The sequence below is a fragment of the Luteimonas endophytica genome (assembly GCF_029887875.1).
Taxonomy (GTDB): Bacteria; Pseudomonadota; Gammaproteobacteria; order Xanthomonadales; family Xanthomonadaceae; genus Luteimonas; species Luteimonas endophytica.
In genome coordinates, this window is record NZ_JARXRM010000016.1 from 54,262 (window position 1) to 107,429 (window position 53,168).

At 70.6% G+C, this 53,168-nt stretch carries 50 protein-coding genes and 2 pseudogenes (1 of these 52 running past the window's edge); 29 read left to right on the forward strand and 23 right to left on the reverse strand.

Annotated elements, in window-relative coordinates; genetic code table 11:
* Positions 1-1,079, reverse strand: the 5' portion of a protein-coding gene (gene sctV / locus QFW77_RS03350; protein ID WP_280572864.1) for a type III secretion system export apparatus subunit SctV. Its footprint begins 973 nt before the window's first position; 1,079 of the gene's 2,052 nt are visible here — the first part of the coding sequence; the start codon lies at positions 1,077-1,079; its stop codon lies off the left edge, out of view.
* Positions 1,080-1,352: 273 nt separating this feature from the next.
* Positions 1,353-1,724 carry a FliO/MopB family protein gene (locus QFW77_RS03355; RefSeq protein WP_280572865.1) on the reverse strand — a complete coding sequence of 124 codons (372 nt, stop codon included), beginning with the start codon at positions 1,722-1,724 and terminating at the stop codon, positions 1,353-1,355.
* 212 nt (positions 1,725-1,936) lie between these two features.
* Between QFW77_RS03355 and QFW77_RS03360 the strand changes: the two genes are divergently transcribed.
* From QFW77_RS03360 to sctT, 6 genes are read left to right on the forward strand one after another with little or no spacing between them, the layout of a single operon-like run.
* A complete protein-coding gene (locus tag QFW77_RS03360; RefSeq protein ID WP_280572866.1) occupies positions 1,937-3,046 on the forward strand; it encodes a sensor histidine kinase in 1,110 nt (369 codons plus the stop codon).
* Between the two features lies 1 nt (position 3,047).
* Positions 3,048-3,650 (forward strand): response regulator transcription factor, encoded by a 603-nt coding sequence (locus tag QFW77_RS03365; RefSeq protein ID WP_280572867.1) that lies wholly within the window; start codon positions 3,048-3,050, stop codon positions 3,648-3,650.
* The gene (gene sctQ / locus QFW77_RS03370) at positions 3,643-4,764 is read left to right on the forward strand and encodes a type III secretion system cytoplasmic ring protein SctQ (protein ID WP_280572868.1); all 1,122 of its coding nucleotides are present in this window, start codon (positions 3,643-3,645) and stop codon (positions 4,762-4,764) included. The genes QFW77_RS03365 and sctQ overlap by 8 nt, the downstream gene beginning before the upstream one ends.
* Before the next feature lie 13 nt (positions 4,765-4,777).
* Complete coding sequence (locus tag QFW77_RS19070; protein ID WP_425603255.1) at positions 4,778-5,797, forward strand: hypothetical protein; 1,020 nt, start codon at positions 4,778-4,780, stop codon at positions 5,795-5,797.
* Between the two features lie 31 nt (positions 5,798-5,828).
* Positions 5,829-6,110 (forward strand): type III secretion system export apparatus subunit SctS, encoded by a 282-nt coding sequence (sctS, locus tag QFW77_RS03385; RefSeq protein ID WP_280572869.1) that lies wholly within the window; start codon positions 5,829-5,831, stop codon positions 6,108-6,110.
* Positions 6,110-6,904: a type III secretion system export apparatus subunit SctT gene (sctT, locus tag QFW77_RS03390; protein WP_280572870.1), complete on the forward strand. Its 795-nt coding sequence runs from the start codon at positions 6,110-6,112 to the stop codon at positions 6,902-6,904. Before sctS ends, sctT begins: the two co-directional genes overlap by 1 nt.
* A gap of 45 nt (positions 6,905-6,949) precedes the next feature.
* Here the strand turns inward: sctT and sctU are convergent, their stop codons facing one another.
* Positions 6,950-8,020: a type III secretion system export apparatus subunit SctU gene (gene sctU, locus QFW77_RS03395; protein WP_280572872.1), complete on the reverse strand. Its 1,071-nt coding sequence runs from the start codon at positions 8,018-8,020 to the stop codon at positions 6,950-6,952.
* Between the two features lie 221 nt (positions 8,021-8,241).
* Between sctU and QFW77_RS03400 the strand changes: the two genes are divergently transcribed.
* The 4 genes from QFW77_RS03400 to plsB all read left to right on the forward strand — a co-directional run bounded on the left by QFW77_RS03400 (position 8,242) and on the right by plsB (position 12,993).
* A complete protein-coding gene (locus tag QFW77_RS03400) occupies positions 8,242-8,553 on the forward strand; it encodes a hypothetical protein (RefSeq protein ID WP_280572874.1) in 312 nt (103 codons plus the stop codon).
* A 72-nt stretch (positions 8,554-8,625) separates the two neighbouring features.
* On the forward strand, positions 8,626-9,303 hold the full coding sequence (locus QFW77_RS03405) for a hypothetical protein (protein WP_280572875.1): 678 nt from the start codon (positions 8,626-8,628) through the stop codon (positions 9,301-9,303).
* A gap of 98 nt (positions 9,304-9,401) precedes the next feature.
* Positions 9,402-10,307, forward strand: coding sequence for a hypothetical protein (locus tag QFW77_RS03410; RefSeq protein ID WP_280572876.1), 906 nt, complete (start codon positions 9,402-9,404; stop codon positions 10,305-10,307).
* 46 nt (positions 10,308-10,353) lie between these two features.
* A complete protein-coding gene (gene plsB, locus QFW77_RS03415; RefSeq protein WP_425603256.1) occupies positions 10,354-12,993 on the forward strand; it encodes a glycerol-3-phosphate 1-O-acyltransferase PlsB in 2,640 nt (879 codons plus the stop codon).
* 10 nt (positions 12,994-13,003) lie between these two features.
* On the opposite strand, the gene QFW77_RS03420 is transcribed toward plsB, so the two are convergent.
* A complete protein-coding gene (locus QFW77_RS03420) occupies positions 13,004-13,210 on the reverse strand; it encodes a YdcH family protein (protein WP_280572878.1) in 207 nt (68 codons plus the stop codon).
* A 69-nt stretch (positions 13,211-13,279) separates the two neighbouring features.
* On the opposite strand from QFW77_RS03420, the gene ttcA reads away from it, so the two are divergent.
* The 4 genes from ttcA (at position 13,280) to QFW77_RS03440 (ending at position 16,532) form a co-directional block, all read left to right on the forward strand.
* On the forward strand, positions 13,280-14,191 hold the full coding sequence (gene ttcA, locus QFW77_RS03425) for a tRNA 2-thiocytidine(32) synthetase TtcA (RefSeq protein ID WP_280572880.1): 912 nt from the start codon (positions 13,280-13,282) through the stop codon (positions 14,189-14,191).
* A 79-nt stretch (positions 14,192-14,270) separates the two neighbouring features.
* Positions 14,271-15,176 (forward strand): recombination-associated protein RdgC, encoded by a 906-nt coding sequence (locus tag QFW77_RS03430; protein WP_280572881.1) that lies wholly within the window; start codon positions 14,271-14,273, stop codon positions 15,174-15,176.
* A gap of 39 nt (positions 15,177-15,215) precedes the next feature.
* A complete protein-coding gene (locus tag QFW77_RS03435; protein ID WP_280572883.1) occupies positions 15,216-15,992 on the forward strand; it encodes a M48 family metallopeptidase in 777 nt (258 codons plus the stop codon).
* Positions 15,993-16,040: 48 nt separating this feature from the next.
* On the forward strand, positions 16,041-16,532 hold the full coding sequence (locus QFW77_RS03440) for a hypothetical protein (protein ID WP_280572884.1): 492 nt from the start codon (positions 16,041-16,043) through the stop codon (positions 16,530-16,532).
* A gap of 15 nt (positions 16,533-16,547) precedes the next feature.
* Here QFW77_RS03440 and QFW77_RS03445 read toward each other — a convergent pair whose 3' ends face one another.
* Complete coding sequence (locus tag QFW77_RS03445; protein ID WP_280572885.1) at positions 16,548-17,393, reverse strand: alpha/beta fold hydrolase; 846 nt, start codon at positions 17,391-17,393, stop codon at positions 16,548-16,550.
* Positions 17,393-18,373 (reverse strand): ferrochelatase, encoded by a 981-nt coding sequence (gene hemH / locus QFW77_RS03450; RefSeq protein WP_280572886.1) that lies wholly within the window; start codon positions 18,371-18,373, stop codon positions 17,393-17,395. Before hemH ends, QFW77_RS03445 begins: the two co-directional genes overlap by 1 nt.
* A 144-nt stretch (positions 18,374-18,517) precedes the next feature.
* Between hemH and QFW77_RS03455 the strand changes: the two genes are divergently transcribed.
* The 5 genes from QFW77_RS03455 to QFW77_RS03475 all read left to right on the forward strand — a co-directional run bounded on the left by QFW77_RS03455 (position 18,518) and on the right by QFW77_RS03475 (position 21,669).
* Positions 18,518-19,417, forward strand: a complete 900-nt coding sequence (locus tag QFW77_RS03455; protein ID WP_280572887.1) for a lipid-binding SYLF domain-containing protein — start codon at positions 18,518-18,520, stop codon at positions 19,415-19,417.
* Between the two features lie 92 nt (positions 19,418-19,509).
* Positions 19,510-19,746, forward strand: a complete 237-nt coding sequence (gene tatA / locus QFW77_RS03460) for a Sec-independent protein translocase subunit TatA (protein ID WP_280572888.1) — start codon at positions 19,510-19,512, stop codon at positions 19,744-19,746.
* Between the two features lie 24 nt (positions 19,747-19,770).
* On the forward strand, positions 19,771-20,232 hold the full coding sequence (gene tatB, locus QFW77_RS03465) for a Sec-independent protein translocase protein TatB (protein ID WP_280572889.1): 462 nt from the start codon (positions 19,771-19,773) through the stop codon (positions 20,230-20,232).
* Positions 20,216-20,986: a twin-arginine translocase subunit TatC gene (gene tatC, locus QFW77_RS03470; RefSeq protein ID WP_280572890.1), complete on the forward strand. Its 771-nt coding sequence runs from the start codon at positions 20,216-20,218 to the stop codon at positions 20,984-20,986. Before tatB ends, tatC begins: the two co-directional genes overlap by 17 nt.
* Positions 20,983-21,669: an RDD family protein gene (locus QFW77_RS03475; RefSeq protein WP_280572891.1), complete on the forward strand. Its 687-nt coding sequence runs from the start codon at positions 20,983-20,985 to the stop codon at positions 21,667-21,669. The genes tatC and QFW77_RS03475 overlap by 4 nt, the downstream gene beginning before the upstream one ends.
* A 6-nt stretch (positions 21,670-21,675) precedes the next feature.
* Here the strand turns inward: QFW77_RS03475 and QFW77_RS03480 are convergent, their stop codons facing one another.
* The 3 genes and pseudogenes from QFW77_RS03480 to QFW77_RS03490 all read right to left on the reverse strand — a co-directional run bounded on the left by QFW77_RS03480 (position 21,676) and on the right by QFW77_RS03490 (position 25,114).
* Entirely contained in the window at positions 21,676-22,548 is an 873-nt protein-coding gene (locus tag QFW77_RS03480) for a BPSS1780 family membrane protein (RefSeq protein WP_280572893.1), read from the reverse strand.
* Between the two features lie 2 nt (positions 22,549-22,550).
* Positions 22,551-23,301, reverse strand: a pseudogene (locus QFW77_RS03485) (glutamine amidotransferase).
* 13 nt (positions 23,302-23,314) lie between these two features.
* Positions 23,315-25,114 carry a GspE/PulE family protein gene (locus tag QFW77_RS03490; RefSeq protein WP_425603257.1) on the reverse strand — a complete coding sequence of 600 codons (1,800 nt, stop codon included), beginning with the start codon at positions 25,112-25,114 and terminating at the stop codon, positions 23,315-23,317.
* 101 nt (positions 25,115-25,215) lie between these two features.
* Between QFW77_RS03490 and glyQ the strand changes: the two genes are divergently transcribed.
* The 5 genes from glyQ to QFW77_RS03515 all read left to right on the forward strand — a co-directional run bounded on the left by glyQ (position 25,216) and on the right by QFW77_RS03515 (position 34,501).
* On the forward strand, positions 25,216-26,124 hold the full coding sequence (gene glyQ / locus QFW77_RS03495; protein WP_280572895.1) for a glycine--tRNA ligase subunit alpha: 909 nt from the start codon (positions 25,216-25,218) through the stop codon (positions 26,122-26,124).
* On the forward strand, positions 26,121-26,333 hold the full coding sequence (locus tag QFW77_RS03500; protein WP_280572897.1) for a hypothetical protein: 213 nt from the start codon (positions 26,121-26,123) through the stop codon (positions 26,331-26,333). The genes glyQ and QFW77_RS03500 overlap by 4 nt, the downstream gene beginning before the upstream one ends.
* Positions 26,330-28,522, forward strand: coding sequence for a glycine--tRNA ligase subunit beta (gene glyS / locus QFW77_RS03505; protein WP_280572899.1), 2,193 nt, complete (start codon positions 26,330-26,332; stop codon positions 28,520-28,522). Before QFW77_RS03500 ends, glyS begins: the two co-directional genes overlap by 4 nt.
* Positions 28,523-28,771: 249 nt before the next feature.
* Entirely contained in the window at positions 28,772-30,547 is a 1,776-nt protein-coding gene (locus QFW77_RS03510; RefSeq protein WP_280572901.1) for an autotransporter assembly complex protein TamA, read from the forward strand.
* 3 nt (positions 30,548-30,550) lie between these two features.
* Positions 30,551-34,501 carry a translocation/assembly module TamB domain-containing protein gene (locus QFW77_RS03515; RefSeq protein ID WP_280572902.1) on the forward strand — a complete coding sequence of 1,317 codons (3,951 nt, stop codon included), beginning with the start codon at positions 30,551-30,553 and terminating at the stop codon, positions 34,499-34,501.
* Positions 34,502-34,908: 407 nt separating this feature from the next.
* On the opposite strand, the gene polA is transcribed toward QFW77_RS03515, so the two are convergent.
* A complete protein-coding gene (gene polA, locus QFW77_RS03520) occupies positions 34,909-37,680 on the reverse strand; it encodes a DNA polymerase I (protein ID WP_280572905.1) in 2,772 nt (923 codons plus the stop codon).
* Between the two features lie 187 nt (positions 37,681-37,867).
* Here polA and QFW77_RS03525 point away from each other — a divergent pair, with 187 nt between their 5' ends.
* Both QFW77_RS03525 and QFW77_RS03530 read left to right on the forward strand, forming a co-directional pair.
* Positions 37,868-38,149: a DUF2782 domain-containing protein gene (locus tag QFW77_RS03525; RefSeq protein WP_280572907.1), complete on the forward strand. Its 282-nt coding sequence runs from the start codon at positions 37,868-37,870 to the stop codon at positions 38,147-38,149.
* A 244-nt stretch (positions 38,150-38,393) separates the two neighbouring features.
* Complete coding sequence (locus QFW77_RS03530; RefSeq protein ID WP_280572909.1) at positions 38,394-39,014, forward strand: helix-turn-helix domain-containing protein; 621 nt, start codon at positions 38,394-38,396, stop codon at positions 39,012-39,014.
* Between the two features lie 17 nt (positions 39,015-39,031).
* Here the strand turns inward: QFW77_RS03530 and QFW77_RS03535 are convergent, their stop codons facing one another.
* Entirely contained in the window at positions 39,032-39,484 is a 453-nt protein-coding gene (locus QFW77_RS03535; RefSeq protein ID WP_280572911.1) for a hypothetical protein, read from the reverse strand.
* A gap of 205 nt (positions 39,485-39,689) precedes the next feature.
* On the opposite strand from QFW77_RS03535, the gene QFW77_RS03540 reads away from it, so the two are divergent.
* Complete coding sequence (locus tag QFW77_RS03540) at positions 39,690-40,736, forward strand: oxidoreductase (protein ID WP_280572912.1); 1,047 nt, start codon at positions 39,690-39,692, stop codon at positions 40,734-40,736.
* 18 nt (positions 40,737-40,754) lie between these two features.
* Here the strand turns inward: QFW77_RS03540 and QFW77_RS03545 are convergent, their stop codons facing one another.
* The 3 genes from QFW77_RS03545 to QFW77_RS03555 all read right to left on the reverse strand — a co-directional run bounded on the left by QFW77_RS03545 (position 40,755) and on the right by QFW77_RS03555 (position 44,041).
* Positions 40,755-41,387, reverse strand: a complete 633-nt coding sequence (locus tag QFW77_RS03545; protein ID WP_280572913.1) for a LysE family translocator — start codon at positions 41,385-41,387, stop codon at positions 40,755-40,757.
* A gap of 254 nt (positions 41,388-41,641) precedes the next feature.
* The gene (gene gnd / locus QFW77_RS03550; RefSeq protein WP_280572914.1) at positions 41,642-42,547 is read right to left on the reverse strand and encodes a phosphogluconate dehydrogenase (NAD(+)-dependent, decarboxylating); all 906 of its coding nucleotides are present in this window, start codon (positions 42,545-42,547) and stop codon (positions 41,642-41,644) included.
* 189 nt (positions 42,548-42,736) lie between these two features.
* Positions 42,737-44,041 (reverse strand): sialidase family protein, encoded by a 1,305-nt coding sequence (locus tag QFW77_RS03555; protein WP_280572915.1) that lies wholly within the window; start codon positions 44,039-44,041, stop codon positions 42,737-42,739.
* A 57-nt stretch (positions 44,042-44,098) separates the two neighbouring features.
* On the opposite strand from QFW77_RS03555, the gene QFW77_RS03560 reads away from it, so the two are divergent.
* Both QFW77_RS03560 and QFW77_RS03565 read left to right on the forward strand, forming a co-directional pair.
* The gene (locus tag QFW77_RS03560; protein WP_280572916.1) at positions 44,099-44,485 is read left to right on the forward strand and encodes a putative signal transducing protein; all 387 of its coding nucleotides are present in this window, start codon (positions 44,099-44,101) and stop codon (positions 44,483-44,485) included.
* Positions 44,486-44,742: 257 nt separating this feature from the next.
* Positions 44,743-47,199 carry a Tex family protein gene (locus QFW77_RS03565; RefSeq protein WP_280572917.1) on the forward strand — a complete coding sequence of 819 codons (2,457 nt, stop codon included), beginning with the start codon at positions 44,743-44,745 and terminating at the stop codon, positions 47,197-47,199.
* Positions 47,200-47,314: 115 nt separating this feature from the next.
* On the opposite strand, the gene QFW77_RS03570 is transcribed toward QFW77_RS03565, so the two are convergent.
* From QFW77_RS03570 to QFW77_RS03605, 9 genes and pseudogenes are all read right to left on the reverse strand, one after another.
* A complete protein-coding gene (locus QFW77_RS03570) occupies positions 47,315-47,716 on the reverse strand; it encodes a YybH family protein (RefSeq protein WP_280572918.1) in 402 nt (133 codons plus the stop codon).
* Positions 47,717-47,809: 93 nt separating this feature from the next.
* Positions 47,810-48,241, reverse strand: coding sequence for a hypothetical protein (locus tag QFW77_RS03575; protein ID WP_280572919.1), 432 nt, complete (start codon positions 48,239-48,241; stop codon positions 47,810-47,812).
* 94 nt (positions 48,242-48,335) lie between these two features.
* A pseudogene (locus QFW77_RS19095) lies at positions 48,336-48,614 on the reverse strand (DMP19 family protein); the annotation flags it as partial.
* A gap of 537 nt (positions 48,615-49,151) precedes the next feature.
* Entirely contained in the window at positions 49,152-49,958 is an 807-nt protein-coding gene (locus QFW77_RS03580; protein ID WP_280572920.1) for a putative phage abortive infection protein, read from the reverse strand.
* A gap of 70 nt (positions 49,959-50,028) precedes the next feature.
* Positions 50,029-50,313 carry a hypothetical protein gene (locus QFW77_RS03585; protein WP_280572921.1) on the reverse strand — a complete coding sequence of 95 codons (285 nt, stop codon included), beginning with the start codon at positions 50,311-50,313 and terminating at the stop codon, positions 50,029-50,031.
* Between the two features lie 433 nt (positions 50,314-50,746).
* Complete coding sequence (locus tag QFW77_RS03590) at positions 50,747-51,055, reverse strand: hypothetical protein (RefSeq protein WP_280572922.1); 309 nt, start codon at positions 51,053-51,055, stop codon at positions 50,747-50,749.
* A gap of 108 nt (positions 51,056-51,163) precedes the next feature.
* Positions 51,164-51,427: a hypothetical protein gene (locus QFW77_RS03595; RefSeq protein ID WP_280572923.1), complete on the reverse strand. Its 264-nt coding sequence runs from the start codon at positions 51,425-51,427 to the stop codon at positions 51,164-51,166.
* A gap of 59 nt (positions 51,428-51,486) precedes the next feature.
* Positions 51,487-51,801: a hypothetical protein gene (locus tag QFW77_RS03600; RefSeq protein ID WP_280572924.1), complete on the reverse strand. Its 315-nt coding sequence runs from the start codon at positions 51,799-51,801 to the stop codon at positions 51,487-51,489.
* A 1,050-nt stretch (positions 51,802-52,851) separates the two neighbouring features.
* Positions 52,852-53,168: hypothetical protein (locus QFW77_RS03605; protein ID WP_280572925.1), on the reverse strand; the 317-nt coding region annotated here is incomplete at its 5' end.

Below are 53,168 nucleotides of genomic sequence, written 5' to 3' on the forward strand. Positions count from 1 at the left end.
AGGTCGTCGCTCTCCACCTGGGTCTGGCTGGCGGCCATCTCCTCGTCGGAGATCCGGAACAGGCGGCGCAGGGTCTCGAAGCTGTGGCGGTAGCGCCAGGCGCTGATGCCGAGCAGGGCGATGCCGAGCACCCCGAACACGGGTTTCGGGAAGCCCGGCACCAGCATCATCAGCAGCGCCAGCAGCCCGGTGATCAGCAGCACCCGCGGCTGCCCGGAAACCTGGCGGGTGATGGCGTCGCCGAGGTGGCGGTCCTCGATCTCGCCGGTGGTGCGGGTCACCACCAGGCCGGCGGCGATGGTGCCGAGGATCGCGGGGATCTGCGAGACCAGCCCGTCGCCGATGGTCAGGATGCTGTAGACGCGGGTCGCTTCGCCCAGCTCCATGCCCTTCTGCAGCACGCCGATGGCCAGGCCGCCGAGCAGGTTGATGATGATGATCACGATGCCGGCGATGGCGTCGCCCTTGACGAACTTCATCGCGCCGTCGAGCGAGCCATGCAGCTGGCTCTCGGTCTCGAGCAGGCGGCGCTTGCGGCGCGCCTCGTCCTTGTCGATCAGGCCGGCGCGCAGGTCGGAGTCGATCGACAGCTGCTTGCCGGGCATCGCGTCCAGGGTGAAGCGCGCGGCGACCTCGGCGACGCGCTCGGCGCCCTTGGCGATGACGATGAACTGCACCACGGTGATGATCAGGAACACCACCAGGCCCACCACCAGGTTGCCGCCGGCCACCAGCGAGCCGAAGGTCTCGACGATGTGGCCGCCCTCGGCATTGAGCAGGATCGAGCGGGTGATCGCGATCGAGATCGCCAGCCGGAACAGCGTGGTCAGCAGCAGCACGCTGGGAAAGCTGGAGAAGGCGACCGGGTTGGGAATGTAGATGCCGAGCAGCAGCAGGCCGAAACCGATCGAGATGTTCACCGCCACCAGGGAGTCGATCAGCACCAGCGGCAGCGGCAGGATCATCACGCTGATGATCGTGACCGCGCCGAACGCCAGCAGGACATCGCTGTACCCCAGTCCCCGCCGCGGCGCCATGCCGGCGGGCGCGGCGAGCAGGTTGCCGATCAGGGCGCGCACGCTGGAACTCCCGCGCCTTCGTTCGGGCCGCACTCAGCCCCCGGCACCGTAGCGTCGACCGCCGTTCCCTGGTGCCCTGCTCGAGCCGTCTGCCGCATCGCCCCTGCCCTCATGCGTCACTTTGTGCCAAGTTACGATAGCGATGTAAAGTGATTCGCAGGTAAAAATAATGTTTCAACGGCGCGAACGCCGTCATCGTTCCACAGAAAGATGTGAATCAGTTCACATTTCTGCTGGGGAGGGCTCACAGCCGGTTAACGCAGCCGGACGGTATCAATGGCGCCGGGACTGCGTCGGCTCGGCCGGAGGGTCGCCGCTCCCCTCGAGGTCGGCCTGATCGAGCGTTGCGACAAGGTTCACAGATTGGGCACTGACACCGATGGCGAAGAGCTTGCCGGCGCGGGTCCGCAACAGCACCACGCGTTCGCGCGGGCCCACCGGGAGGATCTGCAGCACCGAAAGCGGCGCGTCCTTGCCGGTGAGTCCGTAGCGGCGCCGGGCCAGCCGCCACACCAGGAACAGGGCGAAGATGACGAAGGCCAGCGGCACCACGATCCCCAGCAGTTCGCGCCAGGCCGAGGGCGCAGCCGGCACCGGATCGGCGACGGCGGCAGCCGCCGCGGCGCAGCACAGCAGCAGCGGCACGCCGGCGGCCAGCCGCACGGAGGAAAGGGCAACGAGGGGGAGGCGGAATCGCATATGGAATGGCTTCGGATGAGGGCGGCATGCCGGTCCGGCGGCACTCGCGCAGGGTACCGCAGGGCCGTGGCCTCGGATGCGCCGCCGCCGCGCGGCTGTCATGGCGCCGCCCCAAGCTCTGGCTGGCCGCCCGCCCGCGCCGGGCGGGGAGCAAGCCGATGAGCGCCACCCGTCGCCGCACGCCTGCGCCCGTGGCCGCCGTGGCCGCGTCCCACCCGCCGGACCCGATGCCGGCACTGCAGGCGTTGCTGCAGGCGCTGCCGTTCGCCTGTGCCGCGTTCGGCCGCGCCGACGGCCGGCTGCTCGCGGCCAACTGCCTCTACCACGAGGAGTTCGCCGCGCTGGCGGGCCACGACCGCCGCGAGGGCCTGCTGCAGGCGCTGCACGGCAGCGGGGTCGACATCGACCCGGGCAGCGAGGTGCGCGCCCCCCACAACCAGCGCTGGTATTCGCTGTACTGGCGCGACACCGAGCACGACGGCAGGGCGCTGTCGCTGCTCACCGCGGTGGATATCAGCGAGCGCATCGAAGCGCTCGACTCGCACAAGAGCCGACAGGAGAAACTGCTGTTCACCTCGCGGTTGATGTCGGTGGGCGAGATGGCGGCGACCCTCGCCCACGAGCTGAACCAGCCCCTGGCGGCGATCGTCAACTACCTCAATGGAAGTCTGCGGCTGGTCGACCAGGCCGGCGGGCCGGTGCAGGTGGAGCGCGCGTTGCTCGCCGCGCGCACCCAGGCCGAGCACGCCGCGGCGGTGATCACCCGCGTGCGCGAGTTCGTACGCGCCCGGGAACCGCGCCGCGACGCCCAGGACCTGGCGACGATCTCGGCCACCGTGCTGGAGCTGCTGCGGCTCGAGGCCGAGCGCCAGCAGCTGCGCATCGACGTGGCGTTGGCGGCGATGCTGCCGGAGGTCTACGCCGACCGGGTGATGGTGGAGCAGGTGCTCCTGAACCTGGTCAAGAACGCGATCGAGGCGATGCGCGAGGTGCCCCCGGCGCAGCGCGGGCTGCGGATCGAGGCGCGGGTGAACCTGGACGACGAGATCGAGGTGCGGGTGTGCGACCGCGGCAAGGGCCTGAGCCAGGCCGAGAGCGAACAGCTGTTCTCGCCGTTCTACACCACCAAGGCCGACGGCCTGGGCATCGGCCTGGCGATCTGCCGCTCGATCATCGAATACCACGAGGGGCGCCTGTTCTTCGAGCCGCGCGAGGGCGGCGGCAGCGTGTTCGGCTTCACCCTGCCGCGCGCCGAGGGAAGGGTCTGACATGGAACGGACCCGGATCTGGCTGGTCGACGACAACGACGGCTTCCGCGACTCCACCGCGTGGCTGCTGGAAACCGCGGGGTTCGAGGTGCTCGCGCACGCATCGGGCCGCGCGTTCCTCGACGCCTACGCGGCGCAGCGCCACGGCGCGGCCGAGGAATGCCTGGTGTCCGACATCCGCATGCCGCAGATGAGCGGCCTGCAGCTGCAGGAGGAGATGCTGCGACGCGGCAGCACCCTGCCGATCGTGTTCGTGACCGCGCACGGCGACGTGCCGCTGGCGGTGGAGGCGATGCGCAAGGGCGCGTCGAACTTCCTGGAAAAGCCCTTCGGCGACGAGACCCTGGTCGAGGCGATCCGCGCCGCGCTCGCCAGCGCGCGCAACCGCGGCGACGGTGCCATCAACAGCGAAGCGCTGGCCCGGCTCAGCCCGCGCGAGCGCCAGGTCCTGGACCTGGTGGTGGCGAGCAAGCCCAACAAGATCATCGCCGACATCCTCGGCATCAGCATCAAGACCGTCGAACTGCATCGCGCGAACATGATGAACAAACTCGGTGTACGCTCCCTGCCCGAACTGATGAAGGTGGCGCTCGGGCATGGCTGAAACCGCGAAGCGGACCAAGCGTTCCGCCAGGCGCCGCGCCGCCGGCGCCGACACTCCTCCACTGGAGGCCGCGCCGCTGCGCGGGCGGCTGCGCGCGCTGCGGCCGGCCCAGGCCGATGCGCTGCGCACGTTCTTCTCGGCGCCGCAACGCTGGTACCTGGCCGAGGGCGGCCTGCTGCATTTCATGCCGGGCGACGCCCGGCTCGACGCGGCCGTCTTCGAGCTCGACGCCGAGGGCACCCGCCTGGGCCTGCGCCTGCAGGCGGGCGAGGTGCTGGCCGGCGACGGCCTGCACTGGAGCGACTACACCGGACGCTCGCGCCTGCTGGCCTGGAGCCTCGCGCACGAGCCCCACCTGATGCGGCTGGGCGAGGCCCTCGGCGTGGCGCTGGCGCCCCTGGCCGAGAGCGCCCCCGGGGATCCGCCCGACGAGGACGCGCTGTGGCTGGATTTCGTGATCGACGACAGCGCCGGCGGCGACGAGGACGCCGCGCGGCGGCCGCCGGCGACGCAGGGCTCGCTGCGGCTGCCCGCCGCCTGGCTGGAACGCCTGCTGGCGCGCGCCGAACCGCCGGTGGAGGGCGAGCCGCCGCCGCCGCTGGGCCGCTGGCGCGAGCTGCCGGCCACGGTTTCGCTGCAGCTGGCGCTGCCGCCGCTGCCCGGCGCCGACTGGGCCCTGCTGCGCCAGGGCGATGTGATCGTCGCCGGCAGGCGCGGCCGGCCGCCGCAGTTCGAAGCGCACGCCTGCGGACGGCTCTGGCCGCTGGCGGCCACCGCGCAGGGCTGGCGCATCGACGGCCCAGCGCAACATCAACCCCGTCCGCAGGAGACAGCCACGATGACCGAGACCCCAGCCGAAGCCGTCGCCGACGGAGAGGACCAGGACGCCGACGCCGGCGCGCGCCAGCTGCCGGTGCAGGTGGCGTTCGAGATCGGCCGGCTGGAGATGCGCGTGGGCGAGGTCTCGGCGCTGCAGCCGGGCTACGTGTTCGCGCTTCCGGCGCACCTGGAGGGCAGCAATGTCGTCATCCGCGCCAACGGCGAGGCCGTGGGGCAGGGCGAGGTGGTTGCCGTCGGCGACACCCTGGGCGTGCGGCTGCTGAACTGGACATAGGGGTCCCGGCGCAATGGATTTCAGCAACTATTCCCCGGCGCTCGTCCTCGTCGTCGTCGTCAGCCTGGCGCTGGCGCCGTTCGTGGCGGTGATGGTGACCTCGTTCACCAAGATCGTGGTGGTGCTGAGCCTGCTGCGCAACGCGCTGGGCCTGCAGCAGGTGCCGCCGAACGTGGTCATCAACGGCCTGGCGATCGTGCTGTCGATCTACGTGATGTACCCGGTGATCCTGGACACCCACGAATCGATCAACGCGCGCCTGGAAGGCCGCCCGCCGCCGGCATCGGTGCAGGCGCAGATCGACGCCCGTGCGCGCGCCCAGGCCGAACGCACCGGCGGCCGCGCCGCACCCGCGGCGCCGGCGCGACCGGCCGCGGACGATCCCGCGCCCGCCAGCCCTGCGGCCGCCGACGCGCTGCGGGCCGAGGCCGAGGCGGTCGGCGCGACCGGGACGGAGGCCGCAGCCGCACCGGCGCAGCCCGAGCGCGGTCCGCTGTTCCGCAACGTCACCGGCAGCGTCGGCGCGCTGGCGGAGGCCGCGGAAGCGGAAGCCGCCCCCGTCGATCCGGACGAGCCGGTGGTGATCACCGCGCCGCCCGCGCCGCCGCCGCTGCCGGAGAGCGGCGGCATGGACGCGGCGCGGCTGCTGTCGCTGGTCGAGGCCGGCAAGGAACCGCTGCGGACCTTCCTGATCCGGCATTCGCACGACGCCGAGCGCGCGTTCTTCCTGCGCAGCGCCCAGCGCCTGCTGCCGCCGGAGCGGCGCGCCTCGCTGACCGTCGACGATTTCATCGTGGTGGTGCCGGCCTTCACGGTGAGCGAACTGACGGCCGCGTTCCAGATCGGCTTCCTGATCTTCCTGCCGTTCCTGATCATCGACCTGGTGGTGGCCAACATCCTGCTGGCGCTGGGCATGATGATGATGTCGCCGACGATCGTCTCGCTGCCGTTCAAGCTGCTGCTGTTCGTGCTGATCGACGGCTGGGCCAAGCTGGTGCACGGCCTGGTGCTGACCTACGCCGGCGCCGCCTGATGCCGACGCGCCGCTCCACGGAGGCAGGGCGATGAACGAGGTGATCGAACTCACCCGGCAGGCGCTGTGGCTGGTGCTGCTGCTGTCGGGGCCGCCGATCGCCGCGGCCGCGCTGGTCGGGCTGGTGGTGGCGTTCCTGCAGGCCGCCACCCAGCTGCAGGAGCAGACCTTCGCCTACGCGCTGAAATTCCTCGCGATCGTGCTCATGCTGTTCGTGACCGGGTCGCTGATCGGCGGATCCCTGTACACCTACGCCCACCAGATCTTCATCGACTTCCCGGGCCTGGTCCGCGACAGCGACCGCGGCGGCTGATGCCCTACGATTCGATCGGCGACGCCATGCTGGCGCTGGGGCTCACCCTGCCCCGGATCATCGGCGCGTTCCTGATGCTGCCGCTGATCACCCAGTCCAACATGCCGGCGATGGTGCGCAACAGCTTCCTGGTGAGCCTGGCGATCGTGGCGCTGCCGGTGGCGGTGGCCGCGGCGCCGACCGAGAGCATGAGCACCCTGCAATGGCCGATGATGGTGCTCAAGGAGCTGTTCATCGGCGTGGCCATCGGCTTCTGCTTCGGCATCGTGTTCTGGGCGTTCTCGGCGGCGGGCAGCGTCATCGACACCCAGGTGGGCATGGGCATGTCGCAGGTGTTCGACCCGATCCAGGGCCACCAGGTCACCCTGCACGGCGAATTCCTTTCGCATTTCGCCGCCTGGCTGTTCATGGCCAGCGGCGCGTTCCTGATCTTCCTCGACCTGCTGATGTCGAGTTACGCGCTGTGGCCCCCGACCTCGTTCTTTCCCAACCTGCCGGCGACCGGGATCAACCTGTTCGTCGGCCATTTCAGCTTCATGATGACGCTGCTGCTGGTACTGGCGGCCCCGGCGATGGTGATCCTGCTGATCATCGACCTGTCGTTCGGGCTGGTGAACCGCTATGCGCCCTCGCTCAACGTGTTCGCGCTGACCCTGCCGATCAAGGCGTGGCTGGCCACCGCGATCATCCTGCTGATGCTGGGCGTCTACGTGGAGATTCTGGTCGAGCGGCTGACCGACAGCCGCGGCCTGATCGAGCTGCTGCGGATCATCTTCGAGGATCCGTCTGCGTAGCGCGGAACCCGCTGCGCTGCTCTGCCTCCGGAGCCCGGAACGCGATCAGCCGCCGTGGTGGCCGCGGCGCACGCCCTCGGCCCAGTGCAGCACCTCCGCCACCGCCTCGAAGAATTCGCTGCCGATGTAGTCGTCGAGCTCCACCTTCTCGTTCAGGCCGCGGGCCAGCGGAACGTTCTGCAGGATCGGCACCCCGGCCTCCTCGGCGGCGCGCTTGATCTCCTCGGCCAGCGCGCCTTCGCCCTTGGCCACCACCACGGGCAGCTCGGTCTCGCCGTGCTCGTACTGCAGGGCGACCGCGATATGGGTCGGATTGGTCACCACCACGCTCGACTTTCGGACCGAGCCGAGCATGTTCTGCTGGGACCACTCCTGGTGCAACTGCTTGCGCCGCTGCTTGACGTAGGGGTCGCCCTCGTTCTCCTTGACCTCCTGCTTGATGTCGCGGCGGCTCATCTTGAGCTTCTTGGTGTAGGAGTACTTCTGGTACCAGACGTCCAGCGCCGAGACGAAGAAGAACACCGCCACGGTCCAGATCACGATCCACTTCAGGGCGTGCCAGATCGCCGAGCCCATCGCCGCCGGCGACGCGTAGGGGAGCTTCAGCAGCCCCTCGAGCATGCCGCGCAGCACGATGTAGCCGATCCCGATCAGCGCCGCGCTCTTGAGCACCGACTTGATCAGCTCGACCAGGTTGTCCATCGAGAACATCTTCTTGACGCCCTCGACCGGATTGAGCTTGTCGAGCTTGGGGCTGATCTTCTTGAGCGTGGCGATCGGACCGGTCTGCAGGAACTCGGTGACCGCGGCGAGCAGCATCGCCAGCACCATCAGCGGTACCGTCAACCACAGCAGGGTCTGCAGGGCCAGCGAACCGAGTTCCGGCAGGGTCTCGAAGAACGGCTGGCCGACCGCCTCCAGACTCCTGTCGAACAGCTCGCTGATGCGCGCGTGCATCATTCCCATCAGCATCCACGCGCCGGCGATCCAGCCCATCACCAGCACGGTGCTGGTCAGCTCCTTGCTCTTGGCGACGTTGCCTTCCTTGCGGGCGTCGCGGATCTTCTTCGGGGTGGGCTTTTCGGTCTTGTCGGCGCCCTGGTCCTTGTCTGCCATCCGCGCACCGCGTTGCCGTGACGTCGCCGCGAGGCTAGCATGCCCGCAGCGCCCCGCCGCGCCAGCGAGCACGATCCTGAACAGCGCCCCATGCCGCCCCCGCCGACCTAGGGTTGCCCCCGGGTGACACTGGCGCTGCGGCGCCGTTACATTGCTCCCAACGCCGCAAGGCGGACCAATCCGCAACGCCGTCCGGCAGCCCATCAGGTGTCCCCAAGCGCATGAGCAGCATCGGTTCCGATCCGCACCTCAACGTCACCGGCCTCGGCCGGCTCGACGGGCAGGTCGCGCTCGACGATCTGCGCCAGCAGGGCCCGCAGCAGGCGCCCGAGGTCGCCCAAGAGGCGCCGGCCGCGGCTTCCCCCGCGGTCGACGCCGGCGAACGCGTGCTCGGGGCGTCCGCCTGGGAAGGATTCGGCGCCGGCACCCGGATGCTGGCGGGGGATCTGGGCTTCGAGAGCGCCCTGGGCGGCCTCGATCTGGCCCAGGCGGCCGACCGCGCCGCCGACGCGATCCTCGACGCCCTGGCCTGAGCCGCGCGCGGCGGCCCGCCGCCGCGGTAGAGTCGTGATCCGTCTTCCTGCCCGCCGCACGGCGGCGCCGCCATGACCGACACCCCGCCCTCTGCCGCCGCCCTGCGCGCCGCCGCGGACCGTCTGGTCTCGGCGCTGGCCGCGCATGGCGATCCCGAATACCGCCTCACCGTGCTCAAGCGCCTCGCCCGCCGCCTCGGCGAGGAGCACTACCCGATGTTCCTGCGCCTGCTCGGCGTCGTCGCGGAAAGCGACGACGACCGCGCCAAGCGGCTGCTGGCGGAGACCTTCGGCACCGCGTTGCGGCGCATGGACCTGCCCGGCGGAGCACTCAGTTCCTGGGGCGCGACCCGGCTGCCGGACAACGTCACCCCGTTCTCGGCCAGCACCCTGTCGGGACAGTTCTTCGGCGCCACCCCGCGGCGGCTGCTGGGGCCGGTCGAATACCTCACCGTCTGGCATCTGCAGCGAACCCAGCGCACCCCGCTGGGGCCGAACGCCTTCCGCGACGCGCTCGCCCACCTCATCGACCTGCTCAATCACAGCGAGGACGCCCGCACCCTGTACCCGCAGAAGCTGGCCGCCGACGCCGAGAACGAACTGGAAGGCGCCTTCACCCGCGCCACCCGGGAGCGGCTGGCGGCGGTGGCGGCCGCCTGGAAGGCCGGGCGCGCCCCGGCGGAGGTGGCCCAGGCGGCCCTCGATGCGGTGCCGGCGCAGACCCCCGGCTGGGTGGTCCGCGACCTCTAGGGCCTGTTGGCCGTCACGTTCCAGGACACCGCCGCCCGCTTCGCCTTGTCCGCGCCGCCGGGGGCGGCCAAGATGCCGGCTGCACCCAGGGGAACGCCATGTCCGCGATCGTCCGCCTGCTGCTGCTGACCGCGGCGCTGGCCGCCTGCGCCACCGCATGCCGGCGCGAGGCGCCCGCCGTCGCGCCCGCGCCGGCGGGCGCCTCCCGGCCGGTGGACGCGGTGCTGCTGCCCGCCCGGCACCTGCGCGACGGCGACCTGGCCGGCTTCGCCCGCGACGCGGTGCCGCCCGGGCTGTACCAGCGGCTGCAGGACGCATGGGCGCGCGGCAGCCGCTGGCCGCTCGAGGAACTGCCGCTGCACGGGCAGCTGCCGGCGCTGCTGCAGACGCTGGCGGCCGAGGACTCGGAAACCCGGCTGCGGCGGCAGTTTCGCGAGCAGTTCGGCGGCGCCGAGGCGGAACTGCGCCAGGCGGTCGAAGCGCTCGGCCTGTTCGGGGTGCATTACGTGCAGGGCGACGCCGCGCTGGACGAGCACGCGCGCGAACGCGACGTGCAGCTGATCACCGCGCTGGTGCGCTGGGGCCTGGAGGCGCCGCTGGCCGATCCGGCGCGCGCCGATGCGGCGATCGCCCGCCTGGCCGCCGCCGCCCGCGCCACCGGCCTGCGCGACGACGACGCGTTCGCGGCCGCGGGGATGGAAGGCACGCTGCGGCGGCTGTCGCCGTTCCTGGCCGAAGTGAAGCAGGTCGTGGCGGACTACGGCCTCGACATCGATGCTGCCCTGTCCGGCATCGACGCCACCCTGGAGCGGCAGACCGGCGACCGGGCCGTGGTGCGGCTGCGCTACGAGCTGGCGGGGCAGCCGATCGACGGGCGCGTGGCCGTCGAACGGCGCGGCGGCCGCTGGTACCGCAGCGACTACCTGCGCCGGGCCGAGGCCAGCGCCGCCGCCGGCCAGCCCGCTGCACCGGCGCCGCCCGGGCGCCCCGGCGAAGGCGCCTGAACGGCCCAGCGCCGGGCGCCCCCCGCGCTGGGCGATAATGCCGCCCATGCCGCAGCAACCCGACCAGTCCCGTCTGCCCTTTCCCGAATCCGGCGCCAGGGACGATCCGGCGGCGGGCGCCGCCGCGGCGGGAGCCACGGCCGGGCCGGCGCGGGGGCGGCCGCCGCGCACGCCGCGGCGGCCGCTGTGGGCGCGCCTGCTCGGCCGCCTGCTTTCGCCGTGGATCGGGCTGAAGATCGAACCGCAGGATCCCGAGGGCTACGTCGATCAGCGCCCGGTCTGCTACGTGCTCGAGGACTACGGCCTGTCCAACGCGCTGATCCTCGAGCGCGCCTGCCGCGAAGCCGGGATGCCCTCGCCGCTGCAGCCGCTGCCCGGCGATCCGCTGGGGCGCAAGCGCGCCTACGTGGCGCTGTCGCGGCGCAATGCCGGCAGCACCCTCAACGCGCTCGCGCCCGGCAAGCGCCCGCCGCAGAAGACCCATTCCGAATCGCTCGCGCGGCTGCTCGAGGCGCACCGCACCGATCCGGCGCTCGATGTGCAGCTGCTGCCGGTCTCGATCTTCGTCGGCCGCTCCCCGGACAAGGCCAGCGGTTGGTTCTCGGTGCTGTTCTCGGAGAACTGGGCGCTGGTGGGCCGGTTCCGCCGGCTGCTGGCGATCCTGCTCAACGGCCGCGACACCCTGGTGCGGTTCGCCGCGCCGGTGGACCTGCGCGCCAGCATCGCCGAGGACCTGAGCCCGGAGCGCACCGTCCGCAAGGTCTCGCGGGTGCTGCGCACCCATTTCAACCGGATCCGCGAGGCGATCATCGGCCCGGACCTGTCGACCCGCCGGCTGCTGGTCGACAAGGTGCTGGCGGCGCCGGCGGTCAAGGAGGCGATCGCCGACCAGGCGCGCCGCGCCGGCTCCAGCCCTGAGGAGGCCTGGCGCAAGGCCCATGCCTACGCGTACGAGATCGCCGCGGACTATTCGCACCCGGTGGTGCGCTCGGCGAGTTTCCTGCTCACCACGGTGTGGAACCGGATCTTCCGCGGCGTGCTGGTGCATCACCTCGACGCGCTGAAGGCGGCCGCGCCCGGGCACGAGATCGTCTACGTGCCCAGCCATCGCAGCCACATGGACTACCTGCTGCTGTCCTACCTGCTCTACAACCGCGGCATCGTGCCGCCGCACATCGTCGCCGGCATCAACCTCAACCTGCCGGTGATCGGCACGGTGCTGCGCAAGGGCGGCGCGTTCTTCATCCGCCGCTCGATCCGCGGCAACGCGCTGTACTCCACGGTGCTGGCCGAGTACGTGGCCCAGTTGGTGGCGGGTGGGTACTCGATCGAGTACTTCGTCGAGGGCGGGCGCTCGCGCACCGGCCGCCTGCTGGCGCCCAAGGGCGGCATGGTCTCGATGACGGTGCGCGCGTTCCTGCGCCAGCCGACCCGGCCGGTGCTGTTCCAGCCGGTCTACATCGGCTACGAGAAGCTGATGGAGGGCGACAGCTACCTGGACGAGCTGTCCGGCAAGCCCAAGGAGAAGGAATCGATCTGGCAGCTGCTGCTGGGCATTCCCAGGGTGCTGCGCTCCAACTACGGCCAGGTGGTGGTGAACTTCGGCGAGGCGATCCCGCTGGCCGACATGCTGGCCGAACACGCCTCCGCCTGGGACGGCCGGCCGCTGCCGGACGAGGAGCGCCCGGACTGGCTGTCGCGCACCGTCGACGCCACCGCCCAGCGCATCCAGCAGAACATCAACCGCGCCGCCGACGTCAACCCGATCAACCTGCTGGCGCTGGCGCTGTTGTCCACGCCCAAGCACGCGATGGGCGAGGCCGACCTGCTGGCGCAGATCTCGCTGTCCAAGACGCTGCTGGCCGAGGTGCCGTACAGCGACCTGGTCACCGTGACCCCGCACGCGCCGGCCGAGATCGTCGCCCACGGCGAGGAGATCGGCGTGCTCAACCGCGTCGCCCATCCGCTCGGCGACGTGTTCCGGGTGGACGACGAGACCGCGGTGCTGCTGTCGTACTTCCGCAACAACGTGGTCCATCTCTACACCGCCTCGGCCTGGATCGCCTGCTGTTTCCTCCACAACCGCCGCATGAGCCACGCCAACCTGCTGCGGCTCGGGCGCGCGGTCTACCCGTTCCTGCAGGGCGAACTGTTCCTGCCCTGGAGCGCGGAGGAGTTCGCAGAGCGCATCGACCGCACCATCGGCGTGTTCGAGCGCGAGGGGCTGCTGGAGCGGGTCGGCGAGGACGACGGCGGCATCTTCCAGCGCAACGTCGGCCAGAGCGACGAGGTGTTCCGGCTGCGCGCGCTCGGGCATCCCCTGCAGCAGGCGTTCGAGCGCTACTACATCGCCATCTCGGTGCTGGCCAAGAACGGCCCGGGCACCCTCGGCGCCGGCGAGCTGGAAAGCCTGTGCCAGCTGGCTGCGCAGCGCCTGAGCCTGCTGTACGCGCCGGCGGCGCCGGAATTCTTCGACCGCTCGCTGTTCCGCGGCTTCATCCAGAAACTGCGCCAGCTCGAGCTGGTGAAGCTGGACGGCAACAGCAAGCTGACCTTCGACCAGCGCCTGGACGCCTGGGCGCGCGACGCCAAGGTCATCCTCGGCCGCGAGCTGCGCCACACCATCGAGAAGGTGAGCCCGGAGGCGGCCAAGCCCGGACCCGAGCCCGAACCCGCCGACCCGTAGGTGCGCCGGGCTATGCCGGCTCGTCGGGGATCAGCGACGACTCCAGCCGCGCGATCGCGTCCTTCAGCTGCAGCTTGCGCTTCTTCAACCGCTTGACCGCGAGGTCGTCGGCATGCGCGTCCGCCTGCACCCTGGCGATCGCCAGGTCCAGGTCGCGGTGCTCGACGCGCAGTTCGGCGAGCTTGCGCGAGGCTTCGGCCAGGTCGGTGGTCTGCATCCTGCCCGCAGCTTAGCGCCTGCGGGCCCGCGCCGTCACCGCGACCGCAGCCGGTAGACTATGCGCACGATGAGCACCGTCCTGCCCCTGCCCGAACCGGTCCGCCGCCGCCCCGAGCCGCAGCGCGCAGCGCGCGAGCTCAAGCGCCTGGGCGGCCGCCTGCGCCACCAGGTGGGCCGCGCGATCGCCGACTTCGGGATGATCGCCGAAGGCGACCGGGTGATGGTGTGCCTGTCGGGCGGCAAGGACAGCTACACCATGCTCGACATCCTGCTGCAGCTGCGCGAGAAGGCGCCGGTGTCGTTTTCGATCACCGCGGTCAACCTCGACCAGAAGCAGCCCGGCTTCCCGGAACACGTGCTGCCCCGGTACCTCGAATCGATCGGCGTCGACTTCCGGATCCTCGAGCAGGACACCTACTCGGTGGTCAGCCGCGTGGTGCCCGAGGGCAAGACCATGTGCGCGCTGTGCTCGCGGCTGCGCCGCGGCGCCCTGTACAGCTACGCCGCCGAGCACGGCTTCACCAAGATCGCGCTCGGCCACCACCGCGACGACATGGTGGCGACCTTCTTCCTCAACCTGTTCTTCCACGCCAAGCTCTCGGGGATGCCGCCCAAGCTGCTGTCGGACGACGGCCGCCACGTGGTGATCCGGCCGCTGGCGTACGTCCGCGAGGCCGACATCGCCGCCTACGCGGCGGCCCGGCGCTTCCCGATCATCCCGTGCAACCTGTGCGGATCGCAGGAGAACCTGCAGCGGCGCCAGGTGCAGCGGATGATGGCGCAGTGGGAGCGCGAGACGCCCGGCCGGATCGACCAGATCGCCCGCGCGCTCGGCGACATCCGCCCGTCGCAGCTGGCCGATCCGAACCTGTTCGATTTCCTTTCCCTCGCCCCCGCAGGCGGCGACCGCGAGCCCGACGCCCGCGCCGCACCGGCCGGAGCCTCCGAGGCCCGGCCGGCCCGCCACGGCGGGTGCTGAACGCCACGACCCTGCCGCTCGCTTCCCGCGCGCCGGGACGCGAGCCGCTGCATTTCCCCTCCCCACTTCCGGCCACCGAATGTTCTTCAGAAACCTCACCCTGTTCCGATTCCCCAGCGCCCTGGACCTGGCCCATCTCGATGAAGGCCTGGGCGAGGCGCGGCTCAAGCCGGTCGGCCCGCTGGAGCTGTCCTCGCGGGGCTTCGTATCGCCGTTCGGCCGCGACGCCGAGGCGCTCTCGCACCGCATCGCCGACGCGATCTGGTTGACCGTCGGCGGCGAGGACCGCCTGCTGCCGGCGGCGGTGGTCAACGACCTGCTGGCGCGCAAGCTCGCCGAGATGGAGCAGAAGGAAGGCCGCAAGCCCGGCGGCCGCGCCCGCAAGCGGCTCAAGGAGGAGCTGGTGCACGAACTGCTGCCGCGTGCGTTCGTGCGGCCCTCGCGCACCTCGGTGCTGCTGGATCTCGAGCACGGGGTCTGCGCGGTCGACACCTCCAGCCGCAAGAACGCCGAGGCCGCGGTCTCCGAGGTTCGCCGCGCGCTCGGCAGCTTCCCGGCGCTGCCGCTGAACGCCGAGGTCGCGCCGCGCTCGGTGCTGACCGGCTGGATCGCCGGTGAGCCGCTGCCCGCCGGCCTCGCCCTGGGCGAGGAATGCGAACTCAAGGACGCCGCCGACCATGGCGCGATCGTCAAATGCCAGCGCCAGGACCTCGAATCCGACGAGATCGCCCGGCACCTGGAGTCCGGCAAACAGGTCACGCGCCTGGCGCTGACCCTCGACGACCATCTTTCGTTCGTGCTCGGCGAGGATCTGGTGATCCGCAAGCTGAAGTTCCTCGATGGCGCCATCGACCAGCTCGAGGGCACCGAACAGGAAGACCTGCGCGCCGAGCTCGACGCGCGCTTCGCGCTGATGAGCGGCGAGTTCCGGCGGCTGTTCGCGATCCTCGAGCCCGCGCTCAAGCTGTCGAAGGCCGATGGCTGAGCGCCCCACCGCAGCGCCGCCCGGCCGTAGAATCCAGCCATGCCTTCCCCGCTGCGCCGCCTGATCGCACCGCGCGCGCTGCTGCGCGATCGCACCTCGGTGCGGCTCGACGATGGCCGCGAGATCGAGGTCGAGCGCGTGCGCGACCCGCGCGCACGCCGGCTGCGGCTGACGGTCGGCGAACGGGGCGCGCGGCTCACCCTGCCGCCGCGCGCCAGCCTGGTGGCGGGCCAGCGGTTCCTGCATCAGCACCGCGACTGGCTGGTGCTGCAACTGGCGGCCCAGGATCCCGACGGCATCGTCGCGCTGGTCCCGGGGGAAAGCGCGGCGCTGCCGCTGCGCGGCCTGCTGTTGCCGCTGCGCTGGGAACAGGGCCGCTACGCCAGCCTGCGCGAGGATGCCGGCGGCATCACGTTCGCGCTGCCGCCGCGCGCCGCGCCGGCGGCGCTGCGCCGCTGCCTGCGCGACTTCTACGAAGCCCAGGCCCGCGCCGACATCGGCCGCTGGCTGCCGCGCTACCTGCCGGCGCTGCCGCGCGCCCCGGCGCGCATCCGGCTGCGGCCGATGTCCTCGCAGTGGGGCTCGCTGGCCGCCAACGGGGTGCTGTCGCTGGACCTGTCGCTGGTGCTGGGCGAGCCGGCGGCGTTCGAGTACGTCCTGGTCCATGAACTCTGCCACCTGATCCACGCCGACCATTCGCCGTCGTTCTGGGCCGAGGTCGAGGCGCGCTGCCCGGAATGGCGCCGCCAACGCGCCTATTTCCACGCCGAGGGCCGCCGCCTCAAGGCGCGGCTGCACGCGCTGCTGTCCGGCTGAGCCCGCGGCTGCCGTTGTTCCCGGGAACGGCAGCTGCGAGGCCATGCAATGCTCACCCCGGGTCGGGTTCTCCCGCGCATGGCGCTGGTGCCGCTGGCGGCCACCCTGGCGCTGGCCGCCTGCAGCCGCGCCGGCGATGCGCTCGCCGAGGCCGCGGCCGATCGCAACGCGATGGAAGTCCCGGCGCCGCTGGCGGGCGATTCCGGCCGCCGCGCGTCGGCCCCGCTGCCCCTGCCGCCCGGCTTCCCCGAGGACGTGTACCTGCCGCCGCGCTACGACATCGACAGCGTGGTCGACATGGACGGCACCACCACCGTCAGCCTGCGCGCGCCGGGACAGGTGGGCGCCCTGTTCGGCGACGCCGACGCGGCCATGGCGCGGCTGGGCTGGCAGCCGACCCTGTCCCGCCGCGACGCCGGCGACAGCGCCATGCTCGCCTTCGAGAAGGGATCCCGCACCGCGGTGCTGTCGTTCGCGCGGGGCCACGGCGACGGCGGGGGCGTGCTGGTCGGGCTGCAGTTGCACGAGCGCCGGCAGTAGCGCCGGCGGCGTGGCTCAGGCCGCGCCCAGGAAATCCCCGATCGCCGCGGCCACCGCCGCCGGGTCCTCCATGTGCAGGTGATGGGTGCCCTGCACCACCACCAGTTCGCCCCGCGGCAGTAGCCGCACGCGCCGGCTGCGTTCCGGTTCGGGCAGGTACGGCTGCGGCGGGTCGGCGTAGATCACCCGGGTTGGGCAGGCGATGCCGGCCACCAGGTCGTCGACCTGGGCATCGGTCATGCGCACCATGGTCGGCAGGGTCAGGCGCGGGTCGCTGCTCCAGCGCCAGCCGCCCTCGACCGCCTCCAGCCCGCGCTCCACCAGCAGCCGCGCGACCGGCTCGCTGAGGCCGTTGGCCTGCATGCGCGCGCGGACCGCCGGCTCCGGGTCGGGGAACAGGCGCAGCCGCTTGCCGCGCAGCGCACGGGCGGCGGCGACCGCCTCGCGCAGCCGCGCCGCGGTGCGCGCCGGATCCTCCGGCAACGCCCCCAGCGCCTCGATCGCCAGCAGCCGCTCGATCCGGCGCGGCGCGGCGGCGGCCACCAGGCTGGCGATCCCCGCCCCCATCGAATGCCCGAGCAGCGCGAAACGTTCCCAGCCCAGCGCGTCGGCGATGTCGAGCACGCTGTGCAGCGCCCCGGCGAAGGAATAGTCCGAACCCGGCGGCAGGTGCGCGCTGCGGCCATGGCCGGGCAGGTCCGGCGCCACCAGGTCGAGGTGCGCCAGCCACGGCGCCAGCGGCAGGAAGCTGGCGGCGTTGTCGAGCCAGCCGTGCAGCGCCAGCACCCGCGGCGCGCCGGCATTGCCGCTGCGCAACCCGGCGATGCGGACCCCGGGACCGTCGAGCGCGAACTCGTGCATCAGGCGCCGAGGGCCCGCCGCGCCAGGCGCGCCAGCGCCTCGGCGTGTTCGGGCGCGTCGTTGAGGCATGGAATGTAGTGCAGCGCCTCGCCGCCATGCTCGCGGAACAGTTCGGCGTTCTGCAGCGCGATCTCCTCCAGGGTCTCGAGGCAGTCGACCGCGAAACCGGGGCAGACCACGTCGATGCGCTTCAGCCCCTGCCCGGCCAGCGCGCGCAGGGTGTGGTCGGTGTAGGGCTGCAGCCAGGGTTCGCGGCCGAAGCGCGACTGGAAGGTGAGCCGCCACTGGTCGTCTTCCAGGCCCAGGGCCGCGGCGATCGCGGCGACGCTGGCGCGGCACTGCGCCTGATAGGGGTCGCCGGCGTCCACCAGCCGCTGCGGGATCCCGTGGAACGAGAACAGCAGCAGCTCGCCGCTGCCGTGCGCATCGCGGTAGCCGCGTATCGAACCGGCCACCGCCGCGACCCAGCCCGCATCGAGGTGGTAGTCCTGCACCACCTGCACCTCGATCCCCTCGACCGCCGCCGCCACGTCGACCACCGAAGCGGTGGTGGTGGTGGAGTACTGGGGATACAGCGGCAGCACCAGCGCCCGGCGGACGCCGCCGTCGCGCAGCGAGCGCAGGGCGGCGCCCAGCGCCGGTGCGCCGTAGCGCATCGCGTGAGCCACGCGCAGTTCCGGCAGGCGCTGCTGCAGCGCCCGCGCCAGGCGCTCGGTATGCACCGCCAGCGGCGAGCCGCCTTCCATCCAGATCCCGGCGTACAGCTTCGCCACCCGCGGCGAGCGCAGCGGCAGGATCACGAAGTGCAGCAGCGGGCACCACAGCCAGCGGGTCAGCGCCACCACCCGGTAATCGTGCAGGAACTCGGCCAGGTAGCGGCGCACCGCGGCGGCGGTCGGCGCGGCCGGGGTGCCGAGATTGACGACCAGCAGCGCGGTGTCGCGGATATCGCCCGCATCGGGGGGGACTGGACTGGCCATCGGCATAGGATGACAGGCCGGTGCCGCCGCCGACAGCGGCCGCGGCTCACCGCCGATTCATCGCCGCGGCCCTAGCCTGAACTTTGTTGCGCCTGGCGCGGTCTGCCTGCCTGCTCGCGCTTCACCCTTTGCCCGGAGTCCCGCATGTCCCAGCCCCGCCGCCGTCCTTCCGCCCCGCGCCTGGTCCTGATCGGTGCCGCGCTGGCGCTGTCGCTCGCCGCCACCGGCACCGCGCTCGCCGGACCCGAGGAAGACGCCCGCGCGCACAACGCGGTGCGGGTGCTGACCGAGATCCAGGCGATCCCCGAGAGCGCCATCCCCGACAAGCTGCTCGACGAGGCCCGGGCGATCGTGGTGGTACCCGACACGATCAAGGCCGGGCTGGTGCTCGGCGGCCGCCGCGGCCACGGCCTGATGGCGGTGAAGAGCCCCGACGGCACCTGGTCGCAGCCGAGCTTCGTCACCCTCACCGGCGGCAGCATCGGTTTCCAGGTCGGGGTGCAGTCCGCCGACGTGGTGTTGGTGTTCCGCAACGATCGCAGCCTGGAATCGGTGGTCAACGGCAAGTTCACCCTCGGCGCCGACGCCGGGGTCGCCGCCGGCCCCCTGGGCCGCAACGCGTCCACCGCCACCGACGGCCAGCTCAAGGCCGAGATCTGGTCGTGGTCGCGGGCCCGCGGGCTGTTCGCCGGGGTGGCGCTGGATGGTGCCGTGCTGAGCATCGACGACGATGCCAACCAGGCGGTCTACGGCCAGGGCACCACCCCGCGGATGATCTTCGAGGGTCGCGCCGGGCAGGCGCCGTCGAATGCGGTGGTGGACTTCCGCGACCGGCTCGAGGAGGCCACCGCGATCGCCCGCGCCAATCGCGGCACCGCGACCGCGCCGGCCGCGGTGGCGCACGCATCGGCAGCGGTCACCGTTCCAGCAGGCACCCAGGCGCTGCCGCAGCCGCCAGCGGACGCCGCGGCGCCGATGCCGCAGCCGTTCGAGCCGGTCGCCGAGGGCGAGATCCGCAGCGAGCCGCTCGACGACACGCCCTGATCGCCGTCGCCTGCGCATTCATCCCGGGCGGGCCGGCACCGCGCCGACCGGCTGCGGTATCCTGATCGCTTCCTCCTCTTCTTGGGCACCCCATGGGCAGTTTCAGCATCTGGCATTGGCTCATCGTGCTGGTGGTCGTGCTGCTGGTGTTCGGCACCAAGCGCCTGCGCGGCGCCGGGCGCGATCTGGGCGAGGCGATCAAGGGCTTCAAGAAGGGCGTGAGCGACGCCGACGCCGATCGTCCGGCCGCGCGCCTGGAGGACCAGGCCCGCAGCGACGACGCCGCCACCCGCGACACCCAGCGCGACGACGACAAGACCGCACGCTGACGCCGCTGCGCGGCGCCGCATCGCATGTTCGACATCGGCTTCAGCGAGCTGTTCCTGATCGCGGTCGTCGCCCTGGTGGTGCTCGGGCCCGAGCGCCTGCCCAGGGCGGCGCGCTTCGCCGGGCTGTGGGTGCGCCGGGCGCGCGCCCAGTGGCATTCGGTGAGGTCGGAACTGGAGCGCGAACTGGCCGCCGAGGAGCTCAAGCGCAGCCTGCACGACGCCGAGGACGCGATGCGCGAGGTCGACGGCTCGGTGCGCGATGCGCGCGAGCGGATGCGCAGCGAGGTCGACGCGGTGCGCGACTCGGTGCGCGAGACCGCGCGCGAGGTCGAAGCCGGGATGGGCCGCCGCGGAAGGTCGGGCGAGGACCAGGAGGCGGGCGCGCAGGATGCGGCCGCGCCGGCCCTGCCCGCTACCGACCAACCGCAGCCGCCGCCCGCGCCGGCCCCGGCGCCTCCGGAGGACGACGATGCCGCGCGACGCTGAGAGCGCCGTCGACAGCAGCCTGATCGACCACCTGGTCGAGCTGCGCTCGCGGCTGATGCGCGCGCTCGCCGGCGTGGTGCTGGTGCTGCTGGCGCTGCTGCCGTTCGCCAACCGCCTCTACGGGCTGCTGGCGCAACCGCTGCTGGACAAGCTGCCGGAGGGCGCGCACCTGATCGCCGTGGAGGTGGCCTCGCCGTTCTTCGCGCCGCTGAAGCTGGCGTTCTTCGTGGCGGTGATCTCGACCATGCCCTGGCTGCTCTACCAGGCCTGGGCGTTCGTGGCGCCGGGCCTGTACCGGCGCGAGAAGAAGCTGGCGCTTCCGCTGCTGGTGTCGGCGGTGGCGCTGTTCTACATCGGCTGCGCGTTCGCGTTCTTCCTGGTGCTGCCGGCGGTGTTCGGCTTCCTCACCAGCGTCACCCCGGACGGGGTGGCGATGATGACCGACATCCACGCCTACCTGAACTTCGTGCTGGTGATCTTCCTCGCCTTCGGCCTGAGCTTCGAGCTGCCGGTGGCGCTGGTGATCCTGACCCTGCTCGGCTGGGTGACGCCGACGCAGCTGCGCGAGTGGCGCGGCTACGCCATCGTCGGGGTGTTCGTGCTGGCGGCGGTGATCACCCCGCCGGACGTGATCTCGCAGCTGATGCTGGCGATCCCGATGTGCCTGCTGTACGAGGCCGGCATCGTCGCGGCGCGGTTGCTGGCGCCCAAATCGCAGGGCCGCGACGACGAGGCCGACCGGCCGGCCACATGACCGCGGCGGGCTTCTGGCGGCGCTACGCCGCCTGGTCGCTGGACGCGGCGCTGCTGGCGTTGCCGGTGCTGCTGCTGGGCGCTGCGCGGCTGCGCGAAGGCGGCGCGCGCATCGCCGCTGGGTACGCGGAACTGGTCGACACCGTCGCCGCGGCGCTGCTCGCGCTGGTGTCGACGAGCGGCTCGCCGCTGGTCGCGGCGCTGGCCGCCAGCCGCGATCCGCGCCTGCGGGAAGCGGCCGCGGCGCTGCTCGACGCGGTGGCCGCGACGGCGTTGCCGCCGCTGGCGGCGTTCGCGGCGCTGGCGCTGCTCTATCACGTCGGCGCCGAGGCCTCGCCGCACCAGGCGACCTTGGGCAAGCGCGCGCTGGGCCTGCGGGTGGGCGGCAGCGACGGCCGCCGGCTCGCCCCGGCGCGCGCGCTGGCGCGTCATCTGGCCGGCGCGCTGTCGTGGCTCAGCGGCAATCTCGGCCACGCGCTCGCGGCGCTGCCACCGGAGCGGCGCGCGCTGCACGACCGGATCGCCGGCGCGCACGTGCTGCAGGACGGCACGAAGGCGCTGCCGGCGTGGGCGCGCGCCTGGATCGCGGCGCAGGCGCTGGCGGGCGCGGCGGCGGCGCTGTGGCTGCTGGCGGCGATGCAGTCGCAGCTGCAGCTCGCGCTGCAGCGCGCACTCGGCGGCTGAACCGCCTCAGACCTCGATGCCGGAAGGCGGCGGTGCCGCCATTGTCGGCGCCGCGCCATCCGCCGGCGCCAGCATCTTCTGCCAGGCGCGGTAGGACGCGCCCAGCATCACCGGCATCAGCACCGCCATCATCAGGATCTGGGCGACGAACTGCATCGCCAGCGGGCCGGCGGCCAGGCGCGCGACCACCGCCACCAGCTGCGCACCCACGCTGACCAGGAACACGATGACGATCAGCAGCACGAAGAACAGGATCATCGCCGGCACGTTGCGGATGCACGCCGCGAAGCTGCGCTTCATCGATTCCAGCGCGCCGCGCCCCTCGAACATGATCTGCGGGGTGGCGACGAAGGTGAAGAAATAGGTCAACACGCCGAGCACGAACGCCAGCAGCATCCACAGCAGGAACCGGCCGATCGGCAGGTTCTCGAACATCGCCGGATCGGGGTTGGCCTGGCCTTCGGCCTGCTCGAGCACGGCGATCGCCTCCTGCAGCTGGGTCGGCCCCACCATCACCACCAGCAGCAGCACCGCGAGCACCGCCATCGCCACCTGCGGCAGCAGCAGCGCCACCAGGCGCGGCGCGCGGCCCCCGGAGAACCCGTGCAGCAGGTGAGCGGGCACCGCCTGGCGCCCGGCATCGACCTCGCCGACCGCATGGACGAAGCCGCCCATCAGCACCGGCCCCAAGATCACCAGCACCAGCTGGAACGCCATGAAGGCGCCGAGCTGCTCGCCGAACAGCAGCGGCAGCGCGGTCAGGAAGCCGAAGATCGCGCCCAGCAGCCCGAGCCCGAGCGGCGACCTGCGCAGCAATCCGAAACCGGCCAACAGCCATTCCGCGCCGTCACCGATCGATACCTTCCTCACCTGCGTCATGGTCACTGTCCCCGATGGCCCGCCGACAGTGTACGCGCCCGCCGCGCGAAACGCCGCAGCGCGCGGCGTGCGTGCGGGGCCGCGCGCACGCCGCGCGCCAGCGCCTCCGGGTCCGCGCCCTCCGCGCAGCTGTTCGGCGCGGGCGCGGATGTAGCCGCGCATGTGCGTGGCGCTGAACTCCGGATGGAACTGCACGCCCCAGGCGTGGCCGCGCCAGCGGAACGCATGGCAGCCGTCGTGCCGCGATGCCGCCAGCAGCACCGCGCCGGGCGGCGGCCGCAGCACGCTCTGCAGATGCGTGACCTGGGCGGCGAAGCGCGCCGGCAGGGTCGCGAACAGCGGGTCGCCGGCGCTCGCCGGCGCGCGGGCCACCTCGACGGTACCCATCTCGCGGCCGCGCGGGTGGTCGCCGACCTCGCCGCCGAGCGCGTGCGCCAGCAGCTGGTGGCCGTAGCAGATCCCGAGCAGCGGCAGCCCGCCATGCGCCGCCTCGTGCAGCCAGCCGGCGGTGCGCTCGCTCCAGCCGAGGCGCTCGGTGACCATCGCCGCAGAGCCGCTGACGATGGCGCCGGCGAAGCCCGCTGGCGGCGGCAGCGGCGCCCCGGCCTCGACGTCGACCACCACCGCGTCGCGGCGCCCGAGCCCGGCGGCGACGCGGATCCAGTGGCCGAACCCGCCGTGCCGGCGCAGCGGTTCGACCGGGCGGCCGGCGACCACGATCAGCAGCGGGCGAGGTTCGGTGGAGACGCTCATCCGGCCGCGCCCCTCACTCCCGTGGCGGCAGCACCGTCAGCACTTCCTCCACCGTGGTCAGGCCCTGCGCGACCTTGGCGGCGGCGGCGTCGCGCAGGGTGCGCAGGCCGCCCTGCCGGGCAGCGGCGGTGAACCCGGCCAGCTCCATGTCGGGACGGATCCGCGCACGCAGCGCCGGCGTCACCGGCATCAGTTCGTACAGGCCGACCCGGCCGAGGTAACCGGTGTTGCGGCACTCCAGGCAACCCACCGCGCCCTGGGTCTCGCCGGGCGGCGGCCGCGCGCCGTCGCCGAGCAGCGCCTGCCAGGCCTCGTCCGGCACTTCGCGCGGCTGCCGGCAGTGCGGGCACAGGGTCCGCACCAGGCGCTGCGCCAGCACCCCGTTCAAGGTCGAGGCGATCAGGTAATGCGGCAGGCCCAGGTCGAGCAGGCGGGTGACCGCCGAGGGTGCGTCGTTGGTGTGCAGCGTGGACAGCACCAGGTGGCCGGTCAGCGACGCCTGCACCGCCATCTGGGCGGTGTCCAGGTCGCGGATCTCGCCGATCATGATGATGTCCGGGTCCTGCCGCAGCAGGGTGCGCACGCCGGAGGCGAAGGTGAGATCGATCGCGGTGTGCACCTGGGTCTGGTTGAACTCCGGCCAGACCATCTCGATCGGATCCTCGATGGTGCAGATGTTGAGGTCGGGCGTGGCCAGGCGCTTGAGCGCCGAGTACAGCGTGGTGGTCTTGCCCGAACCGGTCGGGCCGGTGACCAGCACGATGCCGTGCGGCTGCTGCACCAGCGCGTTCCAGGCCGCGGCCTCGGCATCGTCGAAACCCAGTTGCTCGATCGGCTTGAAGGCGGTATCGGGGTCGAAGATGCGCATCACGCATTTCTCGCCGAACGCCGTGGGCATGGTCGACAGGCGCATCTCCACCTCGCTGCCGCCCGGCGAGCGGGTCTTGATGCGGCCGTCCTGCGGGCGCCGCCGCTCGCCCAGGTCCATGCGCCCGAGCACCTTGATCCGGCTGATCACCGCGCTCATCACCGGCGGCGGCATCTCGAACACCTTGTGCAGCAGGCCGTCGATGCGGAAGCGCACCCGGCCCACGTCGCGGCGCGGTTCCAGGTGGATGTCCGAGGCGCGCTGCCCGTAGGCGTACTGCAGCAGCCAGTCGACGATGTTGACGATGTGGTGGTCGTCGGCGTTGACGTCGCCCGAGCGGCCCAGCTCGACCAGCTGCTCGAAGCTCGGCGCCGCGCCTTCCTCGCGCACGTCGCGCGCGCCGCGCACCGAGCGGGTGACGCCGAAGAACTCCATGGTGTAGCGGTGCAGGTCCAGCGGGCTGGCCACCACCAGGTCGATGCGCCGGCGCAGCAGCCGCTGCAGGTCCGCCAGCCAGTCCAGCGCCATCGGCTCGCTGGTGGCGATCAGGGCATGGTCGCCGCCGACCTCGAGCGGCAGGATGCGGTGGCGCCTGGCGTAGGCGTGCGAGATCAGGTCGGTCACCCCGGCCACGTCGAGGCGGGTGGGATCGATGCGCCGGTAGGGATGGCCGCTGGCCGTCGCCAGCCATTCGGTGAGCTGTTCGAGCCCCAGCTCGGTCCCCGGCACCCGCGCCGAAGGCAGCTTGAGGTTCGCCAGCAGCACCAGCGGATGCACCGCTTCGAGCCCCCGGCCGTGGCGGCCGGAGACGCGCGCGCGGTCGGCCTGCTCCGCGTCGAGCATGCCGTCGGCGACCAGCGCGTCGAGCACCGGCTCCAGCGTCAGCCGCCCCGGCGGCAGCCGCGCTGTGGTCCGTTCGCCAACGGCATTGGGCGGGTGGGTCAAGGCGGACTCGCGGCTGCGGAGGGAGCCGGGCCCCGCCGCGCCGGGCGGCGCGGACCCGGCCGCTATACTAGCGCGCCGTGTCTGCGAGCCGGATACCGACGATGAGCGGTCCCACCTTCCAGGAACTGATCCAGGGCCTCAATGCCTACTGGGGCGAGCGCGGCTGCGTGCTGATCCAGCCGCTGGACCTGGAGGTCGGCGCCGGCACCTTCCACCCCGCCACGTTCCTGCGCGCGCTGGGCCCGGAGCCGTGGAACGCCGCCTACGTGCAGCCCTGCCGCCGCCCCACCGACGGCCGCTATGGCGAGAACCCCAACCGCCTGCAGCGCTACTACCAGTACCAGGTGGCGCTCAAGCCCAGCCCGGACGACATCGTCGAGCGCTATTTCGGCTCGCTCCAGGCGCTCGGCGTCGATCCGCTGGTGCACGACCTGCGCCTGGTCGAGGACAACTGGGAATCGCCGACGCTCGGCGCCTGGGGGCTGGGCTGGGAGGTCTGGCTCAACGGCATGGAGGTGACCCAGTTCACCTATTTCCAGCAGGCCGGCGGCCTGGAGTGCAGGCCGGTGCTGGGCGAGATCACCTACGGGCTCGAGCGGCTGTGCATGTACCTGCAGAACGTCGACGACGTCTTCGACCTGGTCTGGACCCACGGCCCGGACGGGGTGCCGGTGACCTACCGCGACGTCTACCACCAGAACGAGGTCGAGCAGAGCGCCTACAACTTCGAAGTGGCCGACGTACCGGAACTGTTCCACCGCTTCGACGCCTGCGAGGCCGAGGCCCTGAAGCTGGTCGGGCTCGACCTGCCGCTGCCCGCCTACGAGCAGGTCTGCAAGGCCTCGCACTGCTTCAACCTGCTCGACGCGCGCCGCGCGATCGCCGTGACCGAGCGCCAGCGCTTCATCCTGCGGGTGCGGCGGCTGTCGCAGGCGGTGGCCGGCAGCTACCACGCGCAGCGCGAGAAGCTAGGGTTCCCGGGGCTGAAGCGCGAGGCCGAGGCGGCATGAGCACGGTTGGCGGCGATTTCGCGCCATATGGCCTGGTCGCGTTCCTGTTCGGCGTGTTCTGCGCGTACTGGGCCCAGGAAACCGGCCGCAGCGCCTGGCTCTGGTTTTTCCTCGGCCTGCTGCTGCCGCCGATCGCGGGCATCGCGCTGCTGTCCAAGAACGCGGTCCGCCTCGAACGCCTCGCTCGAACGCTGAAGGACAAGGCATGACCCGGCTTGCACCCCTGCTCATCGAACTCGGAACCGAGGAACTGCCGGTCAAGGCGCTTCCGGGACTGGCACGCGCGTTGTTCGACGGCGTGGTCGAGGGGCTGGGCCGGCACGGGATCGCGGTCGAGCCCGGCGCGGCACGGCCGCTGTACACGCCGCGACGGCTGGCGGTGCTGCTGCCGCGGGTCGGCGTGCGCCAATCCGAGCAGCGTTCCGAGGTGCTCGGCCCCTACCTCAACATCGCCCTGGACGCGGACGGCCAGCCGACCCGCGCGCTGCAGGGTTTCGCCGCCAAGGCCGGCGTCGACTGGTCCGCGCTCGAGCGCACCACCGATCAGAAGGGCGAGCGCTTCGTCCATCGCGCGGTGAAGCCGGGCGCCGATACCGCCACGCTGCTGCCGGAGATCCTCGGCGAAGCGCTGGCGGCGATGCCGGTGCCCAAGCCGATGCGCTGGGGCGACCATGCGCACGCCTTCGCCCGCCCGGTGCACTGGCTGGTGATGCTGATGGGCGAGGACGTGGTCGACGGCGAAGCGTTCGGCGTCGGCGCCGACCGCATGAGCCGCGGCCATCGCTTCATGCACGATCGCACGGTCTGGATCGCACGCCCCGAGGACTACATAGACGCTCTGCGCGGCGCCCGCGTGCTGGTCGACCCGGAGGAACGCCGCGCGCGCATCGTCGAGGAGGTCACGCGCGCCGCGCACGCCGCCGGCGGCGCCGCACGGATCGAGCCGGGCAACCTGGAAGAGGTCAACTGCCTGGTGGAGTGGCCTGAGGCGGTGACCTGCTCGTTCGAGCCCGAGTACCTCGCCGTGCCGCAGGAGGCGCTGGTCGCCACCATGGAGGCGAACCAGAAGTTCTTCCCCGTGCTGGGGCCCGACGGGCGCCTGCGCGAGCACTTCGTCGGCATCGCCAACATCCTCTCCAGGGACCAGGCCGAGGTGCGCAAGGGCTACGAGCGGGTGATCCGCCCGCGCTTCGCCGACGCGCGCTTCTTCTTCGTCGAGGACATGAAGCAGGGCATGGCGTCGATGAACGCCGGGCTGCGCAACGTCACCTACCAGCAGAAGCTCGGCAGCGTCGCCGACAAGGTGGCGCGGGTCGCCGCGCTGGCCGAGGCGGTCGCCGCCCGGGTCGGCGTCGACCCGGCGCTGGCGCGGCGCGCGGCGGAACTGTCCAAGGCCGACCTGCAGTCGCGCATGGTCGGCGAGTTCCCGGAACTGCAGGGGATCGCCGGGCGCTACTACGCCAGCCAGGACCCGGCGCTCGACGGCCTGCCGCACGAGGAGCGGCTTGCGGTGGCCAACGCCATCGACGAGGCCTACCGGCCGCGCCAGGCCGGCGACGACATCGCCCTGTCCGGCCTCGGCAAGGTGCTGGCGATCGCCGAACGCCTCGACACCCTGGCCGGCGGCTTCGCCGCGGGGCTGAAGCCGACCGGCAACAAGGACCCGTTCGCGCTGCGGCGCAATGCGCTGGGGCTGGCGCGCACGGTGATCGAGAGCGGCTACGATCTGGACCTGGGCGAAATGCTCGCCGCCGCGGTGGACCGGGCGACGCGCGCGATCGCGATCGCCGGCGCCGCGGCGCAGCAGAAGCGCGCGGCGACAGAGGCCGGGCACTCGCGGCCGCCGCGACCTGGCGACGACACCGGATCGGACGCTGCACCGGCCGCCGACGAAATCTACGACTTCGTTCTGGACCGCCTGCGCGGCTACTACGCCGAGCGCGGCGTGCCGCCGCAGCACTTCGCCGCGGTGGCCGAGAAGCGGCCGCCGTCGCTGTACGACTTCGACCGGCGCATCGCCGCGATCGGCAGCTTCGCCGATCTGCCCGAGGCGACGGCGCTGGCGGCGGCCGACAAGCGCATCCGCAACATCCTGCGCAAGGCCGGCGACGACACCGCTGCGAGCATCGACCCGACGCTGCTGCGCGAGCCGGCCGAACGCGCCCTGGCCGAGGCGGTGGAGGCGGTCTATGCCGAAACCGGCGCCGCCCTGGCCAGCGGCGACTACGTCGACGCGCTCTCGCACCTGGCACGGTTGCGGCCGCAGGTGGACGCGTTCTTCGACGCGGTGATGGTCAACGACGAGGACCCGGCGCTGCGCCGCAACCGCCTGGCGCTGCTGCGCCGCCTCGGCGACCGGCTCGGCAGCGTCGCCGCGATCGAACAGCTCTCGACCTGAGCCGCACGCTCACGCCGCCCCCTCGCGACACGCGTGCCCGTGGGAACGGTCCACGGCCGCGAAAGCCGCGGGCGTCGCCGGTCGCGGTGGCGCCAACCTCCGGCCGATCGCGCGGCCGTTCCGGACATGGCCAGGCACGCCTTCGCGTGCAGGGCACGCGGCCGCCGGCACCATGGACCGCGCTGCATCCGGCCGACGCGCATGGCCGGCGTTAATCGGTTCTTGACTCGCCTTGGGTATCCTCTTCCGATGTTACGACGCCCCTTCTCCAGCGCCTGCCTCGCCGCGCTGCTGCTCGCCGCCGGCGCCGCGCAGGCCGCCGAGGTCGCGCGCGTCGACATCCGCGGGCTCGACGAGGAGATGACCGAGAACGTGCGGGTCTCGCTGTCGCTGGTCGAGGCGCTCGGCCGCGACGTTCCGCCCAGGCGCCTGGTCTACATGGTGCGCGAGGCGGAAAGCCAGACCCGCGAGGCGCTGGAGCCGTTCGGCTACTACTCGCCGACGATCGAGGTCGAGCGCGAGCGCTCGGACGACGGGCTGGCGGTGACCATCACCGTTGACCCCGGCGAGCCGGTGCGGGTCCGCAACAGCGATATCGCGATCCTGGGCGCCGGCCATCGCGACCGGTACCTGCAGGAGGATCTGGGCGAGTTCGCGCCCTCGCCCGGATCGGTGTTCGACCACGCCCTGTACGAGGCCAGCAAGGCGCGGATCAGCCGCCGCCTGGCCGAGCGCGGCTACTTCGATGCCGACTTCAGCGCGCGGCGGGTGGAGGTGACCCGGGCCGAGCGCGCCGCCGACATCGAGCTGGTCTGGACCAGCGGCGAACGCTACGACATGGGCCCGATCGACTTCAGCCAGGAACCGGAGTCGGTCGTCAACGACTCGCTGCTCGAGCGCCTGGTCTACTGGGACGAGGGCGACTACTACCACCAGGGCCGGCTGGACCGGCTGCGCACCTCGCTCACCCGGCTGGACTATTTCAGCCGCATCGAGATCAGCACGCGGCCCGAGGACGCCGGCCCCGACCGCCGGGTGCCGGTCGAGGTCACCCTCACCCCGGCCCCCCGCAAGGTGCAGACCGCGGGCATCAGCTACGGCACCGACAGCGGCGCCGGCGTCCGCCTGGGCGAGGAGCGCCGCTACGTCAACCGACGCGGCCACAAGGCGCTGGCCCAGCTGGACTACGCGCAGCGCCGCAAGACCCTCACCCTGCAGTACCGGATCCCCGCATTCGCGTGGCTCGACGGCTGGTACACGGCCAGCCTGCAGGTCGCCGACGAGCAAACCGACTACATCGACACGCGCCGCGTCGAGCTGGTCGCCAGCCGCAGCGGCCAGTACAACCGCCATCTCAACCTGGTGGCCTCGGCCCACGTGCTGCGCGAACGCTGGGCCTACGTGGAGGAGAACGGCGACGATCCGGAAGCCGAACCGGACTACCGCTACGCCACCTTCAGCTACCCGTCGCTGCGCGGCGAATACATCGACGTCGACGACCGGATCTTCCCGACCCGCGGGATCGGCGGCTCGCTGGTGCTGCGCGGCGGGGTCGAGGGCGCCGGTTCGGACGCGAGCTTCGCCCAGCTCCACGCCCGCGCCACCTGGTACCGCGGGCTCGGCGCGCGCAACCGGCTGATCGTACGCGGGGAACTGGGGCATACCTCCACCGACGCGCTGGTGGCGCTGCCGCCGAGCCTGCGCTTCTATGCCGGCGGCGATCGCAGCATCCGTGGCTACGACTGGCGCGAGGTGGGCCCGCGGCTGGGCGATTTCGCCCTGGGCGCCAAGAACGTGACCACCGCCAGCGTGGAGCTGGAGCACTACTTCGCCAACGCCTTCGGCATCGCCGGCTTCGTCGACAGCGGCAGCGCGTTCGACGACAGCCCGGACTTCCGCACCGGGGTCGGCATCGGCGTGCGCTGGCGCTCGCCGGTCGGGCCGCTGCGCCTGGACATCGCCCGCGGCCTCGACGATCCCGACTCGCCGTTCACCCTGCACCTCGACATCGGCACCGCGTTCTAGGCCATGCCGATCCTGCACCGCCATCGGATCGACCCGGCACTGACGCCCGAACAGCGCGAGGCGCGGATCGCCGAGCTGCGGCAGCGGCGGCGCGCGCGGCTGCGCTGGCTGGCCTGGCGCTCGGCGATCGCCCTGGGCGCGCTGCTGCTGGTCGCGGCGGGCCTGGCGTACTGGCTGCTGATGACGCTCGGCGGCCGCGAATTCCTGCTGGCGCAGATCGTCGCGCGGCTGCCGGCCGGCACCTCGCTGGAGTGGCGCGAGGCGGAAGGACCGGCCGCCGGCCCGCTGACCCTGTACGACGTGCGCTTCCGGCACCGCACCTGCCCGGATCGCGACGGCGAGCCGGTGGCGTTCGGCGATTGCGACGCGCCGCGGACCCTGTCCTTCGAGGCGGCGCGGGTGATGCTCGACCCGGACATCCGCCCGCTGCTGGGGCGGCTGTTGCGCCTGGACGTGCTGGAGGTCGAGGACGCGGTGCTGACCCTGCCGCCGGCGGCCGAGGACGAGCCGTTCGAGCTGCCGCGCTGGCCCGAGTCGCTGCCCCAGATCGGCCCGCTGCCGCTCGCGCTGGAGGCCGACGCCATCCGCGTGGAGCGGCTGCGGGTGGTGGGTGCGGACGGGCCGCTGGTCGACATCGCCTCGGTGCGAGGCGGCTTCGACGTGCGCGACGGCCTGCTGCGCCTGGAGCGGCTTCGGGTCGAGAGCGACCGCGGTCGCTTCGCCCTGCACGGCGAGTACGCGCCCCGCGACGACTACCGCATGGACCTCACCGGCAGCGCGCTGCTGCCGGCCCCACCGGGGCGCACCCGCCCGCGCTTCGGCCTGGCGGCGCGCGGCGACGTCGCGCGGCTGGACGTGGCCGTGGTCGGGCACGCGCCCGCGCCGCTGCGCGCGGTGCTGACCCTGCGGGGCCGCGACCAGCCCGGCTGGCGCCTGCGCGCCGGCTCCGAGGCGCTCGACCCGGCGCTGCTGGCCGGGAGCGGCGAGCCGGGTATTCCTGTCGCGTTCGCGCTGGAGGCCGACGGTCGCGGCGGCGAGGCGGTGCTGGAGGGAAGCTTCTCGCGCGGCGATTTCTCCGCGGTGCTGTTGCCGTCCACGCTGCGGCTGGACGAGCAGGTGCTCGAGCTCGATCCGCTGGTGCTGCAGCTGCTCGACGGCACCCTGGCGCTGCGCGGCCGTGCCGACTTCCGCGATGCCGCGAATCCGGTCGGGCGCTTCTCGGTGGCCGCGCGCGGGCTGCGCTGGGCCGGCACCGCGGCCGCCGACGGCACCCCGGCGCCTGCGGTGACCGCCGATGCGGACCTCGGCATCGCCGGCCGCATGGCCGCCTGGGCGGTGATCGGCCACGCCGAGCTGGCGCGCGACGGCGTCCAGGCGCGGCTCGAACTGGACGGCCGCGGCAATGCCGATGCCGTGGACCTGCGCAGGCTGCACGCGCAGACCCCCGGCGGCGCGCTGGAAGCCAGCGGCCGGTTCGCCTGGGCCCCGGCGCTGGCCTGGAATCTCGAGGCCGCGCTCGAAGATTTCGACCCCGGCTATTTCCTTCCCGACTGGAACGGCGCGATCGACGGGCGCCTGACCAGCGAGGGCGGCACCCGCGCCGACGACGGCGGCCTGGACGTCGAGGTCGTCGCCGAGCGGCTCGGCGGGCGCCTGCGCGGGCGCACGCTGCGGGGCCAGGGCCGCTTCGCGATGCGCGGCCCCGCCGCCGCCGCCGGCGACCAGGGCCGCAGCGACTACGAAGGCGAACTGGACCTGTCGCTGGGCTCCAGTCGGGTGGAGGCCACCGGTTCGGTGACCGATCGGCTGCGCATCGACGCTACCCTGGCGCCGCTGCAGCTGGCCGATCTCCTGCCCGGCGGCAGCGGCCGGATCGAAGGCGAAGTGCGGCTGAGCGGCGCCCGCGACGCGCCGGATGCCGATGTGGACCTCCGCGCCACCGACCTGGCGTGGGGGGCGTACCGCGCCGAGGCCGCCACCCTGGCCGGGCGCATGCCGTGGCAGCGCGGCCAGCAGGGCAGCCTGGCCCTGCAGGCCAGGGGGCTGCAGGTGGGCGTCGCCCTGGACACCCTGGCGGTCCGCGCCAGCGGCGCGGTCGAATCGCTGCGCGCCGAGGCCAGCGCGCGCGGCGCGATCGGCGCGCTCGACCTGGCCGGAAGCCTGGAGCGCCGCGGCGAGACCTGGCAGGGCCGCCTGGCGTCGCTGCGGCTGGCGCCCGAACGCGGCGCGGCCTGGTCGCTGCAGGACGCCGCCGCGATCGGCCTGGGCGGGGGCGCCTGGCGGATCTCCGAATCGTGCTTCGCCAGCAGCGACGGCGGTTCGCTGTGCGTGCAGGCCGACTGGCCACGGACCGGGGTGAGCGTGACCGGGCGCCAGCTGCCGCTGGCGCTGGCCGCACCTTACCTGCCGGAGCGGGAACCCGGCCGGCCGTGGGTGCTGCGCGGCGAGATCGCCCTGGACGGACGGCTGCGGCCGGCCGGCGACGCCTACAGCGGCGACCTTTCGGTGCGCTCGGAAAGCGGCGGGGTGCGGGTGGCGGCGCGCGCGCGCCGCGACGTGATCGGCTACGAGGCGCTGCGGCTCGACCTGGAGTTCGATCCGCAGGCGATCCGCGGCACCCTCGCCGCCACCCTGGGCGACGGCGGCCGCGTGCAGGCGCAGGCGACCACCGGCTGGGACGCGTACTCGCCGCTTTCTGCCGAACTGACGCTCGATACCGACGAACTGCTGTGGCTGGAGCTGTTCTCCCCGGACATCGTCGAACCCGAGGGGCGGCTGTCGGCGCGGATCTCGGTGGCTGGTACCCGCGCCGAGCCGCAGCTGGGCGGACAGGCGCAACTGAGCCAGTTCGCGACCACGATCCCCTCGCTGGCGATCGAGCTGACCGACGGCAACCTGCGCCTGGACGCCGCTGGCGACGGCAGCGCGCGGATCAGCGGCAGCGTGCGCTCCGGCGAAGGCACCCTGGACGTCGGCGGGTCGCTGGGCTGGCGCGGCGCCGAGACCCCGCTGGAGCTGAACCTGCGCGGCCGCAACCTGCTGGTCTCCGACACCCGCGACCTGCGCGCGGTGGTCGACCCGGACGTGGTGGTGCGCTACGGCGCCGGACGGCCGCTGGAAGTGGTCGGCACGGTCGTCGTATCGGAGGCCCGGATCGACCTGGAGCGTCTCGACGACGGCGTCTCGGTCTCCCCCGACGTGGTGGTCCTCGACCCGGTCGATCCCGACGCGGGCCCGCCGCTGGCGCTGCGGCTCGACCTCACCCTGGTAATGGGGGATGCGGTGACCTTGAACGGCTTCGGTCTGGAAGGCACCCTCGACGGCCGGCTGCGGGTGCGGCAGAGCCCGGGCCGCGACATGCTCGCCACCGGCGCGTTGCAGGTCGGCGGACGCTACGAGGCCTATGGCCAGGAACTGGAGATCGTGCGCGGCAACCTGGTGTGGAGCAACGACGTGGTCTCCGACCCGCTGCTGGACATCCGCGCCCAGCGGCGGATCGAGGCCGAGGAGCTGACCGCCGGGATCGATGTCACCGGGCGCGCTTCGGCGCCGCAGGCCACGGTGTGGACCGATCCGGCCCGCGACCAGTCCGAGGCGCTGGCCTACCTGGCGCTGGGCCGTTCGCTGTCCAGCGTGACCGGCGACGAGGGCCGCCAGCTCGACGCGGCCTCCGCCGCGCTCTCGGCCGGTGGCGGCCTGGTCGCCTCGCAGCTGGGCTCGCGCATCGGCCTGGACGACGCCGGCGTGAGCCACTCGCGAGCCCTGGGCGGCAGCGTGCTCGGCGTGGGCAAGCAGCTCTCGCCGCGGCTGTACGTCGGCTTCGGCGTCTCGCTGCTGGGCACCGGCCAGGTCCTGACCCTCAAGTACCTGCTCGGCCGCGGCTTCGACATCGAGATCGAGTCCAGCACGGTCGAGAGCCGGGGCTCCCTGAACTGGCGGCGGGAGACGGATTGATCGGAAGCCCCGATGGTGATTGGCGATTCGTAACCGCCGTAGGGCAGGTTCGTGTCAGCGCCATCTCCTGCGGGCCCAGGCCGTTCAGGTTCAGGCGGCCTTTTTGCTGATCACGAACGACCGATCCCCAATCACGGCGCAATAAAAAGCCCCGCAGGCAGGGGGGGCCGGCGGGGCTCGGTGGAACGGGGCTCGGGGAGAAGCCTTACGTTCCGGGATCACTCCAGGGGAAGGGAGAGATCAGCGACAGACGTTGCATCTGTCGCGAGCTATATGACCATTCCGCACATGGATGGTTCGTGAAGATTCCGGTTAAATTTCCGCAGGATTCAGCCTGCATTTACCCAGCCCGAAAACGGTCGTTCCCACTGAATGGATCCGATAGGCGCCGTCGATCAGGCGCCCGCCTAATGGGCCTCGTCCCAGTTGTCGCCGGTGCCGCTGTCGACCACCAGCGGCACCCGCAGTTCGGCGGCGCCGGTCATCCGCGGCACCACCTCCGCCAGCAGGGTGTCGACGAACCCGGCCGCAGCCTCGAACACCAGTTCGTCGTGGACCTGCAGGATCATCCGCGCCGCGCCCGGCGGCTGGGTGGCCAGCCAGGCGTCGATGGCGATCATCGCGCGCTTGATGATGTCCGCCGCGGTGCCCTGCATCGGCGCGTTGATCGCCGCGCGCTCGGCGCCGGCGCGCAGGCCCTGGTTGCGGGCGGCGATGTTCTCCAGGTACAGGCGGCGACCGAACACCGTCTCCACGTAGCCCTGCTCGCGCGCCTGCTCGCGGGTGCGCTCCATGAAATCGCGCACGCCTGGATAGCGCGAGAAGTACAGCGCGATGTAGTCCTGCGCCTCGCCGCGGCCGATGCCGAGGTTGCGCGCCAGCCCGAACGCGCTCATGCCGTACATCAGGCCGAAGTTGATCGCCTTGGCGGCGCGGCGCTCGTTCGGGGTCACGGCGTCCATCGGCCTGCCGAACACCTCCGCCGCGGTGGCGCGGTGGATGTCGGCGCCGGAGGCGAACGCCCTCAGCAGACCCTCGTCCCGCGACAGGTGCGCCATGATCCGCAGCTCGATCTGCGAGTAGTCGCAGGCGACGATGCGGTTGCCGGGATCGGCGACGAAGGCGCGGCGGATCCGGCGCCCGTCCTCGGTGCGGATCGGGATGTTCTGCAAGTTGGGATCGCTGGACGCCAGCCGCCCGGTGGCGGCGCCGGCCTGGTGGAAGCTGGTGTGGACCCGGCCGGTGGCCGGGTTGACCATCTCGGAGAGCTTTTCGGTGTAGGTGCTGCGCAGCTTCGCCAGCGCGCGGTACTCCAGGATCACCCGCGGCAGCTCGTGCAGGTCGGCGATCGCCTCCAGCGCCTCCTCGTTGGCCGACGGCTGGCCCTTGGGCGTCTTCACCAGCGCCGGCAGCTTCAGCTCCTCGAACAGCAGCGCACAGACCTGCTTCGGCGAGTCGAGGTTGAAGCTGCGCCCGGCCAGTTCGGTGGCCTGCTGCTGCAGCGCCAGCATGCGCCGAGACAGGTCGGCGGTCTGGCGGCGCAGCTCGTCGGCGTCGATGCGCACGCCGTTGGCCTCGATCCGCGCCAGCACCGGCACCAGCGGGATCTCGATCCCGCGGTAGACCTGTTCCAGCGCCGGCACCGCGGCCAGCTTCGGGCCCAGCAGCCGGTGCAGGCGCAGGGTGATGTCGGCATCCTCGGCGGCGTAGCGGGTGGCGTCGTCCAGCGCGACCTGCGAGAAGGGAATCGCCTTGGCGCCCTTGCCCGCCACGTCGGCGTACTTGACCGTGGTGTAGCCGAGGTAGCGCAGCGCCAGCGAGTCCATGTCGTGGCGGCTGGCGGTGGCGTTGAAGATGAAGCTCTCCAGCATGCTGTCGTCGGCATAACCCTGCACCGCCACCCCGTGGCGGCGCAGCACGTGCAGGTCGTACTTGCCGTGGTGGCCGACCTTGCGCTTGCCCGGGTCTTCGAACAGCGGCCGCAGCGCGGCCAGCGCCTGGTCGCGATCGAGCTGCACGGGAGCGCCGCCGTAGTCGTGCGCCAGCGGCAGATAGGCGGCGCTGCCCGGCTCGACGCTGACGCTGATGCCGACCAGGCTGGCCCGCATCGGGTCCAGCGAATCGGTCTCGGTGTCGAAGGCGAATTCCGGCGCGGCGCGCATGCGTTCGATCCAGGCATCGAGCCGGGCCTGGTCGAGCACGGTCTCGTACTCGCCCGGCGCGGCCAAGGCCGGGTCGACGCCCTCGGCGGCCGCGGCCGCCGGGCGCGCGTAGCCCGCCTCGGTGCCGCGCACGCTGACGCGGTCGCCGGCGGCGTCGGCCGGCACCGCGCCGGCCCCTTCCAGCTCGCGCAGCGCCTGGGTGAAGCCGTAGCGGGCGTACAGCATGCGCAGCGCCTCGACGTCGCGCGGGCGCAGCGCGAGCTGGCGCGGCCCACGCGCCATCGGCACGTCGGTCCGGATCGTCACCAGCTCGCGGTTGAGCGGCAGCCGCTCCAGCACCGCGCGCAGGTTGTCGCCGATCTTGCCCTTGATGTTGGCGGCATTGGCGATCACCCCGTCGAGCGATTCGTATTCCCCCAGCCACTTGGCCGCGGTCTTCGGCCCGCACTTGTCCACGCCGCGGACGTTGTCGACGGTGTCGCCCATCAGCGCCAGCAGGTCGACGATCTGCGACGGGCGCACGCCGAACTTGTCGATCACCGCCGCCTCGCTGTCCAGGCGGCTGCCGCTCATGGTGTTGACCAGGGCGATGCCCGGCTGCACCAGCTGGGCGAAGTCCTTGTCGCTGGTGGAGACGGTGACGTCGATGCCGTCGCGGGCCGCGGCCAGGGCCAGGGTGCCGATCACGTCGTCGGCCTCCACCCCGTCCTCGCGCAGGATGCTGATCCCCAGCGCCTCGACGATGTCGCACATCGGCTGCAGCTGCGCACGCAGCTCGTCGGGCATCGGCGGGCGGTTGGCCTTGTACTCGGGGTAGAGGTCGTCGCGGAAGGTCCTGCCCGGGGCGTCCACCACGAACGCCACGAAGTCCGGCTGCTCCTTCAGCGTCGCGCGCAGCATGTTGACCACCCCGAACAGGGCGCCGGTGGGCTCGCCCTGGGCGTTGGCCAGCGGCGGCAGCGCGTGGAAGGCGCGGTAGAGGTAGGAGGAGCCGTCGATCAGGACCAGTCGTGTCATCCGCCGATTCTAAACCGGCGGGCCGCGGCGCACTTCGCTAGCAGCGGCCCCGTGGCCGCCAAGGCCGCGGGAGCGTCCTTGCGGCGGCGATGCCTGGCCGGCGTCGATCCCTGCGCCTGCCGAACCGATCACGGCCGGTGGCCGGGGCCGGGCGCATAATCGATGCGAACCGTTTCCGGAGCCCGCGATGAAATTCCTGCTGCTGATCCCGCTGCTCGCGCTCGCCGCCTGCGCTACCGTGGGCGCGCCCGATCGCCCGGAGGTCCCGGCCAACGCGGTGGAAAACACCCGCACCGAGCCCAACGGCGACGTCATTACCGAGTACCGCGTCGGCAACCAGTTGCGGATGGTGCGGGTGCAGCCGGCCCGCGGACCGGAGTACTTCCTCTACGACCGCGATGGCGACGGCAGCCTCGACAGCGACATCGACGATCCGCCGCAGACCTATTTCGAGCTGTTCGAGTGGTAGCCAGGCCGCACTGCCGGCTGCGACGACCGATCCGCGGAGCGCAGCGGACCATTGGCCTATACTCCCAGTCGAGCCACGAACATCCTGACTGGAGAAAGGAGCGGGTGCCCGGTGGCCCGGCCGGGCCCTGCGCGGCCAGGGAAGACGCGATGTCGCCGCATCCGGCTGGCGGTCCGGTCCCGCGCGGGGCATCCTGATCAGGACACCGCCACCGCTGCACCGATCCTCGGAGAAGATCGTCCCGATGAACCCGAAACTCCCGACCCTCGGCGCCCTGCTGCGCGGGCTGAGGACCCGCAACGGCTGGACGCTGAAGCAGATGAGCGAGCGCACCGGGATCCCGCTGTCGACCCTGTCGAAGGTCGAGCACGACCGCCTCACCCTGACCTACGACAAGCTGCAGCAGCTCAGCCAGAAGCTCAACGTGCGCATGTCCGAGCTGTTCGCCGAGCCGGCGCCGGGCGCGGAAGCGTCGGCGGTGACCGCACGCCGCAGCATCGGCGACCTGGACAAGGCGATCCGCGTCACCACCGACAACTACGACTACTACTTCCTGTGCCCGGAACTGCGCCGCAAGCGCATGATCCCGGTGGTGACCCGGATCCGCGCCAAGTCGGTCGAGGAGTTCGGCGAACTGGTCCGCCATTCCGGCGAGGAGTACATCCACGTCCTCGAGGGCCGCATCCAGGTCCACACCGAGTTCTACGACCCGGTGGTACTCGACGCCGGCCAGTCGATCTACCTGGACAGCAACATGGGCCACGCCTACCTGGTCGACCGGGGCTGCGAGGAGGCGGTGGTGCTCGGCGTGTGCTCCAGCGCCGACGAGGACCTGATGGAGGCGCTGCTGGCGCTGCGCGAATAGCGCCTCCGCCGGCGCGGCTACTCCAGCCGGATCCGCACCGGCGAGACGAACCCCGGTACCGCGGCCTCGACCCGGGCCGAGGATTCGGCCAGCGCCAGGATCGCGCCGCACATGCGCGTCGCCGCTTCCGCCACCTCGGCGCCGCGGCCGCGGAAGATCGCCGCCATCGGCTTGACCTCGCGCGCGGTCCGGTCGGCCTCGCCGAGGAAGCGGCGCAGGTCCTCGTAGTACCCGGGGTCGCCGTGCGCCACGCGGCGGCCGTCCAGCACCAGCGCCTCGGCGTCGATGCTGGTGTCCACGCCTGCGCCGGTGAAGTCGATCCGCGCGTCGCCGAGATGCACCTCCGCCGGCAGCTCCACGTCGACGATGCGCGAACACTGCGCGGGATCCGCGGCAGCGGCGGCGCCGGTCGCCGCCAGGGCCGCGGCAGCGGCGAGCGGCAAGACCGCAGTGCGAAGCCGGAGATTCATCGCGGGGCTCCTGTTGCGTACGCAGACGCGATTCCAACATGGCGCCGGCGCCGGGCGGGCGTGCATGAGGGCACCATGACTTCATGCCTGGGGGCCAAGCGCCCTCCCGATCGCCGCTGGCGGGATAATCGCGGCAGCCCGACCGGAGCGCGCCCATGTCCACCTGGCTTTCCCCACGGCAACGCTTCCACGGCGGAGCACGCCCTTGAAGCCGGTCCTCAATGCCGCCCTGGTGGGCTACGGGTTCGCCGGGCGGGTGTTCCACGCGCCGCTGATCGCGCACACCCCGGGCCTGGCCCTGCATACCGTGGTCTCGGGCCGCGCGGCGGCGGTGCGCGCGGATCACCCACAGGCACGGGTGGTCGCCCAGCCGCAGGCCGCGTTCGCCGATCCGGCGATCGATCTGGTGGTGATCGCCACGCCCAACCCCAGCCATGCGCCGCTGGCGCTGGAGGCGTTGCGCGCGGGGCGCCACGTGGTGGTGGACAAACCGTTCGCGGTCTCGCTGGCCGAGGCCGGCGCGGTGGTCGCGGCGGCGGAGCGGGCCGGGCGCATGGTCAGCGTGTTCCACAACCGCCGCTGGGATACCGACTTCCTCACCCTGCGCGGCCTGCTCGACGCGGGCGCGCTGGGCGAGATCGTCGAGCTGCAGTCGCACTTCGACCGGTTCCGCCCGGAGGTGCCGGACCGCTGGCGCGAGCGGCCGGGGCCGGGCGCGGGGCTGTGGTTCGACCTCGGGCCGCACCTGGTCGACCAGGCGCTGCAGCTGTTCGGCATGCCGGAGACGGTACAGGCCGACCTGGCGGCGATGCGCGACGGTGCCGGCGTCGACGACTGGTTCCAGGCCACCCTGCGCTGGCCGCGCCGGCGGGCGCTGCTGCATGCCTCCACGCTGTGCGCCGCCGGCAGCCTGCGCCTGGCCGCGCACGGCACCGGCGGCAGTTTCGTCAAGCACGGCCTGGACCCGCAGGAAGCGCGGCTGCGCGCCGGCGTGGTGCCCGGCTCGCCAGGCTGGGATGAGCGCCCTGAGCCGGGCGAGCTGGTGCGCACTGCCGGCGAAGGCCTGCGCCGCGAGCCGGTCGCCAGCGTGCCTGGGGACTACCGCGCGTACTACGCCGGCATCCGCGCCGCGATCCTCGGCCAGGCCGCGCCGCCGGTCACCGCGGTGCAGGCGCTGGAGGTGATGCGGGTGCTGGAGGCCGGCCTCGAAAGCGCGCGGACCGGCGCTGCGGTCCGCCCCGGGCCCGGCTGACCGCCTCGGCGGCGGACCTCAGCGGCGGACCTCCGCCGCCATCTTCACCGCGAACGCGGCCAGGGCGGTGCCCATCAGCCAGCGCTGCGCCAGCAGCCACAGCGGGCGCGCCGCCAGGAACCCGGCGATCGCCCCGGCGAGGATCGCGATCAGCGCGTTGACCATCACGCTGATGGCGATCTGCAGGCTGCCGAGCAGGATCGACTGCCCGAGCACGTTGCCCTGGGCCGGATCGATGAACTGCGGCAGCAGCGACAGGTACAGCACCGCGGCTTTCGGATTGAGCAGGTTGGTCACCAGGCCCATCGCGAACAGCCGGCGCGGGCTGTCCTTCGGCAGCGCGCGCACCTGGAAGGGCGAGCGCCCGCCGGGGCGCAGGGCCTGCCAGGCCAGGTACAGCAGATAGCCGGCACCGGCCAGGCGCAGCGCGTCGTAGGCGTAGGGCACCGCCATCACCAGCGCGGTGATGCCGAACGCGGCGCAGACCATGTAGAACACGAACCCCAGCGCCACCCCGCCCAGCGAGATCAGCCCGGCCGCCGGCCCCTGCGCGATCGAGCGCGAGATCAGGTAGACCATGTTCGGCCCCGGCGTGAGCACCATGCCCAGCGAGATCAGCGCGAACGCCAGCAGCTGGGTTGGCTCGGGCATGGCGGACACTCACTGGGACCAGACAGCGAAAATACGCGATCTCCGCCGGCCGATCTGCGTTGCGCTGCGCAATGCAGCGTGCCGTCCGTGCGGGTTCGCGCCCAGGGACCACGCCCGCCCCACCGTAGGAGCGCCCATGGCCGCGAGGGCCGCGGATGTCTCCGGCCAAGCGGGCGGCGATCGCGGGCGTTTGCCGCCGCGCGGGCGTTCGCGTGCATGGCACGCTCCTACGGAACGATCGCGTCGGACGTGCCTCAGTCGTGCCGCACGCCGTGCCCGCCGAAGGCATCGCGCAGCGCTGCCAGCAGCCGGTCGGCGAAGGCGGCGTCGTCGCGCGAGCGCAGCCGCTCGATCAGCGCCTGGGTGATCACCGGCGCGGCCACGTCCAGATCGATCGCTTCGGCCACGGTCCAGCGGCCCTCGCCGGAGTCGGCCACGTACGGCGCGATGCCCTCGAGCCCCGGGTTGTCGCGCAGCGACCCGGCGCACAGGTCCAGCAGCCACGAGCGCACCACGCTGCCCTCGCGCCAGATCTCGGCGACCTGCGCAAGGTCGAAGCCCAGCGCCTCCTTGCGCTGCAGGATCGCGAACCCTTCGGCATAGGCCTGCATCAGCCCGTACTCGATCCCGTTGTGCACCATCTTGGCGAAGTGCCCCGCGCCCGCCGGCCCGACGTGGCCCCAGCCGCGATCGGGCGCCGGCGCCAGGCTGGCGAACAGCGGCGCCAGCCGGCCGGCCAGCGCGGCATCGCCGCCGACGGTGAGGCTGTAGCCCTCCTCCAGCCCCCAGATCCCCCCGCTGGTGCCGACATCCAGCCAGCCGAGGCCGGCGGCGGCCAGCTGCTCCGCGCGGCGCTGGCTGTCGCGATAGAAACTGTTGCCGCCGTCGATCACCGTATCGCCGGCGGCCAGCAGCGGGCGCAATGCGGCGATGGTGTCGTCGACGATGGGGCCGGCCGGTACCATCAGCCACAGCGCGCGCGGCGCCGGCAACGCATCGACCAGCGCCGCCAGGCTCTCGACCGTCTCGATGCCGCGCGCGGCCGCGGCGGCGCGCGCCGCCTCGCCGGGATCGTAGCCGGCCACGCGGTGCCCGCCGCGCAGCAGCCGCTCGCCCATGTTCGCGCCCATCCGGCCCAGCCCGATCATGCCCAGGTCCATGCGTGTCTCCGTCAGCGGCCGAACGCCAGCCTCGCACACCACCGCTCGCGCCGCACCCCGGCCCCCGTAGGAGCGTGCCATGCACGCGAAAGCCCGCACCGCGGCCCAGCCTGGAATCACCGCCCGCCCGACCGGAGCCCCCCGCGGCCTTCGCGGCCACGGGCCGCGCCTACGAGAGACGCGCGGAGCTCACCCGCCCGCCAGCAGCCGCGCGCCGCGCAGCTGCGGCCGTCCATCGATCACATCGGTCCATACCGCGTGGGCGATACCCTCGTGCACCACCAGCCGCGGAAACCCTGTCGCGCGCCCGCGGCCCACCAGCCTCGCCAGCTCGATGCGCTCGAACTCGCGCGACAGATCCGGCGCCAGCCGCGCATACCACAGCGACTGCCCCTCGCCGTCCTCGCGCAGCCACAGCACCCGGACCTGGCGTTCGTCCAGCGCCACCGCGACGCGGCCGTGCACCCCGCCGCCGCGGTCTAGCACCAGCGGCTCGCCGAAGCTGTCGCCGGCGTCCTCGCTGTGGGCCATCCGCACCTGCGGCTCGTCGCCGGCGGCGGTGTACCAGGCCACCACCGCATCGCTGCCGCGCGCGTCGATGTCGGGGCCGTTCACCGGGCAGGCCGGCATGGTCCAGTCGTCGGCGTGCACCCGCTTCGGCGCGGTCCAGGCATTGCCCTCCAGCCGGGTGGCGAGGATGTCGCGGATCTCCTCGCCGGTGCGGCCGCGGTAGACCAGCAGCGCGCCACGGTCGGTCATCGCCACGTCGGTCTTGCAGCACTCGCAGGTGCGGGTGTCCACGGTGGCCTCGTGCACCGGCCGCAGCCCGGCATCGAACAGCGCCGAGCGCAGCATCATCGCGCCCCCGCCGCCATGTGCGCCATGGCCATCGCCGCCACCGGTGTTGCGGCCGTCCAGCCAGGCGATGCCGAGCAGGTCGCGGCCCTGCGGCCACAGCGAGACGAAGCCGTGCTCGGTCGGGGTGCCATCGTCGTGCGGCGAGACCGGCGGCGCCCAGTTGGCGCCGCCGTCCTGCGAGCGGGTCATCACCACGTCGTAGGCGTAGGGCGCGTCCGCGGTCTTCTGCAGCCAGTGCGCCCACAGCGCACCGTCGGCCGTGGCGAGGATGTGCGGGGTGTCGGCCCAGTTGACGAACATGCGGTTGCCGACGGCGATCGTCGCGGGCGCGTTCCGCCAGCGCTGCTGCGCGGTATCCCAGGCGCTGAAGCGGAACAGGTGCCGCCGCCCGGGCTGCGAATCGAGCCAGGACAGCAGGATGCGGCCGTCCGGCGCCAGCGCCAGGTCCGGCGCGGAGGTGCCGGGCGTGGCGCCCGGCAACGGCCAGTCGAGCACCCGCGTCGGCAGCGCGGGATCGCCGGCCGCGGCGGCCGGCGCAGGGGGCGCATCGGGCTGGCCGGTACAGCCGGCGGCCCCGAGGGCCAGGACGATCAGCGGAATGCACCTGCGTGCGACAGTCGGCTTGGCGGTGTCCATGGCCCAAGCGTACCCTGCGTTGACCGCCGCTGCCCGGCCGCCCGTCGACTCCCGCCCATGCTGGTCATCGTCGCCACCTACAGCGACCCGATCGAGGCGCGCATCGCCTGTGGCCTGCTCCTGGCCGAGGGCATCGAGGCGCACCTGGGCGACGAGCACAGCGCACTGGCCAACTGGGAATGGCGGCTGGCGATCGGCGGGGTGAAGCTGCGCGTGGCCGAGGAGCAGGCGATGCATGCGCGCCGCATCCTCCAGGCGCTCGACGAGGGCGCCTATGCGCTCGGCGATGAAGTCGATCCGCCGCTCCTGGCCGGCCACCTGCAGCCGCCGGACCGCGAGACCTGGTCCAGCCGCCTGGCCTGGGCCGCGCTGGTGCTGTTCGGCGTTCCGCTGCCGTGGCGGCGGCGCCGCGAGGAGAGGGCCACGTCCATCCGCGGTTTCTGAGCCCCCTTTTGGCGGTGCGCGACGCGCTGCTCCGGCCTTCGCGGCCGCATCGCCCCGCAGGAGCGTGGCATGTATGCGAAGACCGGCGCGGCTACCAACGCCGGGAATCGCCGCCAATCCGGACGGAGCCTCCCGCGGCTTCGCGGCCATGGGCCGGTCCTACGGCGGAGGCCTTCGTCGAAGTCAACCGCTACCGCCGCGACGCCACGGTTGCCACAATTCCCGCTCCGCGGCCGCCGCCGCCCGGCACGCACATCATGTCCGAATCGAACCCGCAACTCGCCCGACGCATCGCCGAGACCATCGCCGCCGAGATCGGCGCCCGCCCCGCCCAGGCGGAGGCCGCCATCGCCCTGCTCGACGGCGGTGCGACGGTGCCGTTCGTCGCCCGCTACCGCAAGGAAGCCACCGGCGGGCTGGACGACACCCAGTTGCGCGACCTCGAGACCCGGCTGGCCTACCTGCGCGAACTCGAAGACCGCCGCGCCACGATCCTCGCCAGCATCGACGAGCAGGGCAAGCTCACCGACGCGCTGCGCGCCGACATCGCCGCCGCCGACAGCAAGGCGCGGCTCGAGGACCTGTACCTGCCGTACAAGCCGAAGCGCCGCACCCGCGCCCAGATCGCGCGCGAAGCCGGGCTGGAACCGCTGGCCGACGGGCTGCTGCAGGATCCGAACCGCGTTCCCGAGGACTACGCCGCGGGGTTCGTCGACCCGGACCGGGGCGTCGCCGATGCCAGGGCCGCGCTGGAAGGCGCGCGCGCGATCCTGCTGGAGCGCTGGGGCGAGGACGCGGCGCTGCTGGGCGAGCTGCGCGGCTGGCTCGCCGAACGCGGGGTGATCCGCGCGCGCGTGGTCGAGGGCAAGCAAACCGCCGGCGAGAAGTTCCGAGACTATTTCGACCACGCCGAACCACTGGCGAAAATTCCCTCGCATCGAATGCTGGCGCTGCTGCGCGGGCGGCGCGAGGAATTCCTGCAGCTCGACCTCGACCCCGGCAGCGACGCCGAGGCCGGCCACGCCCATGCCGAGGGCCGCATCGCCCTGCATGCCGGCATCGCCGACCGCGGCCGCCCCGCCGATGCCTGGCTGCGCAACGCCTGCCGCCTGGCCTGGCGCGCGAAACTGCACCTGCACCTGATGATCGACCTGGTCAACCAGGCACGGGAAAGAGCCGAGGCCGCGGCGATCGACGTGTTCGGCGAGAACCTCAAGGACCTGCTGCTGGCGGCGCCGGCGGGACCGAAGCCGGTGCTGGGGATCGACCCCGGCATCCGCACCGGCTGCAAGCTTGCGGTGGTCGATGCCACCGGCAAGCTGGTCGCCACCGACACCATCTACCCGCACGAGCCGCGGCGGCAGTGGGAACAGTCGCTGCACACGCTGCGAGCGCTGTGCGTGAAGCACGGCGTGCGCCTGGTCGCGATCGGCAACGGTACCGCATCGCGCGAGACCGACCGGCTGGCGGCGGACCTCATCAAGGCCGCGCCCGAGCTGAAACTGCAGAAGATCGTGGTCAGCGAGGCCGGCGCCTCGGTCTATTCCGCCTCGGAGCTGGCGGCGCGGGAGTTTCCCGGGCTGGACGTGTCGCTGCGCGGCGCGGTCTCGATCGCGCGCCGGTTGCAGGATCCGCTGGCCGAACTGGTCAAGATCGAGCCGAAGTCGATCGGCGTGGGCCAGTACCAGCACGACGTCGACCAGTACCGGCTGGCGCGCGCGCTCGATGCCCGCGTCGAGGATTGCGTGAACGCGGTCGGCGTGCAGGTCAACACCGCCTCGGCGGCGCTGCTGGCGCGCGTGGCCGGGCTGTCGGCGGGCGTGGCCGAGAACATCGTGGTCCACCGCGACGCCAACGGCCCGTTCCGCCGCCGCCGCGACCTGCTCGACGTGCCGCGCCTCGGCGCGCGGACCTTCGAACAGTGCGCCGGCTTCCTGCGCATCGCCGATGGCGACGAACCGCTGGACGCCTCCGCGGTGCATCCCGAAGCCTACCCGGTGGTCGAGCGCATCGTCGCCGCCACCGGCCGGCCGATCCGGGCGCTGATGGGCGATGGCGCCTTCGTGCGCGCACTGAAGCCGGAGCAGTTCACCGACGCGAGCTTCGGCGTGCCCACGGTGCGCGACATCCTCAAGGAGCTGGAGAAGCCCGGCCGCGACCCGCGCCCGGCCTTCAAGGCCGCGCAGTTCGCCGAGGGCGTCGAGGACATCAAGGACCTGCGGCCCGGCATGGTGCTCGAGGGCGTGGTCAGCAACGTCGCCGCGTTCGGCGCCTTCGTCGACATCGGCGTGCATCAGGACGGCCTGGTGCACATCTCCGCACTCGCCGACCGCTACGTGAAGGACCCGCGCGACGTGGTCAAGGCCGGCGACATCGTCAGGGTGAAGGTGCTGGAGGTGGACGTCGCCCGCAGACGCATCGCCCTGAGCCGGCGGCTGGAGGACCCGGCCGGCGAGGGCGCCGCCGGGGCGGGTGCGAAACGCGCGGCGGCGACCGGCGAGCGCGACGGTGGAGCACGCCGCGGCGACTCCGGCGCGGGGCGCCGCCCCGGTTCCGAAACCGGACGCGGAGCCGGTGGCGGCACCGGTGAGCGACCCAAGCCCGGCCGAGGGCCCGGTGGCCCGGCGCGGGGCGGCAGGGGCACGGGCAGCGCCCAGTCGGCGCCCTTCGACAGCGCCATCGCCGAGGCCCTGGCGCGCGCGCGCCGCGGCTGACTAAACCGAAGAAACCCTTTCTTCCGCACCCCGGCTTTGGCATTGGAACACTCCTGAAGCTGGATCAGGGTGTCCACTGAACCGAAGGAAGCTCCGGTTCGGCTTGAATGAATTGTTAGGCGTCACCCTCCGACGCACTGACCGGAACAAGCAGGTTTGCATCACGGGCAATTTTCCACTTCCCAGCATCTTTCTGCAGAATTGTAAGAGTATGGCCGGAGCGCACCATGGGCTCCTTGCCAAGCTGAGTAGCGGTAACTCTAAGCTTTGTAACGGCGTAAGCCCAATCGCCTTGGACCTTAACCTCTATAACTTCACTCTCGCCATCGAACTCTACAGATGCATTGGACTGCGCCTCCGATGCTTCGGCGAAGGCCGACTTGCCGAAAGGCTCTTGGCCAGCGACGAGAAACACTACATCGTCTGTCATTAGCCCGAGTACGGTCTCGGAGTCACCGGCCTTTGTAGCCGTCATCCACGTATCCACGAGGTTTCGGATCTCTTTCTCGTCATTCACGACGTGCTCCCTGCGGCGTCTAACGCCTGAATTAAGCCGACCGGCGAAGCGGGTTCAGCTTGAACGAATTGTTGGGCGGCGACACGATAGAACTCACTTGCCCTCAGCTATAGCTTTGCGGCTGAACTCGAGCATATAGGCTTTGCGATTATCTGAATCCTTGAGCTTGGCAAAATGACGGCGTTGCTCCTCGGTCAATTCAACTTGTCGGTAACCCAGGCGCGCAAGACATGCGTCGTGCGCTGCCATGAAGCGCTCCATGTCGCCAAAGCCCTTAGCCATGCCGGAGCTAAGCGAACCAGCCATTTGGGCTGCAGTGTCGTCGTTCAGAGTTGAGGTCGGAGCAATAGGCTCGCCACGCTCAGCGGCCTTTGCCTCCGCGAGACAAACCTCACCATCGGCGTCGAGTTGCTCTGCGGTCAACCCTTCGCGCACGACCAAAGTATCCGGAGGGACAATTGCGCAAGCGGTAATCAATCCGAACGATAAAACTGCCACAACTGCCTTAACGAGATGCTTTGACATGTACTGCCTCCAATAACGTACCTAGCGATGGCTCCCGAGCCGCCTACACCTGAATTAGGCCGAGCCGAGAAGCGGCTTGGGCTTGAATGAATTGTTAGCCATTTGAGGCCGCATAAGCATCCGCTGCCGCTCCAAAGCCACCGTTCTCTGTCTCTATGAGCACGAAGAACGACTCATCAAGATGCCCGAAGGGACCGCTCTCGTTGTCGCCGCACGCATCCCACGCAGCCTCAATTGCATCCTCACGCTCGTCACGATCTCGAGGATAAGTGGGGCCAAGAGCTGACATGGCTTGCTCTATCAGTGCCGCAGTTTGTGACATGCCGATCTTACGGAACGCCTCGACGCCCTCCGGGGCGAGCACGCCAGTGCTGTCGGAGAAAAACTAATCAAAGCCGCCATTGCAGATCTCAGGTTGGCACCAGTGCGCGGCAGATAGAACACGAGAAGCCTCGGGCGAAGCCGCATATCGCTGAAGGAAGGTGTCTGGGCCGTCGTAGATTGAGACCGTTTCCCAGATTGGATCACCAAGATCCCAATAGCCCATACAGTCTCCCCAAATGGCTAACGCCTGAATTAAGCCGACCCGCGAAGCGGGTTCGGCTTGAATGAATTGTTAGGCGGCTGCCCCACGCTGCATAAGCACGAGATCATCTGCCTTCTCCGTTGTGTAGTGAACAAGTCCGCCAAAGTCAGTGTCTACCATGATGCCAGTGCCAAGATAAGCCCAGCCATCCTCGCCTGGCAGGTACTCGCCTGTGTCCATTGAAGCAATAACACGGCCGCGGTATTGCGTGTCGATCTGTACGACGTCTCCAGGCTTTATGTCTGTGCCATCCGCATACTTCATGCTGCCGCTTAACACCAGAATTAAGCCGAGCCGCAAAGCGGCTTCGGCTTGAATGAGTTGTTAGCCCTCACCATATGCGCCTGGGTCGTACATAGCTTTATGCTGGTCATCCAGAAGTTGCTCAAATGGAACAGTTTTGAGCAACGCGTACCGCTCGACCAGCGGCTTAAATTTCTTTTGGCCAAGAGTGGTCTGACAGTTATAGAAGAGCAATAAAAGCTCTTGGCTAGATAGTTGGGCGCGGATCAGGTTTGTGTAGAACCGCTTGTCAGCCACATAGCTTCGGTCGACAAACTTGACAAGGTTATATAGGGTTCGGAAGTAGTGTCCAACGTCACCCTGATACTTGGAATAAAACCCCATGTACGCGCGGGTAACAGCATCGCTATCTGACTGTCTCTGCAGCTGTTCGTATCTGACGCGGAAGTCACGATAAAAAAATGAAAAGCAGTCCCTGCCCATTAGGTCATTCTTACCTGAGCGCTGGATATCGATTGACTTGACAATCTCGGCGAGAATTCCTAACACGCGGAAGAAGGAACTCTCAAACCCCTCAGCTCTTAGCAAATCATTCTGTGCCGCAATTTGAAGCTTTTGCCCTTCGAGCTCGGCGCGGGTCAGCCGCAGTTCTTGTCGTTGCAAACGAAGTTCATTGCGTTGGAGATAGATGGTATAGATGAGAGAGGCAAACGCGAGTCCCGAGAAGAGCGCGTTAACTGCGCCAAACATATCTCCAAATGTACCCCGTTGTTTCAGCGGATAAAGGAACAACCCTGAAACCACCCATAGAGCCGTGATTGCGACAAGAAGGGCGATGAGCGCTCTGTAGCTTGGCTGAGGATCGGCGTTCACTTTGTCAAATGTCATGGAAATCTCTAGTGGGGGCTAACACCTGAATTAAGCCGACCCGCGAAGCGGGTTCGGCTTGAATGAATTGTTAGGCCTCATAAGCCGTGTTCTCCGGATAGAGACCATTGAGATGGTGCTTGATAACTTTGGCAGCGACACGCTGGAAGATCACTCCTTTTGCGTCCCAGTCGCTGCCGGATATCTGGGTAACGGTGCTAGTGCTCTTGCAGAGAGTAACGCGCCCGACGTTGTGCCCTACCTCGACAAAACGCCGCGGCTTAGCGGGATCGGCTACTCGTATGGGTTGCGAGTACTCGTAGGTCACGGCGTCAGGCGTGTGCTCTATCAGCTGGATTGGAATGAAAAATGCCATGAGGCCTAACACCTGAGTTAAGCCGGCCCGCCCCGACCAGCGTTCAGATCATAGCCGTAACGATGCGGGCTCGGCTTGAACGACTTGTTAGGCCGCTGGCCCGGAAGCGCAAAGTCCGGCGACCACAAACGCAACAGCTTGCTCGACCGTGTCTGCTGTGAGCCTATCAGTTACCGATGAGCTCTCACAAAGAAACGGACAAGTGCCAGTGCTGGACTCAAGTTGCACCTCAGCGTCAGTGCCAGCACGGCGGAAGAACCATAAACCGTCGTCGTCAGCGCCAGGATGCACGACGGGGAGCTGCGCTGCCGATATCTCGGGATGCACCGAACCCAGTTGAGTAATGATTGCATCAATGTCCCGCACACTGTCTCCTGCGGCCTAACGCCTGAATTAAGCCGACCCGCGAAGCGGGTTCGGCTTGGATGAATTGTTAGGGCTCATTACGACGCAAGTAGAACCAGCCCCAGGTGACCAGCATACCTATCACTACACCCAGCGGTGTGGTCGCAAAAGCAAGCAAGGGGCCTTGAGCATCATTGGTGAGAACGAGAGGACCAAAGAAACCACCGACTAAGCCCAACAAACCAAGGCATAACATCAAGCCGAACCCCACGAGAGAATAGACAAAGAGGGTTGGCCCTGTGCGCCGCTTGAAGTGGGCACGCCAAATGAGTAGCGGCAAGTACAGCAAGACAACGCAGGCGGTAAGGATCAAACCGATTGCTGTGTCAATGCTCATGAGCCCTAACACCTAAGTTAAGCCGACCCGCGTAGTGGAGCCGACAACATGGCAAGCTTTACCTGCCATGTTGTGGTGTAACGAAGCGGGTTCGGCTTGAACGCATTGTTAGGTGCCACTAGCCGGCAGTGGCCCACGCTTGACCATTGCCTCCTCTGCACCGTGAAGATAGCTGCCGCTTGGGCCGCTGTGCTTAAACTGCCAGTGGGAGCCGTCCCAGATCACGTCGTCCTTAATCGCCTTACTGTGGTTCTGGTAGTAGCCAACACCGAGCGAACCATCGCTGTAGGTCTCCAGGACCAAGCCATCGACTGCGGGCGAGTGCCCCACGCGAATCCACTGATTGATCTGTACGACGGGAATATCTGTCATGTGGCACCTAACAACTGAATTAAGCCGTGCCGCGAAGCGGCATCGGCTTGAATGAATTGTTAGGCCCCAGCCACATGCTGCCAGAGCCTAGAAACGCCACGGTACTCTCTCTCCGCACGGTGCTTCGCCTCCGCAACTGTCGGGCAGCTCGCAGCAGCCAGAACGTACCAGTCAGCGTCGCAGAAGAACAGCAAGATGTCGGCCGCGTCGTACTGATTGCGCGCAATAACAAGGCCGGGCACCGAGTCCAATCTCGTTCCGTCCACCACCATGTATGGACCGTCGGGATCGTGCAATACGGATGCGTCGATGCGAGCAAACTCAAGCACGTCGGCGTTGTCGAGTTCGGTCGGTGGGCGAGACTCTTTATTCATGGGGCCTAACACCTGAGTTAAGCCGACCCGCGAAGCGGGTTCGGCTTGAATGAATTGTTAGGCCTATGCCACGCGTGTGCCGAGCAACCCGAGTACACATTGGCCACGGACAAGAGCATAGCCCCAAGCGAACGCCTTGCCGCTGGGGGGCCAAAGTTGCTCATAAGCGACGAATCGATCCCCCGAGAGGTACTGGGCTTTGAGCCATAGCCAGTCTTTGTTGCCATAGGCGAATGGCACCTGTGGAGCCTTTGGATTTCTTGCGGCGTACTTAAGCCCTAGGGCCTCCATTTGTTGGATGGAAAGGTTTGGGCCGCTCAAACGGATTGCGTCGGACTCCTGGCAGGACGAAGACTCTGCTGCCACGCTCTGAGCGGTAGCGAGGACGAGTAAGCAAGCTGCGAGAGTCTTCCACCTAGGCCTAACGCCTGAGTTAAGCCGCGCCGAAGGCGTCGGCTTGAATGATTAGTTAGCCTTCGCAGGCGCCGCTACAAAAACGAAAGCAGAAGGACCTACTTGGAGGCCCTCGTTAATTGCGAACACCTCAAGCCGCAGCTTGAATGGCCTCGACCATCCCGCTGGCGGATCAATCAACCTCACTCTTAGACGAAATACCTCGGAATTCCTGTTAAGCGGAACGATCGGAAAATTCGGAAAGGCCATGAACGGATCTTGCGGTCTCGCCGCTTCTGACCGAAACACGAATCCGAGATCCTCCAACTCGAAGTCAGAATCGACAGGAATTAGTATCTCCAAGTCCGCTACAGCGTAGGCGGCGCAGCTTCCGGCGACTTCCGAACTTGCGCGTTGAACTGAGACAACTCTCACGACCGGAGCTGGAACCGACAAGGCTAGAGGAAAGTCGTACTCGCGGTCGAACCGGGACCGGTCTGGAACGAACGCTTTCGCCGTGGGCACAGGCGAACACGCAGCCGCTGACTCGATGGCCAGCGCCGTGGAAATCAAGAGGCCCGCGAGGAGGTAGCGTTTCATCGTGGCTAACACCTGAGTTAAGCCGACCCGCGAAGCGGGTTCGGCTTGAATGAATCGTTAGGCCCCAAACCGGGCTACTACTGACTTGCAGGCTGGTAAGGCGATTGGCTCGGCCCAAATTGTTGCAGATTGTATCTCTGGCTCAAGCCCGGCGAGCGCGTCACGGGTCCAAAGGCCACGTGCCTGACCAATGGGCAAGGCGTCTGTCTCGGACTGAATCAGACTGAAGGCGCCGAAATCCGGATCGTTGTCTGGAACCTCAACGGCTGAACTCAGTTGGTCGAGCAGGTGACATCCATCCAGTAAAGGCATGGAGCCGGCAAGGATTGCGGCTGCAATCTCCGCCGCCCTCGCGCGACAGGAAGCGACGTACT

What these genes read in the sequence shown, in the direction of transcription:
- glyS (WP_280572899.1), top strand. Translation starts at nt 26,330, where the DNA reads ATGACCCGGCTTGCACCCCTGCTCATCGAACTCGGAACCGAGGAACTG.
- sctQ (WP_280572868.1), top strand. Translation starts at nt 3,643, where the DNA reads ATGGCTGAAACCGCGAAGCGGACCAAGCGTTCCGCCAGGCGCCGCGCC.
- QFW77_RS03455 (WP_280572887.1), top strand. Translation starts at nt 18,518, where the DNA reads ATGTCCCAGCCCCGCCGCCGTCCTTCCGCCCCGCGCCTGGTCCTGATC.
- QFW77_RS03545 (WP_280572913.1), bottom strand. Translation starts at nt 41,387, where the DNA reads ATGCCCGAGCCAACCCAGCTGCTGGCGTTCGCGCTGATCTCGCTGGGC.
- QFW77_RS03435 (WP_280572883.1), top strand. Translation starts at nt 15,216, where the DNA reads ATGCCTTCCCCGCTGCGCCGCCTGATCGCACCGCGCGCGCTGCTGCGC.
- QFW77_RS19070 (WP_425603255.1), top strand. Translation starts at nt 4,778, where the DNA reads ATGGATTTCAGCAACTATTCCCCGGCGCTCGTCCTCGTCGTCGTCGTC.
- polA (WP_280572905.1), bottom strand. Translation starts at nt 37,680, where the DNA reads ATGACACGACTGGTCCTGATCGACGGCTCCTCCTACCTCTACCGCGCC.
- QFW77_RS03560 (WP_280572916.1), top strand. Translation starts at nt 44,099, where the DNA reads ATGCTGGTCATCGTCGCCACCTACAGCGACCCGATCGAGGCGCGCATC.
- glyQ (WP_280572895.1), top strand. Translation starts at nt 25,216, where the DNA reads ATGAGCGGTCCCACCTTCCAGGAACTGATCCAGGGCCTCAATGCCTAC.
- QFW77_RS03595 (WP_280572923.1), bottom strand. Translation starts at nt 51,427, where the DNA reads ATGACAGATATTCCCGTCGTACAGATCAATCAGTGGATTCGCGTGGGG.
- QFW77_RS03515 (WP_280572902.1), top strand. Translation starts at nt 30,551, where the DNA reads ATGCCGATCCTGCACCGCCATCGGATCGACCCGGCACTGACGCCCGAA.
- tatA (WP_280572888.1), top strand. Translation starts at nt 19,510, where the DNA reads ATGGGCAGTTTCAGCATCTGGCATTGGCTCATCGTGCTGGTGGTCGTG.
- QFW77_RS03580 (WP_280572920.1), bottom strand. Translation starts at nt 49,958, where the DNA reads ATGACATTTGACAAAGTGAACGCCGATCCTCAGCCAAGCTACAGAGCG.
- QFW77_RS03480 (WP_280572893.1), bottom strand. Translation starts at nt 22,548, where the DNA reads ATGACGCAGGTGAGGAAGGTATCGATCGGTGACGGCGCGGAATGGCTG.
- tatB (WP_280572889.1), top strand. Translation starts at nt 19,771, where the DNA reads ATGTTCGACATCGGCTTCAGCGAGCTGTTCCTGATCGCGGTCGTCGCC.
- QFW77_RS03535 (WP_280572911.1), bottom strand. Translation starts at nt 39,484, where the DNA reads ATGAATCTCCGGCTTCGCACTGCGGTCTTGCCGCTCGCCGCTGCCGCG.
- QFW77_RS03430 (WP_280572881.1), top strand. Translation starts at nt 14,271, where the DNA reads ATGTTCTTCAGAAACCTCACCCTGTTCCGATTCCCCAGCGCCCTGGAC.
- QFW77_RS03525 (WP_280572907.1), top strand. Translation starts at nt 37,868, where the DNA reads ATGAAATTCCTGCTGCTGATCCCGCTGCTCGCGCTCGCCGCCTGCGCT.
- QFW77_RS03400 (WP_280572874.1), top strand. Translation starts at nt 8,242, where the DNA reads ATGAGCAGCATCGGTTCCGATCCGCACCTCAACGTCACCGGCCTCGGC.
- QFW77_RS03410 (WP_280572876.1), top strand. Translation starts at nt 9,402, where the DNA reads ATGTCCGCGATCGTCCGCCTGCTGCTGCTGACCGCGGCGCTGGCCGCC.
- sctT (WP_280572870.1), top strand. Translation starts at nt 6,110, where the DNA reads ATGCCCTACGATTCGATCGGCGACGCCATGCTGGCGCTGGGGCTCACC.
- sctS (WP_280572869.1), top strand. Translation starts at nt 5,829, where the DNA reads ATGAACGAGGTGATCGAACTCACCCGGCAGGCGCTGTGGCTGGTGCTG.
- QFW77_RS03500 (WP_280572897.1), top strand. Translation starts at nt 26,121, where the DNA reads ATGAGCACGGTTGGCGGCGATTTCGCGCCATATGGCCTGGTCGCGTTC.
- QFW77_RS03510 (WP_280572901.1), top strand. Translation starts at nt 28,772, where the DNA reads ATGTTACGACGCCCCTTCTCCAGCGCCTGCCTCGCCGCGCTGCTGCTC.
- QFW77_RS03585 (WP_280572921.1), bottom strand. Translation starts at nt 50,313, where the DNA reads ATGGCATTTTTCATTCCAATCCAGCTGATAGAGCACACGCCTGACGCC.
- gnd (WP_280572914.1), bottom strand. Translation starts at nt 42,547, where the DNA reads ATGGACCTGGGCATGATCGGGCTGGGCCGGATGGGCGCGAACATGGGC.
- QFW77_RS03405 (WP_280572875.1), top strand. Translation starts at nt 8,626, where the DNA reads ATGACCGACACCCCGCCCTCTGCCGCCGCCCTGCGCGCCGCCGCGGAC.
- QFW77_RS03590 (WP_280572922.1), bottom strand. Translation starts at nt 51,055, where the DNA reads ATGAGCATTGACACAGCAATCGGTTTGATCCTTACCGCCTGCGTTGTC.
- ttcA (WP_280572880.1), top strand. Translation starts at nt 13,280, where the DNA reads ATGAGCACCGTCCTGCCCCTGCCCGAACCGGTCCGCCGCCGCCCCGAG.
- tatC (WP_280572890.1), top strand. Translation starts at nt 20,216, where the DNA reads ATGCCGCGCGACGCTGAGAGCGCCGTCGACAGCAGCCTGATCGACCAC.
- QFW77_RS03555 (WP_280572915.1), bottom strand. Translation starts at nt 44,041, where the DNA reads ATGGACACCGCCAAGCCGACTGTCGCACGCAGGTGCATTCCGCTGATC.
- hemH (WP_280572886.1), bottom strand. Translation starts at nt 18,373, where the DNA reads ATGGCCAGTCCAGTCCCCCCCGATGCGGGCGATATCCGCGACACCGCG.
- QFW77_RS03575 (WP_280572919.1), bottom strand. Translation starts at nt 48,241, where the DNA reads ATGTCAAAGCATCTCGTTAAGGCAGTTGTGGCAGTTTTATCGTTCGGA.
- QFW77_RS03360 (WP_280572866.1), top strand. Translation starts at nt 1,937, where the DNA reads ATGAGCGCCACCCGTCGCCGCACGCCTGCGCCCGTGGCCGCCGTGGCC.
- QFW77_RS03475 (WP_280572891.1), top strand. Translation starts at nt 20,983, where the DNA reads ATGACCGCGGCGGGCTTCTGGCGGCGCTACGCCGCCTGGTCGCTGGAC.
- plsB (WP_425603256.1), top strand. Translation starts at nt 10,354, where the DNA reads ATGCCGCAGCAACCCGACCAGTCCCGTCTGCCCTTTCCCGAATCCGGC.
- QFW77_RS03440 (WP_280572884.1), top strand. Translation starts at nt 16,041, where the DNA reads ATGCTCACCCCGGGTCGGGTTCTCCCGCGCATGGCGCTGGTGCCGCTG.
- QFW77_RS03530 (WP_280572909.1), top strand. Translation starts at nt 38,394, where the DNA reads ATGAACCCGAAACTCCCGACCCTCGGCGCCCTGCTGCGCGGGCTGAGG.
- QFW77_RS03365 (WP_280572867.1), top strand. Translation starts at nt 3,048, where the DNA reads ATGGAACGGACCCGGATCTGGCTGGTCGACGACAACGACGGCTTCCGC.
- QFW77_RS03600 (WP_280572924.1), bottom strand. Translation starts at nt 51,801, where the DNA reads ATGAATAAAGAGTCTCGCCCACCGACCGAACTCGACAACGCCGACGTG.
- QFW77_RS03445 (WP_280572885.1), bottom strand. Translation starts at nt 17,393, where the DNA reads ATGCACGAGTTCGCGCTCGACGGTCCCGGGGTCCGCATCGCCGGGTTG.
- sctU (WP_280572872.1), bottom strand. Translation starts at nt 8,020, where the DNA reads ATGGCAGACAAGGACCAGGGCGCCGACAAGACCGAAAAGCCCACCCCG.
- QFW77_RS03565 (WP_280572917.1), top strand. Translation starts at nt 44,743, where the DNA reads ATGTCCGAATCGAACCCGCAACTCGCCCGACGCATCGCCGAGACCATC.
- QFW77_RS03420 (WP_280572878.1), bottom strand. Translation starts at nt 13,210, where the DNA reads ATGCAGACCACCGACCTGGCCGAAGCCTCGCGCAAGCTCGCCGAACTG.